The sequence below is a fragment of the Streptomyces sp. NPDC059874 genome (assembly GCF_042731135.1).
Taxonomy (GTDB): Bacteria; Actinomycetota; Actinomycetes; order Streptomycetales; family Streptomycetaceae; genus Streptomyces.
In genome coordinates this window covers 1-55,667 of the sequence record NZ_JBHWJY010000056.1, presented here as the reverse complement: position 1 = coordinate 55,667, position 55,667 = coordinate 1, and the positions used below count along the sequence as shown (strand labels likewise).

Here is a 55,667-nt window from a genome sequence, read left to right as displayed (position 1 = left end):
GTCCGGGACGTAAAACGTGATTTGTGGCGCGGCACCCACCCGCACATACGGGTCCGGCTGGGGCGCCATAAATCATGAGTCCCGGACAACACCCCACCCCGGCCCCGGCCCCACACGCAGCCCCCGCCAGGGAACCCCGCCAAGCCCCCCGCAGGGGACCCGGCATGATTCGGGGACCCAACCCCAAGGAGCCCCCCGTGACCCCCATGGCCGGTGACAGTCGGGCCGCCGCGAATGCCGCCGCCGTGCTGCGCACGGTCCTCGCGCACGGGCCCGTCGCGCGCAGCGCCATCGCCCCGCTGTGCGGGCTCAGCCCCGCCGCCGTGTCCCGGCAGGCCAACGGCCTGCTCCGCAGCGGCCTGCTGCGCGAGCTCCCCGGGCCGGCGGCCTCCGGCGCGGGACGACCGCGGATCCCGCTCGACCTGCACACCGGCCCCGTCGGCGGCCCCGTCGCCGCCGGGCTGCACATCGGCGTGCCCGCGGCCACCTTCAGCCTCGTCGACCTCCGCGGCACGCTCCTCGCCCGCCGCACCTCACCCCACCAAGCCCCCACCCCCACCCCCGGCCCCGGCCCCGACCCGGCCGACATCGCCGACCGGCTCGCCGCCTTCCTCCGCGAGTTCGACACCGGCCGCCCCCTCCTCGGCGTCGGCGTCGCCCTCGGCGGCTGGGTCCGCCCCGGCGACGGGACCGTGGTCCGCCACGAGGCCCTCGGCTGGCGGGACCGCCCCCTCGGCGCCGAGCTCGCCGAGCGGCTGCGTCTCCCCGTCTCGGTCGACAACCACGCCCGGGCCGTCGCCCACGCCGAGATCCTCTTCGGCCGGCCCGAGGCCCGCCGCAGCCTCGTGCACCTCTTCATCGGCAATGTCGTCGACGCGGCGTTCGGCATCGAGGGCACCGTCCACCAGGGCCCCGGCGCGGCGGCCGGGGACGTCGCCCACCTCCCCGTGCCCGGCAGTCGAACGGTCTGCCCCTGCGGGCGCGTCGGCTGCCTCCAGGCCACCGCCTCCGACACCGTGCTCGGCGCGGAAGCCGTCCGCCGCGGCATCGTCCCGGAGCCGTCCGTCAACCTGCTCGTGGACGCGGCGGCGACCGGCGACCCCCGCGCGGACCGGCTGCTGCGCGAGCGGGCCCGCGCCGTCGGCGGAGCGGCGGCCGTCCTCCTCGACGTCTTCAACCCGGCCGTCATGGTGGTCACCGAACTGTCGAGCGTGCTGCACGACGGCTACCTGGACGAGATCCGCGCCGCGGCTGCCGCCGCCTCCCGAACCGGCGGCGGCAGCGGCGGCGCCGGCGGCACCAACGGCAGCGTCGGCGTCGGCCCCGCCCGCATCGTGTCCCCGCACGCGGGGCCCGCCGTACTCCCCGGCGCGGCCGCGACCGTCCTGCTCGGTCCGCTCTTTCGTGACCCCTCCCATCTCAATTGAGAGTGCGAGATCACATCCTGTTGTTATTGGTCGTTCACAGACACCCCCCTAGCATTCGAGCCATGACGGTCCTGCCTGACGACGGGCTCTCCTTGGCCGCCGAGTTCCCTGACGCGACGCATGAGCAGTGGCAGCGCCTGGTAGAAGGCGTGCTGCGCAAGTCGGGCAAGGAAGTATCCGGCGAGGCCGCGGAAGAAGCGTTGTCCACCACGCTCCAGGACGGGCTCACCACCCGCCCGCTGTACACCGCGCCCGAACCCGGCGACGCCGGTGACGCCGGTGACGCCGACGCATCCGGCTTCCCCGGATTCGCCCCCTTCCTCCGCGGCGGCACCCCCGAGGGCAACGCCGCGAGCGGCTGGGACGTGCGCCAGCGCCACCTCGGCACCGATCCGGTACGGGTCAACGAGGCGGTGCTCGCCGACCTGGAGAACGGGGTCACCTCCCTCTGGCTGACCGTCGGCCGGGGCGGTCTCCCGGTCGACGGACTCGCCCGCGCCCTGGACGGGGTCTACCTCGACCTCGCACCGGTCTCCCTGGACCCCGGGGCCGAATTCGCCGACGCGGCAAGGGCGTTCATCACCCTGTGCGCCGAGCGCGAGATCGACCCCGCAGCCGTCCGGGCGAGCCTCGGCGCCGACCCCCTCGGCCACGAGGCCCGGACCGGCGAGGCCCTCGACCTCGCGGACGCCGTCGAGGTGGCCAAGTCGGTCGCCGCCGACCACCCCGGTGTGCGCGCCCTGACCGTGGACGCCCTGCCGTACCACGAGGCCGGCGGCAGCGCCGCCCAGGAGCTGGGGCTGTCCCTGGCGACCGGCGTCGCGTACCTGCGCGCCCTCACCGACGGCGGGCTGAGCGTCGACGCGGCCCTCGGGCAGCTGGAGTTCCGCTACGCCGCCACCGCCGACCAGTTCCTCACCATCTGCAAGCTGCGCGCGGCCCGCCGCCTGTGGGCCCGTGTCGCCGAGGCCTCGGGGGCCCCGGCCGCCGGAGCGCAGCGCCAGCACGTGGTGACCTCGCCGGTGATGATGACCCGCCGCGACCCCTGGGTGAACATGCTCCGCACCACCGTGGCCTGCATGGCGGCGGGCGTGGGCGGCGCGGACTCGGTCACCGTGCTCCCCTTCGACCACGAGCTGGGCCTGCCGGACGCCTTCGCGCGCCGCATCGCCCGCAACACCTCCACCATCCTGTTGGAGGAGTCGCACCTGGCCCGCGTCATCGACCCGGCCGGCGGCTCCTACTACGTGGAGCGGCTCACCGACGAACTCGCCCACGCGGCCTGGGCGTTCTTCCAGACCCTGGAGAAGGCCGGCGGCCAGGCCGCCGCCCTGCGCTCCGGGCTGGTCGCCGACCGCCTCGCCGCCACCTGGGCCGAGCGTTCCAAGAAGCTGGCCAAGCGCCGCGAGCCGATCACCGGGGTCAGCGAGTTCCCGCTGCTGTCGGAGAAGCCGGTCGTACGGGAGCCCGCGCCCGCGGGACCCACCGGCGGGCTGCCCCGCGTACGGCGCGACGAGGCCTACGAGGCCCTGCGCGCCCGCAGCGACGCACACCTGGCGGCGACCGGCGCCCGGCCGAGGATCTTCCTCGCCGCGCTCGGCCCCGCGGCCGCGCACACCGCCCGCGCCACCTTCGCCTCGAACCTGTTCCAGGCGGGCGGCGTCGAGCCGGTTCACGACCCGGTCTCCGTCGACCCGGAGACGGCCGCCGAGGCGTACGCCGCGAGCGGCGCGGACGGCATGGCCGTGCTGTGCTCCAGCGACGCGCTGTACGAGGAGCAGGCCGAGGCGGTGGCCGCCGCCCTGCGCGCGGCGGGCGCCACGACCGTGTACCTCGCGGGCAAGCCGGGTACCGCCGAGGCGGCCGTGGACGCGTACGTCTTCGCCGGCTGCGACGCGGTCGCCGTGCTGTCCTCCGTACTCGACCGGATGGGAGTCGACTCTTGAGCATCCCCGATTTCTCCGAGCTCGCGCTCGGCTCGGGATTCGCCGCCGCCTCCGAGGACCAATGGCGTGCCGCGGTCAAGGAGTCCACCGGCCACGCCCCCGGCGACCTGCTGTGGGAGACCCCCGAGGGCATCGGCGTCAAGCCGCTGTACACCGGGCGGGACCTGGAGGGCCTGGACTTCCTGCACACGTACCCGGGCGTGGCCCCGTACCTGCGCGGCCCGTACCCGACGATGTACGTCAACCAGCCCTGGACGATCCGGCAGTACGCCGGCTTCTCCACGGCCGAGGAGTCGAACGCCTTCTACCGGCGCAACCTGGCCTCCGGCCAGAAGGGCCTGTCGGTGGCCTTCGACCTGCCCACGCACCGCGGCTACGACAGCGACCACCCCCGGGTGACCGGTGACGTCGGCATGGCGGGCGTGGCGATCGACTCGATCTACGACATGCGGCAGCTGTTCGACGGGATCCCCCTCGACAAGATGTCGGTGTCGATGACGATGAACGGCGCGGTGCTGCCGGTCCTCGCCCTCTACATCGTGGCGGCGGAGGAGCAGGGCGTCTCGCCGGACAAGCTCGCGGGGACCATCCAGAACGACATCCTCAAAGAGTTCATGGTCCGCAACACCTACATCTACCCGCCCAAGCCCTCGATGCGGATCATCTCCGACATCTTCTCGTTCACCTCGCAGAAGATGCCCCGGTACAACTCGATCTCCATCTCCGGCTACCACATCCAGGAGGCCGGGGCCACGGCCGACCTGGAGCTCGCGTACACCCTCGCCGACGGCGTGGAGTACCTGCGGGCCGGTCAGGGCGCCGGGATGGACGTGGACGCGTTCGCGCCCCGCCTGTCGTTCTTCTGGGCGATCGGCATGAACTTCTTCATGGAGGTCGCCAAGCTGCGCGCCGCCCGCCTGTTGTGGGCGCGGCTGGTGAAGCAGTTCGACCCGAAGAACGCCAAGTCGCTCTCGCTGCGCACCCATTCGCAGACCTCGGGCTGGTCGTTGACGGCGCAGGACGTCTTCAACAACGTCACGCGCACGTGCATCGAGGCGATGGCCGCGACCCAGGGCCACACGCAGTCCCTGCACACCAACGCCCTCGACGAGGCCCTCGCCCTCCCGACGGACTTCTCGGCGCGCATCGCCCGCAACACCCAGCTCCTGCTCCAGCAGGAGTCGGGCACCTGCCGGTCCATCGACCCGTGGGGCGGCAGCGCCTACGTCGAGAAGCTCACGTACGACCTCGCGCGCCGCGCCTGGCAGCACATCGAGGAGGTCGAGGCGGCCGGCGGCATGGCGCAGGCCATCGACGCGGGCATCCCGAAGCTCCGCGTCGAGGAGGCGGCGGCCCGTACGCAGGCCCGTATCGACTCGGGCCGGCAGCCCGTCATCGGCGTCAACAAGTACCGCGTCGCCAACGACGAGCAGATCGACGTCCTCAAGGTCGACAACTCCTCGGTGCGCAGCCAGCAGATCGCCAAGCTGCGGCGGCTGCGCGAGGAGCGCGACGAGCGTGCCACGCAGGACGCCCTGCAGGCCCTCACGAACGCCGCCGAGCGCGGCGCCGGCCAGGGCCTCGAAGGCAACCTGCTCGCCCTCGCCGTGAACGCGGCCCGCGCCAAGGCGACGGTGGGTGAGATCTCGGACGCACTGGAGAAGGTGTACGGGCGGCACGCGAGCCAGATCCGTACGATCTCGGGTGTGTACCGAACCGAAGCAGGCGAGTCCCCGTCCGTGGAGCGCACCCGTACCCTCGTCGACCGGTTCGAGGAGGCGGAGGGCCGTCGTCCGCGCATCCTGGTCGCCAAGATGGGCCAGGACGGGCACGACCGCGGCCAGAAGGTGATCGCGACCGCCTTCGCCGACCTGGGCTTCGACGTGGACGTCGGCCCGCTGTTCCAGACCCCGGCGGAGGTGGCCCGTCAGGCCGTGGAGGCCGACGTGCACGTCGTGGGCGTCTCCTCCCTGGCGGCCGGCCACCTGACCCTCGTACCGGCGCTGCGCGAGCAGTTGGCGGAAGAGGGCCGTGAGGACATCATGATCGTCGTCGGTGGAGTCATCCCGCCGGCCGATGTCCCCACCCTCCTGGAGATGGGCGCGACGGCCGTCTTCCCGCCCGGAACGGTCATCCCGGACGCGGCCCACGACCTGGTGACGCGGCTCGCCGCGGATCTGGGCCACGAGCTGTAGGCGGGGGCCGGTGCCGAAGATCGACATCGAGGCCTACGCGAAAGGGGTGCTCGACGGGAAGCGCGCGTTCATCGCGCGCGCCATCACCCTCGTCGAGTCCACCCTGCCCGCTCACCGGGTGCTGGCGCAGCGCCTGTTGACGGAGCTCCTGCCGTACGCCGGCAACGCGCGCCGGATCGGCATCAGCGGGGTGCCGGGCGTGGGCAAGTCCACGTTCATCGACGCGTTCGGCACGATGCTGACGGGGCTGGGCCACCGGGTGGCGGTCCTGGCCGTCGACCCCTCCTCCACGCGCACCGGCGGCTCCATCCTCGGCGACAAGACGAGGATGGAACGCCTCTCCGTCGACCCGGCGGCCTTCGTCCGCCCGTCCCCCTCCGCCGGAACCCTCGGCGGAGTCGCGAAGGCCACCCGCGAATCCATGATCGTGATGGAGGCGGCGGGCTACGACGTGGTCCTCGTCGAGACGGTCGGCGTCGGCCAGTCGGAAACCACGGTCGCGGGCATGGTCGACTCCTTCCTCCTGCTCTCCCTGGCCCGTACGGGAGACCAGCTCCAGGGCATCAAGAAGGGCGTCCTGGAACTGGCCGACGTCCTGGCCGTGAACAAGGCGGACGGCCCGCACGAGCGCGACGCGAAGGCCGCCGCCCGCGAACTGGCGGGCGCCCTGCGCCTGATGCACCCCGCCGACGCGGCCTGGACCCCGCCGGTCCTGACGTGCAGCGCCCGCGAATCGGCCGGCCTGGACGAGGTCTGGAGCCGGCTGGAGCAACACCGCACCTTGCTGGACGCGGGGGGCCGCCTGGCGGCGAAGCGGGCCGCGCAGCAGGTGGAGTGGACCTGGTCGATGGTCCGCGAGGAACTCCTGGAACGCCTCCGCGCCGACCCAGCCGTCCGGGACCTGGCCCCGGGCCTCGAAGCGGCCGTCCGCGCGGGCACGGTAACCCCCACCTCAGCAGCGGACCGCCTCCTGACAGCCTTCGGCCACGCCTGACACTCACCCCGCCCCCCCCTGCGCCTCAAACGCCGGCGGGGCTGGGGCATCCACCGTCTGCGCCGCCGCCGTGGCTCCACCCCACGCCCCGCGCCCGGCGCCTCGATCGCCGGCGAGGCTGGGATTTCCTGCGTCTGCGGCGCCTCCGCTGGGGCTCCGCCCCAGACCCCGCTCCTCAAACGCCGGAGGGGCTGGGGGTGTCGGCTCAAATCAAAGTTGCGCCGCGCGCACTTGCAGGCTGACGCCGGCCAAATCCAGCCCCGCCGGCGTTTGAGGCGCGGGGTCCGGGGCGGAGCCCCAGGAGCCGGCCCGCAGGGCTACGCCTCGACCAGCACCGGCTCACCCGCACCCAGCGCACGCCGCAGAACCCGGTCCTGCTCGGCCCACTCGCCGGAGGCAAGCAGCGCGGACAGCACCGCGATCCGCGCCTGCCCGGCCCGCAGGGTCCCCGTCGGGACGGCTCCGGCCGCGACGAGGTCCACCGCGCCCCCCTGCGTGTAGATCTCGGTGACCGGCCCGGCCATCACCCGCGTGGTCAGCGCGACGAGCACCCCGCCCGCGACGGCGTCCCGCACCGCGTCCACGATCTCCGGCGTCGCGTTGCCCGCCCCGGTCCCCACCAGGACGACACCCCGCGCCCCCGCCGCGATGGCGGCGTTCAGCAGCACGGCGTCCCCGTCGGCGTGGTGCACCACCACGTCCACGCGCGGCGGCAGTTCCGGCATCGCCGGCAACGGCAGGGCCTCCGGCCGCTGCGGCGTGCGCAGGATGGTGACCTTGCCGAAGCCGATCTTCCCGAGCAGTTCCTTCGACGGGTCGGCGAACGCGTCCAGCGCCACCGCCTGGGTCTTCACCGTGCCCCGCGCGGCATGCACCCGCCCCGCGAAGGCGATCAGCACGCCGAGCCCGCGCGTATTGGCGGCGGTGAGCAGGGCGTCGTAGAGGTTCTCCGGGCCGTCTCCGTCCGCGGTGCCCATGGGCCGCTGCGAGCCGGTGAACACGACGGAGCGCGCGTCGTGGTGGTGGAGGTCGACGAGGAGCGCCGACTCCTCCAGGGTGTCGGTCCCGTGCGTGACGACGATGCCGTCCACGCCGGGGTCCGCGAGCACCTCGTGCACGGTGTGCAGCAGGGTCAGCTGGTGGGCGGTGGTGAGCCGGGGGCTGTTCACGCTGAACAGGTCCACCACCTCGACGGTGATGCCCTCGGGCAGCGGCGCGGTGGCGATGACCTCGTTCCCGTCCGCGTCCGCCGCGAATCCGGAACCCTGCCAGCGGCTGGCTATCGTTCCGCCGGTGCTGATGACGACGATCCGTCCCATGGCCGTTGGCCGCCCTTCCCTCGAACCTCGAAAACGTCCGCACATTTGTACCCAAAGCAGCAATGATAGAGCGATCTACGCGCAATGTGATTGCGTCTTCAGCCAGTCCTGAAACATTGGGTGGTGGATAATTGCGCCATGGACGCCATCGATCGAGATATCTTGCGCGAGCTCCAGGCCGACGGTCGGCTCAGCAACCAGGAGCTCGCCCAGCGCGTGGGCCTCACCCCCTCCCCCTGCATGCGCCGCGTGCGCCAGCTCGAACAGGACGGGGTGATCCAGGGCTACCGCGCCGTGATCTCCCCCGAGGCGGTGGGCCGCGGCTTCGAGGTGCTCGTCTCCGTCGAGGTGCGCCGCGACCGCGAGGCCGTCGAGGCCTTCGAGGCGGCCCTCCAGGACATCCCCGACGTGATCGAGGCCTACCGCCTCTTCGGCAGCCCCGGCTGCCTCCTGCGCATCGCCGTCGCGGACCTGCGGGCGTACGAACGCCTCTGGATCGAGAAGTTGACGGCCCTCTCCGGTGTCACCGAGGTCAATTCGCAGATCATCATGAAGCGCATCAAGGAACAGACCGGCCTGCCCGTCGAACGCTGACGCGGCCCCGCCCGAACACGACAGGAAGCAGCACCCCATGGAACCCCTCGGCGTCGGAGATCCCATCCGGCTCGGCCCGTACCGCATCCTCGGCGTGCTCGGCGCGGGCGGCATGGGCAAGGTCTACTTCGGCCGGGACGGCGCCGGCCGGACCGCCGCGGTGAAGGTGCTGCTGCCGGAACTCGCGCACGACCGGCACCTGGCCCAGCGCTTCCTGCGCGAGGCGCACACCGCGCAGGCGGTGACCAGCGGCGGCGTCGCCCGCGTCCTGGACGCGCAGATCGACGACGACGACAGCCGGCCCTGGATCGCGACCGAGTTCCTGTCCGGGCCCACCCTCGACGACGCCGTCCGCGCGTACGGGCCCATCGGCGTCGACGGCGTCCGCGCGCTCGGCGCCTCCCTCGCCGCCACCCTGCGCGACATCCACGCGGCGGGGCTGGTGCACCGCGACCTGAAGCCGCCGAACATCGTGCTCACCGCCACGGGCCCGCGCGTCATCGACTTCGGCATCGCCCGCCCCGAACACGGGATGACGCTCACCACCACGGGCCAGGTGCCGGTCACCCCCGGGTACGGGGCTCCCGAGCAGGTGCTCGGCCGGCGGGTCGGGCCCGCCGCGGACGTCTTCTCGCTCGGCGCCGTACTGGCCTACGCGGCCACCGGCCTGCGCACCTTCGACGGCACGCACGTCGCGGCGGTCCAGTACGAGGTGGTGCACGGGGAGCCCCGACTCGACGACGTGCCCGCCGAGTTGCGCCACCTCATAGCCCCCTGCCTCGCCAAGGACCCGACCCACCGCCCGACCCCCGAGCGGATCGCGGGCGTCCTCGCCCCACCGCACGGGGCCGACCGGATCTGGCGTACGGGCCCGCTCGCCAAGGACATCGCCCGCCGCGGCGCCGAGGCCGAGCGCCAGGCCACGCTCGTCGGCGCCGAGCCCGAATCGGGACCGTCCCGCAGGCGGCTGCTGCGGGCCTCGCTCGCCGCGGGCGCTGTGGTGGCGGCCACCGGTGGCGCCGGGGCCTGGTGGCTGCTGCGCGAGGAGGCCCGTACGCCCGTCGAGTCGGGGCTGGCCGGCGGCGCGGAGCCGCTCGCCCGTTCCGCCGTACAGCCCGGCAAGGCTCCCAAACCCCTGTGGGGGCCGCTGCCGGTGGCGGCGAAGCCGGTGGACGGGGTGGTCCCCACCCCCCTGTCCCTGCGCGACGTGGTCATGTTCGCCGCCAAGGACGGGGGCCTGGCGGCCCACTTCACCCGCAACGGCAAGGAGAAGTGGCGACTGCCCGACATCGCCCCGACCGCCGGCCTGCATCCCCTGACCGAACAACTGGTCGCGGCCGCCGACACCTCCGGTGCGCTCCGGGTCCTCGACGCCTCCACCGGCAAGCTCAAGTGGTCACTGCCGGACGCCGACGTCGGCCGTTTCCTGACCAAGGACATGGACGGCGAGCTCGACGAGAACCTCTACGTCGTGACCCGGGACGGCGAACTGCGCGCGGTGAACCTGAAGATGCAGTCGATCCGCTGGACGGTGCCGCTGCCGCCGTCCGCCGTACGGGGCGCCGGTCCCCGGGCCGCCGTAGGAGGAATGGTGCTCGTCCTCTTCGGCGACGACGGCGTGGTGCGGGCGTTCTCGACGACCAGCGGGCTCGACATGTGGACCATCCAGGGGCAGGGGAAGTCCGGCGCCGCCATCCAACCGACCGTCGTACAGCGCAAGGATTCCGGCCGCACCAGCCACACCGCCTTCCTGGGCGGCCGCACGCTGACGGCCCTCACCTTCCCCGGCGGCAAGGAGGCGTGGAAGGCCGACCCTCCGCAGAACGGCGCGAGCTGGGGCGCCCCGAAGCTGCACGGCGACATGGTGATCGCCGCGAGCGGGACGACCCTGTCCGCCTTCACCCTCGACGGCAGGCAACTCCCGCTGAACGGCCGCGCCGTACGGGGCCCCCTCCCGCCCACTCCCCTCGTCGTACAGGGCGGCGCGCTCTGGGCGGTGGAGGCGGACGGACAAGGAGTCTCGGCCTACTCCACCGCGGACGGCGAACGGCTGTGGACCTGGTCGGCGAAGTCCCGCGGACCATGGGGCATGTCCGGCGTCGGCAACCGCGTCTTCCTGGTCAACGACGGGAAGCTCACGGCGATGCCGACCATCGCCTGACCCCGTTCCGGGTCTCCGCACGATCACCGCTTAGGCTCGGGGCCGGACGAGACCGAGTACCCGGGAGGGCGCGCGCATGGAACGCCTACGCCACGACGACCCGACGCGGATCGGGCCGTACGTGACCCTCGCACGGCTCGACGCGGACTCCGACCTCGGGCGCTCCGTCCCCGAACGCCGCTACCTCGCCCGCACCATCGACGGGGAGCGCACCGCCCTGGTCTGCGTGCCCCGGATCGGCGCCGATCCGTCCCGGTGGGCGATCGAGGCCGAGGGCGCCCGGCGGCTGTCCGTACCCGGGTTCCTGACGATCGCGGAGGTCGGCGGCTCGGCCGGCTCCCCCTGGTACACGGCCCCGTACACACCCGCGCTGCCGCTCCCCTCCGTACTCGCGGCGTACGGCGGCCCGCTGCCCGAGGAGACCGTACGCCGCCTGGGCACGGCGCTCGCGCAGACACTGGCCGCGGCCCACGCCCACGGGGTGACGCACGCCGGCCTGTCCCCGGCCGCGGTGCTGGTCACGCCGGCCGGGCCACTGCTGACGTGCCTCGGTGCCACGAGGGCGGAGCACACCGGGCACGACCCGGGCTGCCTGCCCCCGGAACAGTCGGCGGGCGCGCCCCCCGGCCCGGCCGGGGACATCTACGCCCTCGGCGCCGTCCTCGCCTACGCGGCGACCGGCCACACCGTGCCGGAACAGAGCGAACTACCGCCGGGGCTGCGCCGACTGACGGCCGCGTGCCTGGCCCGCGACCCCGCGGACCGGCCGGGGTCGGCGCGGGACCTGCTGCGCGAGCTCGCGACCCCGGCGGAGCACCCGGGACCGGCACTCGATCCACGCCTGCCGGCCACGATGGTCCTCGCCCCGGCCGCGACGGTCCTCGACCACGCCGGCTCCCTGCCCCTGCCCGGCCGGGTGGTGGCGGCCCTCGCCGCGCAGTCGGGCGCGCTCCTTGCGGCAGAACTCCCGGCTCCACAGCAGCCGTTCGCGGTGTCGACCCAGAAGGCGCACTGACCCCGATGCACCCCACCACCCCCTTCACGGCCCTCACCCACGACGATCCGACGCACCTCGGGGGCTACCGACTGCTCGCCCGGCTCGGCAGCGGCGGCATGGGCACGGTCTACCTGGCCCGCTCGGCGGGCGGGCGTACGGTCGCGCTCAAGACCGTGCACGCCCGCATCGCGACCTCCGCCGACACCACCTTCCGCACCCGCTTCCGACTCGAATCGGACGCGGCGCGCATCATCGGCGACCGCTACGGGGCCCGCGTGTTCGGCGCCGATCCGCTGGGCACCACTCCCTGGCTGGCCACCGAGTACGTCCTCGGCCCCCAGCTGGACGAGGCGGTCCGCCTCAGCGGCCCCCTCCCCGAGGCGTGCGTCCGCGCCCTGGGCGCGGACCTCGCCCGGGCCCTCACCCAGCTCCACCGGTCCGACATCGTCCACCGCGACCTCAAGCCGTCCAACATCATGCTCACGGCGGCCGGCCCCAAGCTCATCGACTTCGGCATCGCGCGCGCCCTCGGCGACGAGCGGCTCACCAGCACCGGCACCGCGGCGGGCACGCCCGCCTACATGTCCCCCGAGCAGGCCTCCGGCGTAGAGCACACCCCACCGAGCGATGTGTTCGCACTCGCTTCGGTACTGGTCTTCGCGTCCTCCGGACACGGCCCGTTCGGCAGCGGCCAACCGGCCGACCTCCTCTACCGCGTCCGCTACGCGGACCCCGACCTCACCAACGTCCCGCCGCCCCTGCTCCCCCTCCTCACCCGCTGCCTGTCCAAGGACCCGTCCCCACGCCCCTCGACGGCCGCAGTGGCGGACCTCCTGGCGTCCACCCCGGGTGTCTTCGCGGACCTCCTCCCGCTCCCCCTACTGGCGGACATCTCCCGCCGCACCACGGCGGTCTGGCAGGACCCCCCACCCCGCCTGCCGGCCCCCGCGACGGAGCCGTCGAAGCCGGCGCCGCGCAGCCTGTCACGCCGCAAACTCCTCGCGATCACCGGAACCGCGGCACTCGCCACGGGCGGCGGCCTGTGGACCTGGCTGACCACCCGGGACGGCGGCACCCCCGACCACAAGCCCTCCCTCGGCCAACCGCCCGCCCAGCTGTGGAAGAAGCCGCTGGAGGACCCCGGACCGGACGCCGCACCCCTGCGTGTCGGCAACGAACTCGTTCTGCTCTCGAGACTGACGGTATCCGGCCTCGACCCGGCGACGGGCAAGGACCTGTGGGACGGAGGCTATGGCAAGGCCCCGTCGTCCGTGGCCACCGACGGCAAGACCCTCTACGCACTGCGCAGACCAGCCTCCGACGACAAGGTCAAGCCCCTCGCGATCGAGACCGTCCCCCAGCCGTCCGGCAAGAAGAGTCCGCCCGCCTTGACCCTCGTCGCGTTCGACGGCACCCCCGACGCCACCCAACTCCTGTGCGTGGAGGGGAACACGGCGTACCTGTTCGCCAAGTCGGCCGCCGACGCCCAGTGGTTCCTCGTCGCCGCGAACCTCAAAACCGGCCGCGAGTTGTGGCGTCAGCAGGCGATGGCCCCGTTCGAGCGGTCACCGGGGCCCGTCATCACCCGCGGCAAGCTCGTGAAGACCGGCCTGCTCCTGTGCCGCCGCTCGGCGCTCAACGACTCCGTCTCGTTCGCCGTCCACGACACGGCCACCGGCAAGGAACTTTGGCAGACACAGGGCCTCCCGGTCATCAAGGAAGCCCTGCCCTACCAGCTGGCCACGGACGAGAACCACGTCTACTTCGGCTCCGAGAGCCTGCAGGCCCTCCGCCTCACCGACGGCACAACGGCCTGGTCGTTCGGCGAGGGCCGCGACATGGGCAAGAAGCCGAACGGCTACCGCCGCTACGGCATCCCCGCCGTAGCGGACGGCGTGGTCTACACCGTGGAAGGCGGCCGCAGCCTGGTCGCCGTCGACGCCCGCACGGGCACGGCCCTCTGGTCGGAACCCCCCGTACCAGACGCCCTCCCCAACGGCGACGTGGCCCCCGCGGTATGCGGCAACCTCGTCCTCTACATGGACAAGACCGGCCTGCGGGCCGTCGACACCCGCACCCACCAACCCCTGTGGCGCTACCCGTCGACGGCCCACACCTTGGTAGCCGACCCGGCCGCCAAACGCCTCTACGCCCGCGAGGACCGCCTGACCTTCGCCCTCCGACTGCCCTGACACCTGTGCGGCCGCACGAGCCGCTCCTCCAGGGCTCCACCAAGGGCAACCTGCTCCAGAATCGCCACCCACTCCAGGATGAAAATGAAGCACGCTGGTAAAGCAGCAGAACGTGGGCCGGCCTCGTGACCGCCCCGCGGCAGGATCCCCTGCGCGACCCGCGCTTCTTCGCCGACCCCTACCCCACCTACGACCGGCTGCGCGAAGGCTGCCCGGTCAGGCGCATCCCCACCGGCTCCGGCGGACACCACGCGTACCTGATCACCGGCCACCCCGAGGCCCGCGAGGCGTTCACCGACCCCCGCCTGTCCAAGGACACGGCGCGCTTCTTCGCCGGCCGGCCCTCGAACCGCGACCTGCACCCGGCGATCTCCCACAACATGCTGTCGAGCGACCCGCCGGAGCACACCCATCAACGGCGGGTGGCAACCAGGCTGTTCACGACCGGCCGCGTCAGCGAACTGCGCCCGTGCGTCACCCGGATCGTCGACGACCTCGTCTCCACGTGGCGACCGGGCACCGACATCGACCTGGTGGCGCACCTGGCGGTCCCCCTCCCCGTCACCGTCGTCTGCGAACTGCTGGGCGTCCCCGAAGCCGACCGCGCCACCCTCGCCGCCCGGTCCCACGACCTCTTCGACGCGACCGACACCGCCCACATCGACGCCGCGTCACACCACATCGGCGACTACCTGACCCACCTGATCGACACGGCCCGCGCCACCCCCGGCGACGGCCCGCTCCATTCGTTCCTCCGTGACTGTGCCGAAGGGGACCTCGACCGGGACGAGACGGTCTCCCTGGCCGCCCTCCTCCTGGTCGCCGGGCACGAGACCACCACCCACTTCATCGGCAACGCCGTCCTGGCCCTGCTGCGACACCCGGGGCGTTCGACCGCCTGCGCCGGGACCCGGACCTGATCCCCGGCGCCCTCGACGAACTGCTCCGCTTCGACTCCCCGGTGAGCGTGGCCACCTTCCGTCACAGCACGGAGGACCTGAGCATCGGCGGCATCGACATCCCGGCGGCTTCCCGGTCCTCATCGCCCCCGGAGCCGCGAACCGCGACCCCTCGACGTTCCCCGACCCGATCCACCTGGACCTCGACCGCGACGCCGGCGCCCACCTCTCCTTCGGCCACGGCATCCACCGCTGCCCGGGCGCTCCCCTGGCCCGCGCCGAGGCGGAAACCGCCCTCCCTGCTGACCCGCTTCCCGAACACCCGCCTGGCCGTCCCCGCGGACTCCCTGACCTGGCGCCGAACCCGCCTCACCCGCGGCCTGAAGACCCTCCCCCTGACCCTCGCCTGACCCACCCCCTACACAACCTGCCCACCGGCCCGCAGCAACGGCGGGCTCAGAATCCATGCGCCCCCTCGGCGGTAGAGCGCCGCCGGGCGCCCCGTCGCCGGCATCCGCTGCCCACCAGTGGGTTCCACGAATCCGGCGGTCCCCAGTACCTTGCGCCGGAAGTTACTGGGGTCCAGCGGCTGCCCCCACACCACTTCGTAGACCGTGCGCAACTCGCTGAGGGTGAACTCCGAGGCGCAGAAAGCCGTGGCGACCGGCGTGTACTCGAGTTTGCGGCGCACCTCCTCCAAGGCTTCGGCGAGGATCTCGGAATGATCGAACGCCAACCTCGGCCCGTCCCGGTCGAGTTCTTCCACTGATGCCCAATACGCGCGCTCCGCGTCAGTGCCCCCCACGGGCACGGGCAGGTCGGGCCCCAGGGCCAGATATGCGACGGTGACCACGCGCCCGCGCGGATCGCGTCCGGGATCACCGTAAGCACCCAGCTGTTCCAGGTGCAGCAGACTCCCGTCGATCCCGGCTTCCTCCCAGAGCTCGCGCAGCGCCCCTTCCCGCAGGGTCTCGCCCTTCTGGACGTACCCGCCGGGAAGCGCGGGCCTGCCGAGGAAGGGCTCGAGCCCCCGGTCGATCAGGAGCACCATCAACCGGGCGCCCCGCAACGTGAAGATCGCCAGGTCGACCGTCACCCACGAAGCCTCCACCTCATCGGACTCCTTCAGCCAGTCATCCACGCAATCCCCTAAAGGTCACATTGACTTGAACCCCCTCGCGACTTATGGTCGCACAGACCTTAACCTCAGGAAGCGAGGGCAGGGCATGTCCGCTCCCCCCTTATCGTCCGCAAAGGATTTATGCGGCGAACTCACCGCCGCGACGAGGCACTTGTGCGCGGGCACCTACGCGGACGAACGGTTCCGCGACCTCGTGATCGACAAGGTCTGCACATCGCCGCACCGCAGGGTCGCGCCGTCCTACGGCTTCGACATCGTCCCCGTCATGCGCCACGCATGGCGGGCCGCCAATCTCACGGCCGTCCTTCATGTCACGCTGCTGGGGTCGATACTCGTCCCGGCCGTCACAGGCGCCCTCCCCACAAGTGCCCTCGTAGCATGCGGACTTGCCCTCCTGTGGCTGCTCCGCCTGGCCCTGCTCGTGCACCGGGGCGACCGCGAGCCCCGGACCGACCGGAAACCCGAACGCCGGGGCAGGGAACGACAGCACCGCCATCGGCGCCGCCTCCAGCGGATCCTCCCGCGAAGGAAAACGGAGAAGTCACAGGCACTGCGACGGGTCGGGGGCATCACTCTCGGCCTGACAGCGACCGGCCTCACGATCGCGCTCACCCATCCCCATCACGCCGCCACAGCCCTTCGCATCGGGGCGGGCATCGCCCTCGTGTGCCTTGCAGTCGGTGCCACGCGTCAACTGCAACTCAACCGAATCCTCCGGGCACCGACCCTGCGCCCCGCCCGGCTGTCCCGTCGGCAGCGGGTGGCCGATGTCCAGCAGAGGGACATACACACCGTGTACCGCCGACCCCGGCACAGCCAGGACAGGGAAGCGGGCGACGACGACGCGACCGTGTTCACCCTCTTCGGAAGGGAGTCACCGTTCATCGGCGCGGGAGAGATCGTCTACCAGTGGAACCCGCCCATGAGCGTCCAACTCCTGCGCCCTGGGGACGACGATGACGCCCCTCTGCACGAGCGCGAGCATCCCGTACCCCCGTTCCAGGCCCACGAGCTCGTCGAGCACCTGCGCGAAGCGGTCCACCTGCTGAACACCGACAGCCATGAGGTCCGCCTGCCCGCCCAGGTCAGGGATCGGGTCTACGTCTCCGAGACGGACGTGGCGGCCGACCGCTCCCTCCTCCCCCGGAAGCTCACCGACCCCGATCTGCGGGAAATCATCAACGCACCAGGATCGCGAGGACACCACTTCCTGGAGGTCACCACGCCTCTGGAGGGAGCGGAGTACGTCGCGACGGTACTGCTCCACGTCAGCGTGCGGGGACGGACCCTGATCATCTCGACGGCGGCGTGCGTGCTCGCACACACACCGAGATCCTTTCAGCGCACGGCCGAGTTCGGTCAGCACGGTCCGTTCGCAGTCATATGGGCCGCCTTCCGAGAACTCTCAGAACTCCCCCGGCAGGTCCAACGCTCATGGCGGGTCATCCGCTACCTCCACGCCCTGATCAAGGCCACCGTTCTCCCTCCTGATCTCACCACGGCGCCCATCCGGAACGTCCTCATCGGCAGTCGCGTGAGCATCCGGGAGCAGTCGGCCCAGGCGTGGTCCAAGGTGCAGCTGGAGAAGACCGACATCTTGGGCCGGATGAAGACGATCGAACAACGTCTGCTCCGCGCCGCAGGGGACTTCCTGCTGACCAAGGACGTGGACGCGTCAGAGTTCAACAATCGAGCGCTCAAGATCATCAACAGTGGGATCTTCAACTTCGGCGACAACAACACCATCAGCAACAACGCCGTGGGCGACGCGGCCCAAGTCGGCGCCCCCTCGGACCGCGCGGCGGGAACCGACAACCCCAGCGACGGAGGAGCTCAGTGAACACCAACCGAGGCATCAGCGCTCACGGGAACGGCAACACGATCAGCAACAACGCCGTGGGCAGCCACGCCCGCGTCATCACGACGCCCGCCGCAGAGCGAGCCGGCACACCGGCCGCCGGCCACGCGGCACCTGCGGCACAGGGCAGGTGGGACATCGGCATCGTCACCATCCTTAGCGAGGAACTACGCTCCCTGAAAGATGAGTTGAAGCTCGAACGGCACAAGGAACCGGGCGGCCTCTACTTCTACCGAGGAGAACACGCCACTTCGGACTCCACTATCCGCATCGTCGCCACCCAGACCCAGAGCCAGGGCCAACGGTCGACCATGGCCGCGCTGGAGAATCTGCGACGCAACTACGCCCCCCGAGTGTGGGCCCTCGTGGGCGTGGGAGGAGGAGTTCACAACGAGCACGCTCGCATCGGCAACGTCATCGTCTCGACCGAAGTGGTCTACTACGAGAACCGTAAAATCAATCCCCTCGGTGACGTCCGAAGGCGCGGCGAACACCGCCAGGCCCCAGCCCCGGTGGTTCACGCGGTGAACGCCTTCTTCGCCGAACACGGCACCCCTGCCCGTATCCACGGCCAGCCCTCCTCGCCGACCTCACAGGAATACGAGGTGTACCCGGGGCTGATCGGCTCCGGCGAAGCAGTCATCGCCGACCGCGACAGCGACATCCGCCACTACCTCGCGCACTACAACGAGAAGGTACTGGCAGTGGACATGGAAGCGGGCGGCCTGAGCCAGTACTGGCAGGAGAATTCCGTCCACGACGAGACGAACCCCGGCTGGATTGTCATTCGAGGGGTGTCCGACAACGCGGACGAAGAAAAGGGACACACACACCACGAACTCGCGGCCCGGAACGCCGCCCACGTTCTGCGGCTCATGCTGCCCTACCTCTGCTGACGCAGGCGAGGCTCCGCCGCATCCGACCCGATACCGGAGGACGGCTCCACATGACCGATTTTCTGTTCGCGATCCTCAGTTCCCTCGCAGCCAGCGCAGTCCTCCTCGTCCTCGGCCTGCTGCGGGGCGCCCGCCCACTGTGGTGGCTGGTCTCCGTCTGCTCCCGGTGCACGGGGACCGGCCTCGGACGGGTCTACCGGCACCAGTCCTCCGCCGAGCAGGACCTCGCTCGCGACCTGCGTCGAGCCCGCTGGGTCAAGGTCCTGGCAGGACGAGGGAACGTCCTCACCCGTGAGGTCTTCTCCCCTGTGTGGTCGGAAAGCCTGTGCCCGCAGTCCGTCCAGATCCTGCTGCCCGACCCGGATCCCCGAGAGGACTCGTGGCTCGATCGGCGCTCCCAGGAGGTATCCCGCTTCGACCCCGGATTCACACGGGACCTGCTCAGAAGCCAGGTCCGAACGAACATCGACTACCTGGCCGGCGTAACCCAGGCGAGGGACGGCGTCGAACTACGCACCTTCAACCTGCCGAACAACTGCCGTGTGATCGCGACGGACCGCGCCGCGTACCTCACGTTCTACGGCGCGTCGGCCCACGGCAGAAACTCCCCGTGCCTATACGCTCGCGCGCCGGGCGTCCTGTACACCGCCGCCCTGCGCCAGTTCGATGCGACCTGGGCCCACGCCACTCCATCCCTCCCGAGCCCACTCCCCTGACGGACCGGCAGGACACCGCCCGCCGCGAACCCGCGGTCCAGGGGTGCGCGGCGGGCGGTGCGGCTACATTCGTGCACGATAAATATATTTTGGCGGAGGGCGCCGCCCGACGGCTGCGGGCCGCGGCCGGTACCGGAACCCAAGGGGGAGAGGCAGTGACTGACGCCACCGAGCACGCCGTCCTGCTGTACGCGCAGGACATCCATGCTGGTGCGCGCCGTGGCGGTCGTCTGCGCGGCGGCCCTGCCCACCGGTGCACTGGCCGCCGCGCTCGCCCTGGCCCTGGAGGGCGAACGGCGGTACGAGGTCATCCCCGTGGCGCTCCTCGCCCATCTGGCGCTGGCCTGCCTCGCGGTGGGACTGGGCACCGTGGCCGAGGCCCGCCCCGCCCTGGCGGGCCGGGTCCGGCTGCTCGGCGGCGGTCTGGCACTGGCCGGAGCGACCGTGCTCGCCTGCGGCGCCTCGGTGCCCGGGGTGACCGGGGCATCGGCCTGGTCCGGCCCCTGGGGCTGGGCGGGCGCGGCCGTCGCCACGGCGGCCCGCCACGGCTCACCCCTGGCCTGGGCTGCGGCACTCGCCTGCCTCGCCTCGTGTGCGGCGGTCGCCCTGCGGCAGGCGTTCCGGGCCGTGGCCGGCATCCCGACGGACGCGCTCCTCGCCCGAGCCCGCACCGGGCGGGAAGCCGCCCAGGGCTCAACGCTACTGGACCTGCGCGCGCTGACCCTCGTCCTGCAGTCGACCGGCGGTCGGCGCCGGCGGACGGCCCGGACCCCGATGCCGAGCTCCCGGTGGGCGGTGCCGCTGTGGCGGGACGCCGTCGTCCTGCTGCGCCACCCGTGGCGGCCGGTCCTGGCCTGCGCCGCCCTGGTCGCCGGGTTCGCCCTGTTATGTGTGGTGGCCGACTGATTGACGGAGCCGGGCCACGATGCGGTCGGCCCCCTGAAGGCGGCGTTCGTGGGCCTGCTCCTCGTCGTACCGCCGTACCTCGCGGCGGTCGCAGTGGCCGAACCCGCCTACCAGGACACGGACCGGCCGCGCCGCGCCCTGCTGCTGCCGCTGTCGCCCGGCGCCCTGGCCCTCTCCCACCTGGCGCTACCGGTCGCGTTCCTGTGGGCGGCCGGCAGTGTCGGCTGGGCCGCGGCCCTGTTGTCCGGACCGCCCGCGGGACCACTCGGTGCGTACGCCACGGCGCTGCTGCTCGCGGGTCCCGCGCTGGTCGGCACCACCTTGGTGGGTGCCTACCGCGGAGCGCCCCGCTACGACCTGCTGGCCCTGTCCCTCGACTGGTTCGCGGCCGTTCCGTTCGTCCTGTGGCGGCTGGCTCCCGTGCTGGCCGCGGGGTTCGTGACGGCGCCCTACCTGTGGCACGTGGCGTACCACCCGGCCGCAGGCCCGGACGGGGACACCCTGTGGCTGGCCGCCCGCTCCGCCGCCGTCCTGGCCTGGTCCGTCCACCGCACGGGCCGCCAGGCCAAAAGACCTGTCCAGCTGACCCCTGAGCGCCACTCCGGGCTGCGGCGCGACACATGACGCACCCCACCGCCCTGACAGACCCGGGCCACACTCTACGCTCGACTCTCGACGGCACATATGCCTGGACCCACGGCTACCTCACCGGCATCCCGCCCGCCACCGGTTCCCCACCGGAGCCACGCGCCCGGGAGGGTGCCTAGCCGGCGAAGCCGGGTACGCGGCTCTACGGCCGGGACCCCGCATCGGCAGCGCGGCCGGCCTTCATCCACGCGGAGAGCAAGTACCCACTCGCCACTGCGGTCAGGACCAGCACCAGCGGCGCCCCGACCGCACAACGACACTCCATGTGGTACTACCTGGCCGATTCGCATCGGTCCTGATCGTGTCCGGCCCGCGGGCGGCGTCACCAGAAGCGCTGAAGGACACCCGTGCGCTGAAGTTCCGACACGTGTTCCGCGGCCCGAGCTGGCGCGAAACCCCCTCTGATGAGTGTGCCGGCCTCGATGTTGCGGTCCACTCCGGATTGCGTGAAGTTGGCGCTGGTGGTCAGGAGCGTCTGTCGGTCGGCCACGGCCAGCTTCGCGTGCGTCTTGGCCCCGGGCTCCGCTCTCTTGTCCAGGGGCCAGTGCCACAGGCGCGCTCCTGGAACATCGGTGAACGCGCTCGCCGGCTCGTCGCCGGAAAGGGCGCTGCCCGCGCCTTGCAGCGTCTCGACGACGATGTCCAGGCCGACGCCTCGGGCCGCGGCCTCCTGCAACGCCTGTGTCAGAGGCGGGTATCGCCGTGCCGAATAGGTCATCAGGATCAGCTCGGTCCGTGCCTCGGCGATCAGCCCCAGGAGCGCCCGGTCCGTGGAACGTACGGGCACCCGGTGGGAGGAAGGGCCGCTCCACACCAGGGAGACCTCTTGTTCCCGGTCGCGCTGCGCGTAGCCGGCGGCCAGCCCGTGCAGGCAGGCCGCGGCTTCCTCCCGGGACAGGCCGTCCGCGTCCATCGCATCGAGCAGGGCAGCCGCGGCCTCCGTGTAGGCGGAGGCCGACCGGATCGTGAGCAGCGTGGCGCGGGGCTGTCCGGCTGCTATGCCGTCGGCCAGTGCGCCCAGCGCGACGACCCCTGCGGCCGCCTCCGCCTCCGCGGCCGCCTTGAGCAGCCGTGCCCATCTCATTTGAGGCCCTGGAGGAGCACGAGGTCCGGGTCGTCGATGGGGACTATGAAGCGTCGGTCCAGGAAGCGGTTGCCGCGCTCGCAGGTCGTCTCCGACACGAACAGGCATACGTGGCATGCGGCGCCGTGCAGGAAGTCCTCGTGCGGAGGCCGGGGCAGCCGGTCCGCGCACAGCGGATCGGAGGAGCACCGCTCGGCGTCGTGGAGGGCGCGCCTGACCACCCTGCTGAACTTCTCCGGTTCGGCCAGGGCCACCAGACCGCCCAAGGTCCCTTCGGCGTCGGGAACCGCGGTGTAGATCAGGATGCCGGTACGCCGGTCGTCCTCGCGGCCCGCGTAGATCCGCTCGGAGAGGCTCGCCGAGGAGTAGCCGCATTCCAGCGAGATGGCCCGGATCAGCAGGTGCGACAGCGTGTGGAGGGCGATGTACCGGGCTCCGGGCCAGCCTCGCAGCGGGTCGTCGGTGTCCTCGACACGGCCCGAATAGCGGTTGCGGCGGAATTCCACGTAGGCGTCCCGGTGCGCCGCGAGCGCCGCGGTGCCGACCACCCGCTGCTCCCAGTCGGCCATCAGCTCGTCCGAGACCCTCAGGAAGATGCCCTCGCCGCGGACCTCGCTGGCCGGCACCCAGGCGGGGACGCGGCCGCGGGAGAGGGGTGCGCGGGCCACCAGGGTGGGGTCTTCGGGGTCCGGGGCGTCGAGCCGGGTGAACCCGATCAACGCCCTGACCTCCCGCAGCCGTTCCGCCTGGACGACATGGGAGAAGACCCCGTCGAGGGCCGGCGGTACCGGTACGTCGCGCAGCGCGAAGTCCTCGGTTGGTTCCGGAAGCTGCGGACTGGTGAAGATCTCCCATTCGGGCGTGAGCAGGTCCGGGTACGAGACGGCCTCCGAGGACTGGGGTTCCGCGGCTGCGGCCCGGTGCGCCTCGATGGCTTCAAACACCTCGGACTGGCCCCACTGGTGCAGCGGCTTGAACTGCGGGAGCTCCCAGACCATGTCGAGGGACTCCTGCGACTTCGCCTTCTGCAGGTGCTCCCACAGCTGTTCCACCTTGCCCTGCAGGGCACTGCCGCTGGTCGGCGGCACCGCCAGGACGCTGAGCGTCTGCGCGAACCACTGGTTCGAGGCGCCGATGACGAGCGGCTTGGGACGCTGCTTGCAGCCTGCCGGGTCGAAGGTCGCCAGGTGGGGGTGGCGGCCCCGGCAGTGCGGCAGGGTGATCTCGCCGCGCTGCCCCATGGCGTCGCGGATGTTGCGCTCGCTGCCACAGTTCACGCAGCGCACCTTCACGTTGGCCGCCTGGTTGCCACCGTGGTCGAGCATCTCCAGCCGCGGGTGACTGGCCTCCGCGCACTCCCCGCCCCGGTGGACGAACGACGCGTACGGGAAGTCGTCCAGGTGTCCGGCCTGACAGACCAGGACGAAGCGCGCAGCGACCGCGAGCGGGCGCTTGCCCTTGCGCTTGGCGGTGCAGTTGTCATGGAAGAAGCGCGCCTGGTCGGGACGCCGGGGCTTGGCGTTCTCGAACTTGAAGATCTTCGAGTCGAGGCCGCCGAGGGCGTTGCAGGCGGTGCAGCGCAGCCACTGGGGGAAGGGCAGGACCGGGACGCCGACGCGGGACGCGGGGCCGGTGGGGTCGTTGTCCGTGCCGTCCATCCAGGGTGCCGGCCGCAGCTGGGTGACCTGGGCGCCGTACGGGTCGCCTATCAGGCCGTTGACGGCCCGCAGCAGCCGCGGCTCCTTCAGGTCCGCCCACTCGAAGGCGTCGTACTGCCAGTCGTCGATCCCCCGCACCAGGACGGCGAAATTGGGCAGGTCGACCAGAGCGCCCACACCGCCCGTGTACATCAGGTGGCTGGGGCGTACGGATCCGACCCGGCGCCGGTGCTGTGTCTTGTCCGTCATGCCTGTGCCTTCTTCCCCTGACGGCCCGCCTTGTCGGCCTTGCCGTCCAGTACGGCGCCCGTTTCGTCTCCCTCGGGCGAGTCCTCACCGTCGGAGCCTGCCTGGCCCGCCCCGGGCGCGTAGCTCCACGCGGGCGCACCGCCGACCACGTCGTAGAGGCCGGCCCCCGGCACCAGCAGGTTGATCTCGTTCTCGGTCTCACGCATCGACTGGGCGACCGTGAGCTCGTCCCAAGTGGCGCCGGTGGCCCGGTTGAGCAGTCCGCTCAGCCGCTGGCCCTGCCATGCCGCCTCCTCGTATCCGAGGCGGGCGGAGCCCTGCTTCTTGCGCGCCCAGGCGTCCTTGAGGACCTCGATGCGCTCCCCGAGGTACTTGCGGGCGCGCGGCCCGCCGACGGTCTCGGCGCGGGCCAGGAACCGCTCGGTGACCTGCTGCGCGACCGGGCCGTCGAGGTCGATGTCGTACGCGTCGTGGTTGCGGGAGTGGGGCGTGGTCGCGTTGCGCACGGCGGCGATCCACGCCGCCGCCGTCGTCCGGTCCAGGGACCGGCGGGCGAACGGGGTGACGGAGAGGGCTTCGACCTGCCGGTAGAAGGTGGCGTGGTAGTGGCCGAAGGTCTCGAAGTGCGCCAGGTCCCGTGGCCGCGTCCAGTTGTGGAGCGCCACGACCAGTCCCGGGCGCTGGGCGTCGCGGCCCACGCGCGAGGACGCCTGGATGTACTCGGCGGTGTTCTTGGGCTGGCCGACGACCATCATGAGGCCGAAACGGGAGACGTCGACCCCCACCTGGAGCATGGACGTCGCGATCACGGCGTCGACCGCTCCCGTGCCCTCGTTGCGCAGTCCGAGCTTCGAGACGTCGATGCGCTGCTTGTGCTGTGCTGCGGCCCGCAGTTCGTCGGCGACCGCCTGTCGCCGCACGGTGGTGTCCATGGACTCGTCGAAGGACACTTCCAGGCGGGACAGCACCTCCGTGATGTCCGCGGAGGAGATGCGCGAGGTCAGCTCCTGGACGGACAGCATCTCCGTGCGGCGCAGGAGGCGGTTCGACAGGCCCTTGCGGGTTCCGTGGATCCGTACGCGCGTGGCGATGTCGTCGTCGAGGAAGCGCCGCATACCGGCGAGTTCCCGCGTGGCGTTGAAGTAGCCGACCAGCGTCATGTACGGGTCGGCGGGCTTGCCGTGCCGGTCGAAGAGGGTCTGGCCGGCCAGGAACAGGATCTCGGCGACCCTGATCTCGGCCTGCTTCATACGGACGCCGTGGGCGCAGATGCCCAGGTAGCGCCGTCCCGGCGCCTCCTTCGAGAGCTCGACCTGTTGGGAGAAGAAGGTGTCGCCGATGTCGATGACCTGGGGCGGGAAGATCGCCGATTTCCGCGCGAAGACACCGCTTATCTGGTCCGCCGACCGCTTGGTCGTCGCCGTCGACGCCACGATCTTGGGGCCGACCCGGACGGTGGTGCCGTAGGCGTCCTGCGCCGGCCAGCCGCACAGCTCGTCGACGGCCGCCTCGAAGAGCCCGACGGTGGTGCCCAGCGCGCCCGAGATCAGGTGGAGTTCGTCCTGGATGATCAGGTCCGGCGGGCGCAGCCGCGTCACCGGCTTGCTCTTCACGGCCGCGTGCTTGCCCTTGGCCTGGTGCTTGTCCCCGCACTTGATCCGGGTGTCGAGGTCAGCGTGCCGGTAGCCGTGCCTCGGGCAGAGGTCGGAGACCCGCCCGAACAGCATGCCCGCCTGACCGCGCCAGGGCAGCTGCGCCAGCTTGTCGACAGTGGCGATCAGCAGGCTGGGGGCCAGCCGGTAGATCTCCTCGTCCACCGTCAGGATGGGCAGTCCCTCACCGGGTGAGCGGCGCTGCGAGAACGGGCAGGCCTGCTTGCCCTCGCCGTTGGGGCAGTAGAGCAGGATGCGGCGCAGGTCGTCGTCGGCGTGCAGGTCGCGCTGGGCGCTCAGTGCGGAGCCGCACCAGGGGCAGGCCAGCGTCTGGAGCACCTTGGCGCCCTTGCCGTCCCCGGCGTCCTTGGCCTCGGCAATCTGCTGAGCAGCTTCCTCGTACCGGTTCGGGGAGACCGCGCCGCCCACCCAGAGACCGATCCGGAAGGGGGTGCTCCCCCAGCGCACGTCGCCGCCGTCGTATGCCTCGCGGCGCAGCACTTCGGCGGCGCAGACCAGCGCCGCCGCACGCTGGAACTGCTGGGCCGTCAGCAGCCGCAGGGTGTACCGCATCAGCACGGCGACGCCGGCGTCGCCACTGCGGGCGTCCTCCCCCGTTCCGATCGTCCCCTGGAGCCGGCGGATGGCGAAGGTGAAGGCCGCGAGCCCGAGGTATGCCTCGGTCTTGCCGCCGCCGGTCGGGAAGAACAGCAGGTCGACGATGCCGTCCGGCCCCGCCTCGCGTTCCTTCAGCGTCGGGTCGGCGAGCGCCCGGAGGTTGAGGAGGACGAAGGCCAGCTGGAACGGGCGCCACGATGCGGCTGCCGGGCCCTCGGCGTCGATGCGCTTCTTGGCCTCCTGGAACGCGATGCCCTCCCGCTCCCGCAGCGCCGCGATGGCGGTGTGGCGTCGCTGCAGGGCCATCGCCCGGTTGGCGAAGCGGAACGCCTCCAGAACCTCGGGGCGTTCGGGGTTCGAAAGCGCGTCCACGCCGAGGGCGATCCGGACGGCGACGTCACGGGCCTGACCCACGGCGTCGAGAGCACTGGTGCGCAGCGCGCCGGTCAGCTGCTCCGCCTGAGCCTCGCGCTCGTCGAGCCAGGCGCTGTAGCCGTCGGCGAGCGGAGCCAGGGCGTCGCTCAGCGCGGCCGGAGGGAGCACGGCGAGCTCGTCCATGGACAGCTCGATGCCGTCGAGGTGCTGCGCGTTCGCCCCGGACGGGGCGATCGTGGCCGGCACGTCGTGGACCGGCAGCCAGGTGGTTGTAAGGGCGTGGGCCCTGCGCTCCCCCTTGTCGATGGTGACCGCCACGGCCACGTTGCGTCCCGCCGCGTGCTTCAGGTGGTTGCGGTAGAGCAGCGTCAAGTGCTGCTCCTCCAGGTCGGCCGCCCCGAGAGCGTCCTGGGCGGCTTCCTCGGCCTCGTCCAGCGGATCGGAGATCGGCAGGAAGACCGGGGCCGCGCCGTCCGTGGCCGTCACATGCAGCTCGGTCTGGAACAGCCAGGCCGCGTCCTTCGCCTGCTGGGGTTCGTCCTGCGCGTTGACGAGCGACAGCTCGACGACCCGGCTCGGTCCGGCGGCACCCGGCCGGTTGCGTACTTCCGCGACCAGCCGCACGCCGGGGGCGTCCTCCTGGTCGGCGGTGAGCGGCAGGACCTGGCGGGGCGCGCCGTCGACCGGGACGCTGACGAGCTTCTCCACCTGTTCCCGGGTCCAGGTGGCACGTGCGACGCCGTCGTCTCCCAGGACCTGCGAACGGTGGTATTGCCCCCATCGGATCCGTACGGTCACCGCAGCCGCATGGTCCGCCGCCGGGACGGCGAACATCAGGCCCATCGACGAGGCCCACATGCGCCCCGCGTTCTGGGTAGTGAGCCGCTCAGGAAGCCCCTGATCGGTGCCGTCGCCTTCCCCGTCGGAGTCGTCGAGCAGCTGCTCATCGGCGGCGGCGAGGGTGGTGCTCAGGGCACGCTTCGGGCCGATCCGCCCGACGAGGTACCGGTCGCGGGGGCCGGCGGCCCGGTGGTCGAACTCCTCGTCCGGCCCGTCCCACGGGCCGAGCAGGTCCCGGCTGATGAGCTCGCCCAGGTCGTCCCGGATCTCGTACGAGGACGCCGGAACGAAGTCCTGCGCCACCTCGCGGACCCGCTGGAGGAGGTCCTCTTCCGTCGAGCCGCTCGCGCTGACCGGTCCTTCGGCGGTCTTGCCCGTCGCCATCAGTGCATCCCTCTTCCGTCCCTCGCGCGGTGCCCTCGCGGGCCCCTCCCCACAGCGCGGCCGACGCCGCCCGGACCGTGACAGCCGGTCATGATCCCGATGCTAGCGAGCACCACTGACATCAGAATGCCGGTACCGCCCCGGACAGGGCCTGTTCGAGCAGTTCAGCGATGTCCTTGTCCCCGCGCTCGGCCAGCCGCTCCAACAGAGCGGCAGCGGCACCGTCCTGGCCCGGCTCGATCCCGATGCGCCGCGCGATCACCTCGACCGCCTCCGCCGGGGTCACCGCGGCCGTCCAGCCGGTGAGCCGAACCGCTCCGGCCTCGGGACTGAGTCCGTCCGTCGGTGCGGGCATCCGTAGTGCGTTGAGGTGGCCGTCGGTCACGTTGAAGAAGACCTGGTCGCCGACGGTCGCCCCGATGTGCTCCAGCAGCGGCTTCACCGAGCCGAAGGTGGGCTGGGCGCGCCAGGTGAGTAAGGTCTCGCCGGCCTCGTGGCGCAGCTGGACCGGTTCGCGGTGGGGGGCGCCACCGATGTGGGCGGCCCAGCCGGCGGGCACCGGGCTGCCGGAGCCGCGCAGGTGGTCGGCGGTCACTTCCACCCGGTACCACCAGCGTCCGTCAGCTCCGACGAAGCAGCGTCGCGTACCGGCGACGTCGTTGCGCGGCACGTACGGCGCGTCCTGTTCGCTCGTCTGGTCGGCGACGCGGACCCAGCCGCGGCGGGTGCGGGCGAACCCGGGTCCACCGAGGTTGGTGCGGACCGATGCCGCCGAGACGTCGAAGCGAGCACTGATGGCCTCGGCGATCGCGTTCACCTCGGCTTCCCCACCCGCGTTGGCGATCTCACGGGCGATCATCTCCCGGATACCGAGGTACTCCTCGCCGCCCCACGCGCGCAGCCCGTACAGGTTGCGGTCGAGCCGGATGAAGCGCTCGTCGGTCCAGATCTGGTTGCGCATGCTGTTGATGGCGGTGCCGTCGGCGAGCTGCTCGTGGATGTCCTCCATGGACATCGGCGTCCCGTGCAGGGCGAGCACGGCGGCGGCCCGGTCGTTGAGCGAACGCCCCCAGTACAGCAGCCGTCCGTCCCGCACCTGGAAGCGCCCGATATCGGCCGCCCAGTCGTCGAGCACCTCGCCGCGGACTCCGTAGCGCAGCCCGAGGGCCACCGCCTCGTCCCAGGCCAACGGGGTGTCCCCGCAGGCGGCGAGCAGGTCCTCTTGCATGACCGCCCGCAGCTCGGCCGCGTCTCCCTGAACGACCCAAGCACCGTCGAGCGTTCGGCCGGGCAGCAACCGCACCACGATGTCACCGAGCGGCACACCCAGCGCCTCTACGGGGCGGGCGTGGTCCGGGTGCAGCGCGTGCACCTCGACCACCTGGCCCACGGTGCCGAGCTGTTCGGCCACGGCGGCCAGGTGCCCGGCGAAGGCCCGGCCTTCATCATCGGCTGAGAGCCACCGCCGGACGGAGCCCATGACGGTGCGCTCCAACTGCCGCACCCTTTCCCGGCTGACAGAGAACCGCTCGCCCAGGTCATGGAGCTTCATCGGCTCGTCGGTGAACGTCCGCTGCCCGGCGATCACCAGGGCACGCTCGTCCCAGTCGGCGACGAGCCGCACGAAGGCGGCGAGCGGCTCGGCCATCAGCCCGGGGACGGGCGGCGGGCCCGCATCGTCGCCGATGTGCGGCTCCTCGGCTTCTTCGGCCGGGTCATGGTCCTCGAAGGCCGCACGCGGCGCCGGAAGTTCTACGGTCTGGGACAGATCCTCGGCCTGGTCTTCGACGGGCTCGGGGACCAGCACCGGCGACGGCCCGTCCTCGGACAGCTCCTCCAACCCCTGGAGTACGCCGAGCGCCGCACGTACCTCGGCCGGTGCGTCCGCCGGCAGCCACCGGGCGATCACGGACACGGCATCCCGCATCCGCATCCCCTCGCTCTCCGCCCGAGGTACGCCGCGCTGATGCAGCCGGTCCAGGATCGAGCCGAACGCTGCCGCGAGTACGCGGTCCCCGTCCACGACCCCGGGGCCAGCCTCCCGAGCCACCTGCGCCACCGTCTTCCCCGGGTCGACACCCGGAGTGCCGAGCAGGCGCAGTACGGGGATCACGTCCCCGAGCTCCACGTGAGGCCACAGGGCCCGCAGGGCCTGCGCCACCTGGTTGCTGAGCGCCTCGGCTCCGATGACCCGCTCGATCTCCATCAACGGTGTTGCGTGCCACCAGCCGAGAGGCAGCCGTACGTCCTCCAGCCGGGCGGCGAGCAGATGCGGATCGGCGTAGCGAACGGCGGGCAGGAGATCGGCCAGGGAGGTGGAGGCGTAAGGAGCGGAGGATGTCATGGTCGGGCGACACTCCAGAGACGGGGGCAGGCGGCCACAGTCGGTGACTGACTCGCTAGACGTTACGGTCCCCCACTGACAGTCACTCCATGATCACCCTTCTTGCGCCCCCTGACCAGGGCAAAGTCCACATCCGTCAGGAACCGATGCGGTTCCTCACGCGACGGACCGATCCGGCGCAGGACCGCAGTCCCCGCACCGGGCGTCGGGAACGTGGCTGCGGAAGGCACGTTCGCAGCCGTCGCAGGTGATAAGGGGTGCGGGCCGTGGAAGGCGCGGCTCAGGCGCGGACACCGGGAGGGGCGGCGGCAGGAGGGCGGTGAGCCGGTGTTCCAGGAAGCGGGGCGGGTGGTGGATGGGGACCGGCGCGGGCGGCAGGTTGGCGGTGAGTGTGCGGGTGATCTGCTCGGGGGTTGCATGCCGAGCCAGCCACTCCTCGACGGCGGGCATCAGCCGCTGGACGTCCCGCACCGAGAGGATCAGGCGGGGATCGACGGTCCGCAGTCGGGCCAGGAGGTCTGCCGTCGGGCCTGCGGCGGCAGGTTGGACGGGCTCGGCCGGCGCGCTCGGCTCGGGTTCGGCCTGCGGAGCGTCTGGCTCTTGCAGGGTCGGCGCGGCTGAAGGTGCTGCTGCACAACCGGGCTTGTCGTAGGCGAGGGTGCGGGTCGCGAAGCGGCCGCCACCGAGCGGAATCCTCCGGCGCTCCAGATACCCGGCTTCCTCAAGCTCGTTGAGGGCCCGGCGGATGGTGATCTCGCCTTCGCGGAAGCGGATGGTAAGGGCCTTGGCCGTGACACTGACCCCGTCCGGAACGGACTGGATATAGAGGGCGAGCCCGATCGCAACGGCGGACAGCTGCGGATGCTGGGCCAGGTGGTTGCCGACGACCGTGAACCGGTCGGTGTGGCGGTGGCGGAAGTGGATCACCCCGGCGCTGGGGGCGTCCGTGGGGATCGGATTCGCGGGGCGCGCGGGCGCGACCGCGTTAGACTGCGGATCAGCCATCGGGAAGGTCTTCTCTTCCGGATCGGTCAGGCCCTCGTCAGGATTGCAGTCCTGTCGGGGGCCGTCTGTGTGTATGGGGTTGTTGCGGCCGACCGTACCCCACCGGTCAGGGTGCGCGGCACGCCCTTCACCCGATCGTGTGGCGACGGGAGTTGGGCCACCGGGTTTGGTTGGGTGGGTTCTCTCCCGTTCCTTTGAAGGGCCACGCGCCACACCGGGATCCAGGAATCCGCGCCCCGGTGACGGGCCGCTCTACACCTCTCGGACGTGCTGCACGAAGGCGCTCCAGGCAGCGTTCCCGACGAAGATCACGGGACCGGCGGGCGTCTTGCTGTCCCGGACGGGGACGGCGCCGGGGATCTGGTCAGCGACCTCTACGCAATCGCCGTTGGCCGCATTGCTGTAGCTGCTCTTGCGCCACCGTATGTTCATCAACGGTTCTTGGGTGACATGCACGGATACCGCTCCTCCATAGTCATGCGGATGAGCTCCGCAGACTTCATCGGGGACAAGGCGTTGGCCTGAAGACGATCGTAAAGGACCGCTCGTCGCAGAACTTCGTCCGTTTCCTCGATGAGCCGCCCGAAGACAATCCCCTCCTCGTAGGCCACTTCACCACCATCGGGCAAGGTCAGCAGCGAGAAGGAGCCTCCCATGGCGGCGGGATCCACGCTGCTGAAGGGGAGCACCTGCAAGTGCACACGTGGCAACTGCCCCAGGTGCAGCAGGTGGGCCAACTGTTCGCGCATCACTTGGCGCCCGCCGACGATCCAATAGAGCACCACCTCGTCCAGGATGAACCACATCCACGGAGGAGCGTCCCGTCGCAGGATGGCCTGCCGATGGAGCCTGGCTGCAACCTTCTCGTCGGTATCTCCGTCGTCGTAGATCTGGCCAGCACCAAGCACTGCTCGCGCGTAAGCCTCGGTCTGAGCGAGCCCGGGGATGATCTGCGAGAACTTGCGCATCATGATCGCCTTGGCCTCGCAGGCCATGAACTTCTGTACCCAGTCAGGGAACGGAGTTCGGCGCACATGGCCCCAGAGATCGGTCAAGTCACCGTCCGCGCCTAACAGTGCGTCCAGCTTGCCGTCGACGTCCTCGGGAGGGACCTCGTTACCCAGCTCGAACTGGGCGATCCGGCTGTGAGCGATCGGGATCTTGTCGCCAAGCTGCCGCTGCGTGAGCCCGGCACGGATGCGGAGCTTGCGCAACTTCGCGCCGTAGAGCGCGGCAAGGGAGGTGCTCGGGTCGAGTTCTTTCGGTGCGGGCATTGGCGACTCCCGTTTTCGTTCCGATGCTCCGAAAACCGTTACCCCTGGTGAGCGTAGCGCTACGCCTCCATGCTCATCACTGAAAGACAGTGATCGACAAGGAGGCAGGCCGACATGGATGCGGGCAGGCGCGGGCGCTCGTCGGAGAAGGCGCAGGAGGCGGAGGCGGCACGGGACGAGCTACGCGAGGCGTTGGCGGGGGTGGATGTGGTGTTGCCGTCGCTAGGGGTCGATCTGGTGTCCCTGACCAGCGACTACCTGTCGCCCCTGGTGGAACTCGGATGCTGCCGGGCCGATGTGGCGTGGAAGTTGGCGGCGGCCCTGAGGAAGAGCATCCAGTGACCGAGGAGTCAGCGCCCGAGCCGGAGGAGGAGACCGACTCGGCCGAGGACGCCACGACCGGCGTCGCATGCCACGAGGTACTGCTGGCCAAGGTCCGCGAGGCCGACAAACGAAGCCTTGCGCCTCGGCGGTAGGAGGTCTGGACATGCAGCGCATGATGCAGACCCTGGAGGTCATGCCCGATGGGGTGCGCCGAGGAGATGTGATCGCCGTGGGCGGCATCCCGCACCGGGTGCGGGATGTACGGGAGTTACGGGGACGGCGGAAACGGCTGGAGTTCGAGGACGGGAACGTCTTCGTTCTGGGCCCGTGGGTCGCGATCACGGTGGCCCGCGACCGGAATGCCGGCGGCGGACCGGTACGCCGCTGGCGCTGACCGGCCCACCGCTCCCCCACCCTCGCACTCAGAACAGGCTCGGCGGCTCCTCGACCGGAGGCTTCGGCTTCCGCGGAGTGGGGGCCGCCGCCTTCTTCTTGGCGCCCTTCTTGTCATGCAGACCGGCGGCGACTTCCGCCGCATAGCGCCGCTGATTCTCTTCGAGCAGCCGGTCGAGAATCTCCTGCCGGACGACCGGCCCGACGGTGTAGCGGGGCCCCTGCCGGGTGTCATGGAACCCGTGGTCGAGCCCACCAGCCTGGGCCAGGAGGTCGCCCCAGCCGTAGGCGCGGGCAACCTCTTCATCGATGGCACGGTGAATCTGGCGAAGTGCGACGATATCCCCGTCCATGCAGCTCTCATCATGGACCATGTTGTAAGTAGCGGTCAGTCCACGTCGAACACGAATTGTTTCCTTACGGCTACTATCCAGTCGCATTCCCAAGCCGCCAAGAGAGAGCGTCTCCTCCGGCCGAGAAAATGTCTCAAAAACGTCGGACGGAGTGTAGCGAAGATCGCCCTTAATCGTGGACGCCTGACTCATGGCCCACCAGTAGTGCGGAGCACTGCTGAGAAGCGCCAACAGAGCGAAGTCGTTCTTCGCGAACACACAGAGAGCATGCGAGAATACCTGCCCCGTAGGAACCATGACGGGCATCACAGCCTTGCTGTGGATTGTAATGGCGATCACAGACTCCAGGGAGGAAATAGCATCGAGCATGGCCGGTCGACGCTCAGCAAACCGCCACCAGTAGTCCCGATAGACTTTCCTATTGTTCTTGTCGCGCTCAGGCTTCACGAGCTCACGAGCTCGGCGATAGCAGGCGGGGTAGTCCATCGCCTTAACCTCTGACCAATCATGGAAATCGATCACCCAGCGGCTCGCCGAAGAGTCTTCCCTGGAATTCAGATCTTCGCCATTGAGGAAGGGGAACAGAACCTCCCCGTATTTCGAATCCTGCGACAGCAAAGCTTTCGCGTCCTCAATCGGCATTACAAAGCCAATGCCATCAATCTTCGACGCATTGAACGAGATCCCCGAATTACCGACAAGCCTCCTAGCTACCCACTCAGTCCTGGACGCAGCATCCAGGCTCGAGTTGATGCTGTGGACCGGCATGCCATCCAGAACTCGAACAGCACTCTTCCCACCTTCGGCTCGCGACGCCCAAACAACACAGTAGTCGAGAGCCGCGCTTCGGGTTGGCCAGCGCTTGCTCTTGACAGCACCACGAATTTCGGTCCCCGAGTCAGTCAGATACTGCAGGGAGATTTCACGCGTATCACCCTGCGCCAGCGTATTCGTGGCAATCATCCCGATCTGCCCCGTGGGGTTCAATACTTCATGCGAGTGCAGCAAAAAGTATCCAACCAGGTCGCTGTTGCCGCGCCTTCCCGCGCCCACCACTTGCACTAGATACTCTCGATATTCCTTTCCGTTGCTGCCGGAAATCTTTGATCCATGGAGAAACGGAGGATTCCCCACCACGGCATCAAAACCACCCCGCTCGTCCCAGACCTCCGGGAACACCAGCGGCAAGTGCACCGGCTCACGCTCGAACGCCCCCGCCGGCTTGCCCGTAGCCAGCCACCCCCGCGCCAGCGTCTCCGCACGCCGCAGCTCGGCAGCAGCCAAATCCTCGTCATCCGCCGCGTCGGACACCGCGTGCGCCGCCGTAACCGCGGCGAACGACAGCTGGTCCTGGTCCTTCTCTGCTCGCCCCGCACCGGCCAGCGCCGCGCCCACCACCAGGTCCGCGAAGACGCTCGCCTGGCGGGTCTTTGCCCGCACCGACGCCAGCATGGCGCGCTTCCGCTCCAGCTCCTCCAGGCCCGTGCCCGGGATGCCGGCCAGCTTGCGCCGCTCCTCCGCGACCTCCGCGATGACCCGCCGGACGCCACCCGTGAAGTCGATGCCGTCCCCGTGAATCCGACGGCCCCGCACCGGATCCAGGTGCATGGCCTCCAACTGCTCCACCGACGTGATGCCCAGCAGCGAGTCACCCGCCACCAGGCGGTCGTCCAGGAACGTGAAAGGACGATCCCGGTCCATCGAGACCAGCCACAGCGACAGCTTCGCCATCTCCACGGCCATCGGGTTGATGTCCACGCCGTACAGGCAGTGTTCGATGATCTGCCGACGCGCCTCCACCATCACCGGCTCGGCCTCGGCCTCCACCGCCGAGGCGGACAGCGAGTCGGCCGCCTCCAGATACGCAACCGCCCGCGCGTCGCCCTCCCGGCTCCACGCCTCCACCAGCGCGCCCGCCAGGTAACGGCACGCCGCCACCAGGAACGCCGCCGAGCCCATCGCGATGTCCGCGACCTTCAGCTTCAGGATCTCGTCCGCGGACTTCGGACGCCACTGGGTCCGGTCCGCCGTCTGGACCGGGCCGTACTCGTAGACCAGCGGCTCCAGCGCGCCGTCCGCGACCTGCTGGGCCAAGGACTTCGGGGTGTAGTGCGTCCCCGTGTTCTTCCGGAGCGAGGACTCCGTCACGTACAGCCCGCCCGCGCCGATCACCACTGGCAGGTCCCGCAGGTCACGCCGGATCAGGCGGTAGAACGGGAGCAGGCGGTCCGTCAGTTCGGCGTCGCTGCCCGTCGCCGCCAGCAGCTTGCTCCGCGCCGCGGCGCGCTCCACGTCAGTCAGCGGCTCCAGCAGCTTCGTCACCTTGGCCGCGCTGCCCAGCCCCGTCGTCTTGTTGTACTCCTCCGCCAGGGCAGCCCCCAGCCCCTCGCCCTCCGTACGCGAGAGGGACTCCAGCCGGGTCAGCAGCACCTCCGCCTCCAGGCCCGCCTTGCCGACGAGGCCCACGATGGTGTCCTCGGCGCGGCGGCCCTGGTACGAGAGGAGGCCCTCGTACACGTAGCCGATCTGCTCGACGTCCAGCGTCCGGAAGGTCAGCCGCCGGCGTTCCCGCTTCTTGCCCGTGCCGATCCAGACGTGCTGCACCGACTGGAGCATGTGCAGGACAGTGCGGTCGTCGATGGGCAGCGGGTCCGTCGGGTCGCCCTCCGCCGTGCCCCGGCCCTCCAGCCACGGGAAGGAGTTCGGGTCGAAGATCGAGCCGTCGTACGCGTGCATGCGCAGCGCCGGGTGGTCCACTCCCCCGTACACCGCGTTGAACAGCGCGATGAGCCGGTGCCAGCCCACCCCGGTCTGCTCCAGGTCGTCCTCGGTGGTCTCCCGGGCCCGGTCCTCCAGCTCCTGGCACAGTCGACCGGCCGAATACGCCTGTACGTACAGCTCGTTGTCGCTCGGCAGCAGCCCGCGCTCCTCGGCGAAGAGGAGGAAGACGACCCGCATCATGACGGCGACGGCCCCCCGGTAGACGTCCTGGGCCGGTACGTCGGCCAGGCCGTTGCCGCCCCGCGCGCGCTCGGTGACGTCGGCGCGGCCGATGGCCTCCACCAGCAGTTCGACGGCCTGGCGGACCTGCACGCCGAGGGCGTCGGTGACGTCCTCCTGGCTGTCCAGGGACTCTTTGAGCAGCGGCAGCAGCGTCTCGGCGTCCTCGACGGCAAAGAAGCGGCGACGGCTGAGCAGCGACAGGAAGGCGCGTACGACGACCCGCTCGACGGGCTCGGTCCAGGCGACCGTGTCGAAGAGCGCCGACGTGGTGACGCCGCCGCGCGGCGCCCACACCAGCGTCCACCAGCGGCCGTCCGTCACCAGGCCGAGCTCCACCCCGTGGTGGCGGCACAGGTGTGCCATGCGGTCGACGGGCGTTGCCGCCCAGGCCGAGCCGGGAACGCGCTGGGACGGGTGCCGGCCCGCGGGGACGGTCATCCCGAGGATGGCGCAGTCGGCGACCAGGCCGGCCGTGTCCTCGGCAGTGCTGCCCGGTTCGAGCAGGGCGAAGGTGGGGGCGATGCGCTCGTCGTGCTCGGGGACGTCCACGGCGAGCGCGTCGGAGAACTCCGTGCCCTCGCGCAGCGCGTCGCCCCAGCCCAGGAGCTCGTTCAGGACGAAGTCAGTCCAGGTCCGCTGCCCGGCCACCGGATCCGACTGCCAGACCCCGTGCTCGTAGCGCAGCCGGGCCCGCAGCGGCTTGTCGATCGAGTCGAGCTGCGGCCAGGCCTTGAGCAGGACGGGCAGGGTCAGGAAGGGGCCCGATACGTCGACCAGGCTGAGCCAGTCGAGGTGGTCCTGTCGGCCGTCGGGGGCGGGGGCGCCGCTCCGGGTCCTGCCGCGGCCCGTGTTCGTACGGTGGGTGGTGCTCACTTCACGGCCTCCCGGCGGGGAACGACGAAGACGACGGCAACGGGGAACAGCAGGGCCTTGGGCCGGTCGTACCGGGCGGCGATGGCGGCGAGCTCGCGTTGCTTCTCACTCTCCAGGGCGTCCCGGCGCTGTTCCCAGTTCTCCCGGTCCCGGCGCTGCTGCTCGACCTCGTCGAAGGCCAGCTCCAGCTGGCCTTCCTCCTCCTGCTCCGCGGGGTTTCCAATGGCCCGGCGCAGGGACTCGCGGAAGCGGTCGATCTGGGCGGTGATCCGCTCGGCCTCGACGCGGCGGCGGGTCTCCAAGCGGGTCTCCAGTGCGGTCTGGCGGTTGCGGGCCCGCCATTCCAGGGCCGAGACCAGCCCCTCGCTCACGTGCGGCCAGGCATCGGCGAGCCTGCCGCGCAGGACCGGGGCGGCCTGGGTGGCGTGGTCGGCGAAGGCGTCGTCGAGGATGTCGCGGACCGTGGTGGTCTTCTCCAGGCGGTTGAAGCGGGGCTGGCCCGCACCCTCCGCCTCGCGGAGCCAGCCACCCGCCTGGAGGACCTCCTCGTGCAGGCGCACTCCGTCGGCGCCGACGAGGACGAACCGGGCGAAGGCGCCGACGAGGGTCGTCTCCAGCTCCGCGTGGTCGCTGATCACGGCGCTGACGCGGGCGAGGCCGGTCTGCTCCTTGTTCCACACGGCGGCGCGCAGCAGCCGGGTGGACATGGAGACGAGGGGGTGCCCGAGGTGGGCGAGGACGACGTCGTCGCGTTCCTTGCCGTGCTTGTCCTTGAGATTGGCCGCCTTGAAGGTGACCGGGCGCTGGATCTCGGGGCGCAGCTTGTCGGCGAGGCCGTGGGCGGCCCGCTCCCAGGAACCGGTGAGGGTGGGGACCTCGTAGAAGCCCTCGGCTCCGTCCTTGTCGTCGAGGACGGGGCGGATGTCCTGCTGGCGGGCGAGCGGCAGCGCGGTGGAGACCACGCGGGCGATCCGTTCGGGGGTGATGCCGAGGGTGGCCACCGTGCCCGCGACCTGCTCGCTCAGGCGCTGGGCCTGTGCCTGGGCGTCGCGCTCGGCGGCGACGTTCCCGCCGCCCTTCCTGGCCTTGCGGCCGGCGTAGACCTCTGCGCGCTCCACGTCGAAGTCGGTGCCGAGGTCGCCGGTCATGCGGCGCTGTACGGCGTCGGCGAGGACGGCGTTGACCTTGCCGAGGTCCTCTTCCATGCGGGCGACCTTCACCGCGACCCGGGCCAGGAATTCGAGGTCGGCCTCGTAGGTGTCGGTGCTCTTCTCGTAGCCGCTGCCGACGAAGTGCACGACCTCGGGGGCGGTGAGCTGGCCGTAGCGGTCGATGCGGCCGATGCGCTGTTCCAGCTTGTTGGGGTTAAAGGGGATGTCGTAGTTGACCAGCCGGTGGCAGTGCCGCTGGAGGTCGATGCCCTCGCTGGCCGCGTCGGTGGCCAGCAGGATGCGTACGGGGTTTTCGGCGGGCTCGGCCTGGAAGGCCAGGCGCAGTTGCTCCCGGTCCTCGGTGTTCAGACCGCCGTGCAGGAGGGCGACGCGGTCGCCGCCGAGTCCGTGGTCGCGCAGCAGGTTCTGGAGCCAGATCTGGGTGTCGCGGTACTCGGTGAAGACGACCACGCGCTCGTTGAGCCAGTGACCGCCCTCGGCCAGGCAGTTGGCCTTGAGGTAGGTGATGAGTTCGCGGGCCTTGGAGTCGGCCTGCGCCTGATGGCGCTGGGCCCAGTCGCGCATCTGCTCCAGCAGGGCCGACTCGTCGCCGTCGGTGCCGGGCTGGAGGGTGGTGGCGCGGGCGATGGCGTCGTCCTCGGCCTCGGCGAGGGGTTCGTCGTCGTAGTCCGCGTAGTCGTCGAAGAAGGTCTCCTGCCAGTCCTCGACCTTCTCGGCCGCCTGCTGCTTCTTGGTCCGCAGCGTCTCCAGGTATACCTCGATGGTGCGGGCGAAGGCGTCGGGCGAGGAGAACAGCCGCTTCTTGAGCAGCAAGGTGACCAGGTCGGCCGCCTTGCGGCCGCCCTTGAAGCGGGTGCCGAGCTTGGCCCGGCGGAGCTGTGCGTACTCCTTGAGCAGGGCGTGGATGCGGCGCTCGTCCTCCGTGTACTCGACGGACAGCGACATGGTCGTGCGTTCCAGGAAGCGCCGCTCGCCGGTCTCCGGGTCGCGGATGTCGGTCTTGAGGCGCCGGACGACGGTGTCCTCGACGGCCTGCGGGTCCGGCTCGACGCCGCGTGCGAAACGCTGGTTGTCGATGATCTCCAGGAGGGCCGTGTACGACTGCTGGTAGCCGTTGTGCGGGGTGGCCGACAGGAACAGCCGGTGCTCGAAGTGCGGGGCGAGCCGTCGGATCAGCTTCGTCTGCTGGGAGTCGACGGGGTAGTACTGCTTGGGCGCGGAGGGCGCCACGTGGTGGGCCTCGTCGAGGATGAGCAGGTCGAAGGCCCGCTTGCCGGGGACGACCGCCTCGGCGTCCTGGGCGGGGAGCACCTCGGCGAGCAGCCGCTGGGCCTTCGGGCCGCGCAGCCAGGGCAGGCTCACGATGCTGCGCGGATGGATGTTGAAGGGGTTCGCGGCGCTGCCGTGGCTGCGTCGGACCTCGGCGGCCCGCTCGGAGTCGATGATCGTGAAGTCGAGGCCGAACTTCTCGGCCATCTCGTCGCGCCACTTCACGGTGAGGCCGGCCGGGCAGACGATCATGATCTTGTGGGCGCGGTTGCGGAGGATCAGCTCCAGCGCGACCAATCCCGCCTCGATGGTCTTGCCGAGGCCGACGTCGTCCGCGAGGAGGAGGTTCACGCGGGGCGCGGCCACGGCCCGGGAGACGGGTTCGAGCTGGTACGGCTCGACGGCGACACCGGAACGGAAGGGCGCCTGGAGGGTGCGTACGTCGGCCGAGGTGACCGCGGACCACCGGACGGCGTCCAGGAAGGCGGCCAGGCGCTCCGGCGGGTCGAAGCGGTGCGCGGCGACCTCGGGAAGGGAGCCGGCGGGGAGACGGCGGCGACCGGGTTCGATCTCCCAGATGACCGAGAGGGTGTCGTTGTAGCGGCCGTCCTCGACGCTGTTGAGCGTGACGAGGGTGCCGGGCGCGCTGATCGCCGGGGAACCCGTGCCGTGATCGATGTCGGCCACGACCCAACGCTGCCCGCGCACCTCGACGAGATCGCTGATCTCGGGGACGGCAGTGTGGTCCTGCGCGTCGGCGCGGCGGCGTACCGCCCGCTGCGCCACACCCGCCAGGTCGGTGGTCGGCGTCGTCATCGGGTCTCCGCCCCTCCATACCGCCCCGCCAGGGCGATTCACGTCAAACACAGTCATTCAAACACGTACGAAAGCCCGCCCTGCCACGCGCGTGGAACTTCGGTGCACCGGCTGCGGCCGAGCCGTCACAGCACGTCGAAGGCGGTGATGCGGGTCAGCTCGTAATAGGTGCCTCGGCGCGCGAGATCGCCTTCGATCTTGAGCGTCCTGCCCTGCGCATGGGCATCGGTGGCACGGGTGTACTCGTCTTCCGCCAGGGTCACGTGGATCTGGCGCACCGCATCGAGCACGACCGCCTCCACGGTCACCTCGCCGGGGCCGTACTCCGCGGCGCGTTTGAGTTTGGTCGAGCGGCCGATGACCGTCACTCCGGGCTCCGGCTCCTGCCGGCGCAGGTCCTGCGCCCCTTCGCGAAGGACGTGGACCAGGCGGGGAGAGAAAGGAGCCAGGGATTCCATGGGCGGCACGCTCCACCTCGGGGACCAGGCGAAGTCGATCGAGAAGGCGTGCACGGTGCTCGTGCCCCGGCCGTCGTGCCCGCCGATGCCCGCGAGCGCCTCGCACAGGTCCGCGGATACGCCGTCCCCGACGGCCTCCGAGAACGGTGCCGAATCATCGGCGTCCATGGCGGCCTCGGCCGCCGTGTGCGCCGCCGCCACCGCCTGGTACATCCTGCGCGAGACGCTCCGCGCGAAAGGTTCCGGGTCGTCGCCGAAGAGCGACGGCTGTACGTCCCGCTCCGGCAGCGGCACCTGCACGCTCAGGATGTAGCTGCCCGCCACCGTGGGTCCGAAGCGGGCGCTGTCCACGAAGTCGCGCGCCGCGCGCGGCTTCCGGCGCGGCTGGACGAGCCGTGGCTCGATCGTGTGACAGGCCGCCGCCATCAGCAGATCCCGGGCACTGGTCACGGCGAGCACCCCCGCCTGAACGGGGATCGTGCCGGACGGCGTGCTGGGCATGGTCCTGATGTACTGCACATCGAGACCGGTCGCCCGCAGGTCCTCGAGGACGGCGGTCGGCGGCCGGGCCTCCAGCTCGGCCAGTGCTCCGACAAGATCCGCCATACGGTCCGCGAAGTCCGCCAAGTCGGTGTCCACGGGCAGCAGCAGACGCCGTGGCCTCCCGGCCCAGTCCTTTTCCCAGCGGCGGCTGTAGCGGATTTGGCCTGCTTCCTGCCAACCCCTGCTGCGGAGGTAGTGCGCGACGTCGTGCGGCCACAGCCGCTCCAGCTCGTCCTCGGGTACGCCGATCGCGGTCATGGTGCGGGCACCTCCTCACACGCCCGGGCGAAGAACTCGTGCAGAGCGTCGACCGTGAGCAGATTGTCGCGCGGAACAGTGACAGTGACGCTGTCCCGGCCGGACTGTGCGGGAACGTAGTGCTCGAGCGAGACCCAATACGCGCAGCGGCGTAGGACAAGGGCGCTCTCATCCGTGCGGATGTAGTCCGCCGGGTCCGTGGGCACGAGCACGACGACCAGGTAGACGGGCACCTGCCGCTTGCCCCGGAGCCGTTTGAACTGCGCGGCCGACAATGTGACCTTGAACCCGGTGTCCGTATCCGTGATGCCCTCGACCCGGCGCGTCTTCACCTGGAGCGCGATCTGAACGTCGAGCTCGGGCTCCTCGTGGTCCCGGCCCAGGATCAGGTCCTTGCCGATGTCCGGATACGGCACAGCCACCTGGAATCCGGCCGCCGCGGCGATCGCGGTCACGAAGGTCTCTCCGTACCAGCCCTGGTGGTTGTTGTGCTCCATGCGCCCCCGTGCTCCGGTCGCAGGCCACCCGCCACGCACCCACGTCCGGAGTGACACCGATCACTGCCCGGGCAGGCTACCCGAGCAGTGATCTTCCGGTAAGGGCCGGATCCGGCCAGGTGGGGACGGTCCGGCCGGCGCCGTGTCAGAACACCGCCGGGTTGCCGCCGTCGATCGGGCGGCGGGCTTCCGCCAGGGCGACCTCGTGGATGAACCACTCCAGTACGGAACGGATCTCCTCGGGGTGCTCGGCGAAGACCTCCAGCGGGAACGAGGGGCGCAGGTCGAGCTTCGCCTCGGCGAGGTCGATGCCGTCGATGGCGTTGAACCGCTCCAACAGGGCGCGGCGCAGCGGCTCGTCGTCGAACGGCGGACGCCGCTTGAGGTACTGGAAGACGACCTCCGCCGTCCCGGTCACCGGGTAGATGCCGATGGGCCACAGAGCACGCGGCGAGCCCGGCGCGCCCGCGTCCACGGTCGGGAAGCAGCTGGTCTCCGTCGCCTTTCCGTAGACCTGGTGGCCGCCCTGCTCCTCCCAGAAGCGGAGTGCTGCCAGGACGCCTTCGACGACCTCCGGTGTCTGGTTGGCACGCAGCAGCGTTTCGAAGCGGGTGCCGGCCTCGTCGCCGTCGGTCTGCGACACGGCCGACCCCGCCGGGGTCTCCTCCGGCAGCTCCTTGCCCACCAGAACGGCCAGGTCCGAGCTGCTCAGCCGGTGGGCCTTCGAGGCCCGGCCGTTCTCGTCGAAGGGCACGCCCTCGGCTTCCAGGACGACCTTGGGGTCCCCGGAGTGCCGGTCGCCGGTCCACCGGAACCCGCCCGCGATCCGGCCGTCGGCGGTCAGCACGCGGTACGCGCAGTTCAGGCCGGTACGGGACCACATGTGGTTGCCGACGGCGATGGCACTGGTACCGATGAGCGCGGCGAGCTCTCCGTACGAGGTCCACGTCCCGGCCGGCACGGCGAGCAGGATCTCCCTCAACTCACGCCAGCCGACCCATTCGTCGTCCGACTGCACGACTCCGTCCAGAGGCCCGGGCCACAGCCCCACGGCCCGGTCGGCCAGTTCCTCGGCCCTGGCGAGGATCTCCCTGCGGCCCCAGCGCTCCTGTGCGGCGATCTCCTGGTTCATCCGCAGCGCGCTGGAGTCGAGCAGCTCCTGCTTGCGGTGGAAGGGGTGGTTGGAGAGCCGTGCGTTCTCACCCGAGAGTGTGAGGTTTCCGAGGGTGTGCACGAGCAGGTTGTGGATCTCCTGGGGGCTCTCGCCGTCCGCGGCTTCCTCGGCCAGCAGGTCGAACCACTGCTGGGCAGGGCTCTGGGGCAGGACGTGTTCGACGGTGAGCGGCGCCTTGTCGTAGTCGACGGGCTCGCTCGAACCGTAGCTCTCCTCCAGTCGGCGCAGGATCTGGAAGCGCTGGTTGCTACGCCCGGTCTTGTAGAAGGGGCGGGTGCGAACGGCCTCACGTACGGCGTCGTCGCCAGGCCATAGCCGGGCGCCCGTACGGGGGCGCGACAGGAACCGGCGTACCGCCTCGGCCGGGGAGCCGTCCTTGTCCAGCTCCTTGGGGAGCTCCATGAACACCCGGTTACTGCCCGTTGTGGACATGCCTGCGAAGAGGCGCCGCACCATGTAGCTCTCCGCGAACGCGAGTGCCTCCGCCGCTTCCGAGGCCGTGGTCCTGCCCTCGTCCACCAGGTCGAGGAGATGGAGGGCCAGCGGGTAGTGGGTCTGGCCGCCCCAACGCGACAGGCGCTCCAGTACTGCTCGCAGCCCGGGATCGACTTCCCTCTCGGGCTCCAGGATGCGCATGAGACGGTCGGCCCGCAGGGCGAACCGGGCGATCTCGGCTTCCAGCGCCGCCTCGTCCCCGCTCAGCGGCTCCAGGCGCTTCTTCTGATCCCGGTAGATCTCGCTCTGCCGGGCCCGGCTGTTCCCTCCGACGACGAGGTCCAGCCACACCAGCAGCTCCAGATGGGCGGGGCCGAGCAGCTCCTGCATGGGGAGCCAGCGCTTGCGGTAGACGTCCTCGCCCCTGGTCGGCAGGCACATGAAGAGGTAGTTGCGCAGCAGGTCGCTCTGGCTGAGCCCCACACCGGTGTTGTTGATGGACTCGAAGATGCGGTAGACGTTGTCGCCCTCGGCGGCAGTGATGGCAACGATCGAGAGGCAGTCGCCGAGAACGGACTCGACCGCGTCCACCCAGGCCTCACCACCGCTCTCCGTCCCGTCGGCCAGGGCGGCTACGAAGAAGCGGTAGGCAGCGCCCACGTTTCCGGCGCCGCCGGCCTTCGGCAGGCTGTCCACGCAGGCCGTGTACGCCTCGCGATCCGCCTGCGTCGGCAGCAGCCGGTAGCTGTCGTGCCCGTCCTGGTACGTGTTGACCAGGATGAGGTCGTTGATTCGGGCGGCCTTCTTCGCCGAGCCCCGGTCCCTGTGGTGGTCCCGGAGAGCCGTGAACGCGAGCATCAAGGTGGTCATCCGCTGCTGGCCATCGACGACGAGCCAGCGCTGCATCCCGCCCGCGGCGACGCGCTCGGGCGCCAGCACGACCGAACCGAGGAAGTGACCCGAGCCCGGCCGCCCTTCCTGCCGGTCCTCGACCAGCTCCTGCACGTCGTCCCACAACTGCCGCAGCTCGTCGCGCTGCCAGCTGTAGGTGCGCTGGTAGAGCGGTACCTGGAACTGCTGCTCCCCCTGGACCAGCTTGCTGAACGTGGTCTCCTGAGCGTGCACGCCCGTCCTCTCCCCAAACCCTCGACGCCGACCAGCCATTGTCGCCCCATACCGTACGGTGATCAGTCGAATCGTCCGTACACGCACGACCCGGGGGCACACATGGCGACACTGGGAATCCACAAGGACTTCCTTCTGGAGTTCGCCAAGCTGGAGAAGCCCGTCCAGAAGCGGGTCCACGAAGTCTTCGACAAATTCCGCGAGCACCGCCATGCAGGGCTTCACCTGGAAAAACTGGAGAATCCCCGTGACTCCCGGATCCGCACCATCCGCGTCAGCAAGTTCATGCGCGGCGTCGTTCTCGCACCGGACTCCGGAGACAGTTTCCTTCTCCTGAAGGTCATGGCGCACGACGATGCCATCGCCTGGGCATTGAGTCATCGGGCGACGGTGAACTCCGCTACCCAGGGCATCGAGCTACGCAACGACATCGCCTTGGAGCAAGCCGCGGCCGACGTCCACCATGCCCCGACCGCGGCGGAAAGCCGGCTCTTCACCGATGTCGCGGACAAGGAACTGACCCGCCTCGGCATCGACCCCGATCTGCTCCCGCTCGTGCGGAACCTCAGCACCGAAGCCCATCTCGACGCGCTCCGCAAGATCCTGCCCGAGCAGCAATACGACGTGCTCGCCGGTCTGGCCGCGGGGCTGACCCCGGAGGACGTCTGGCGCGAGTCCGTGGCCGTGCACGCCGAACGCGCCGCCGCCGAGGCGCGGCAGACTCCGGCCGAGGACGAACTCGCCGCCGCCATGGCCCGCTCGCAGGGGCGCATCGCCCTTCTCTCGGGACCCGAAGAGTTGCTGGACGTCCTGTCCCGACCGTTCGACGCGTGGCGGGTCTTCCTGCACCCCAGTCAGCGGCGCATCGCCTACCACCCCTCCTACAACGGGCCGGCCCGGGTGACCGGGGGCCCCGGCACGGGCAAGACCGTGGTCGCCCTGCACCGCGCCCTCCACCTGGCGCAACAGTTGCCGGACGACGCGCCCGACGAATCGGTGCTGCTCACGACCTTCACCAGGAATCTCGCAGCTGATCTACGCCAGGGACTCGAACTGCTCATCCCTGACGAGGCGCTGCGCGCGAAGATCCGCGTCGTCAATGTCGACGCCCTCGCGAATCAGCTCGTACGCGAGGACCGGGGCGGCCCGCTGACCATGCTGACCAGCCAGAAGGAGATCAACTCCCGCTGGAACGACCTCGCCCGCCGGCTCGGGCTCGACTACAGCGACGTCTTCCTCGACCAGGAATGGCGACAGGTCGTCCTGGCCCAGGACCTCCGCTCGCCCGAGGCCTACCTCAAGGCGTCACGCAGCGGCCGGGGCACGGCGCTGAGCCCGCTGCGGCGCGCCCAGGTCTGGCGTGCCGTCGAGGGGTTCACACGGGAACTGCGCCAAGCCGGGGAATGGACATTCCTCCAGGTGTGCGCGGAGGCCGCCCGGCTGCTGGAGCCGCGTACCGACCGCCCGTTCCGTCACGTGGTGATCGACGAAGCCCAGGACATCCACCCGGCGCAGTGGCGCTTGCTGCGGGCGTCGGTCGCCCCCGGACCCGACGATCTGTTCATTGCCGGAGACACACACCAACGCATCTACGGCAACAAGGTGTCACTGCGCAGCCTCGGCGTGAACGTCAGCGGCAGATCCCACCGGCTGCGCATCAACTACCGCACCACACACGAGATCCTGCAGTGGTCGGCCTCCCTGCTCAGTGGGGAAAGCTTGGACGACATGGACGGCGGAACCGAATCTCTGACGGGGTATCGGTCCGTGCTGAACGGCGGGAACCCCGAGCTGAGGGCATCGGCCGACAGGGCCGAAGAGATCGCGGAGCTCACGTCGCGCATCGCCCAGTGGGTGAACGACGGTGTGGAGCCGAGCGAGATCGGGGTGGCCGTTCGATACCTGCAACTGGGCAAAGAGATCGCGCATGCGCTGGAACGAGCAGATCTTCCCGTTCGTCTTCTCGGAACGGCTCAGGCCTCCGGCGACGGCGTCTGCATCGGAACTATGCACCGCATGAAGGGACTGGAGTTCCGGTTCGTCGCTGTCGCCGGTGTGAGCGACGGCATCGTCCCTCTGGCATCGGCTCTGACACCCGCAGAAGTGGACACTCAGCAGCACCGGGAAGACTTGCTCGGCGAGTTGAGCCTCCTCTTCGTCGCCTGCACTCGCGCACGTGAGGTCCTGCGGGTCTCTTGGCACGGCGCACCGAGCCCGTTCCTCGCATCATGACGCGGGCCCCGGTGTGCGCCGAGGTGCGGGAACTCGGGCGAACCAGCTGTCCTTGGCACTCGACGAAGGCTTCGCCGACTGATGCAAGTCAGTCGCCCTTCGGCAGGCTCTCGTACGAGAAGGCGCAGCGGGCCCGGCCGTCCGCCGCCGGGACGAGGCGTACCTGCTCGGCCGGCATCTGCAGCGCCTTGCCTGCGGGCTCGTCCCACAGCGACACCGTTCCTCCGGCCTCCCCGAACGAGATGTACGGCCGCTCGGGACGGAGGATGCCGCCCCGGCTGCTGAGTTTCGCCGCGAGGACCGTCGGCTCCACGCACGTCCACTCCGGCTCCACCCCGAAGTAGGAAGGCAGCTCCTCCTTCCGCGCAGCGGCCGCACGAAAGTCCTTCACCGCATCCCCCGCCGACTCCAGGGCCCCAGTCGCGCACAGCACCACCCCCGCCACTTGGGTGACTATGAGGAGCGGGATGCCGAGCCGCTCGATGGGGCTGACGAACGGTGCATGTACGTGCTTTGCCATGCCCCACAGCGCCGGGACGAAAAGGGCAAAGCTCAACAGGCTCAACAGCTTCACCGCCGAAGTGGCTTGCCAGGGTGCGGGCACGTCGAGGTCCTCGGGCTTCAGCTCAAGGCTGTCCGCGTACAGCGCATGCAGCACCGACCCTGAGCTCACCACGAAGGACACGACGACCGCAAAAAGCCAAAGGTGCCGCGCAGGCGATCCACTCGCCCCACGTCCACCGCCGAACCAGGAGCCAGATGCCTCCGGTCGTCGCCAGAACGGCGAACACCGTCAGCAGCTGTACCGGGGTCCAGCCCCTTCCGTTCCCCGTGTCGGCGCCAAGGGCGACGGCAAGGAGCCAGGCGGCCAGCACGGCCCACAGCAGCAGACTCCGCACACGGCCCCCGAAGGCGCACATGACTCTCGCCAGCCGGGCTCCCATGAAGAAGCACCCGATCGCAGCTCCGGCCCATAACCAGGTCCGCGCACCGCTCTGCTGTCGGGCGACCACCGCGCAGAACGCCATGGCGAACAGCCAGGCCGCGAGGCGGTTCGCCCTGCGGTGGTGGTCCTCCTCACGGCGGGGGACGATGTGGCTGCGTTCCCGGCGGGAATGTGACCGTACGTCGGTGGCGGGCCCGGCGGCGGATCCGCCGTGCAGGTCCATGCGGGAGAGTCGTCGGGCTTCCGACGCCGTGCCCGTCACCATCAGGCCGGTGTCGTGGTGGCCACGTCTCTCCGTGAAACGCGCACGCAGCACCTCGGTCGCGCGGCCCAGCCTCGCCACCGATGTCCGCGGCCTCGGAACGGGTACACGAGGGGGCCGATGGGCCACGGTATGCCCCCGCCAAACAGTCAGCCGCTCCCTGTCCCGGTCCATCAACTCACAGCGCCGGGCGTACATCTCCAGACCGGTCGCCCGTGCCAGCCGCTCCACGCGCCAGGCGGCTGCCCGCTCGGTACGCCTGTTGCGGGCCCCGAACAATCGCACCTCGACGGAGTACAGACGAGCTGAGGCGTCCGCCCGGAGCACTCCGGTGGATGCTCCGTCGCCACGGACGAAGGACGTGGCGACCGGCCAGTCCTGCTCTTCGAACTCCCGCTCCGCCTGCTCCCAGTCGCGCTGCCCACCCCGCACTTCGACCAGAACGAGAACCCGTTGGTCGTAACGCCTCCGCGGCATCGGCCCCCTCTCTCCAGCGCCCGAAGGTACTGCGGCCCACGATGTGACGGTCCGCTCCGGAAGGAATTTCACTCCCGCGAGGGAAAGACACGAATTCAGGTCACCGGAGGGCAACGGCCGTAACCGCGTACCCCACTCGAAAGGCCAACTTCCTGATGGAGATCGAGGCGGGAGGCATCATTCCGACGTCGAACAGAGGCAGGCCGACGAGGATGCACCGGCTGGGCAACACCTCGGACGACGGGGCCGGGCACCACGGGGGCACGCACCAGGCAGAGACGGTTCACCGGTCCAAGTGCCGACACATCTCCTTCGTCGATTCGTCGTGCCGCCAACGTATCGGCCTGTCGTGAGGATATGCCGCTTCCCCCGGATTTCATCAAGTCCGGCGGAGTGACAGAAGCCTTCCGCTTCCGCAGACCGGGTCCAGCACGCGCTCGCCGGCCCGAGGTGCGGCCAGGACGGCCATGAGGGAGGCCGGCGGCCGACCGCAGACTCTCGCATGGACCGGCGGGGTGGTCGAGACACCCAGAAGGACAGCTTGCCGGGGCATGGCTGTGCGACGCGGTCGCGGCCCGCTCGCCGTAGGTCGACGCCTGGCACGCGGGCAGAACGGTGTGTGCCGAGCCTCCCCCGCCCCACACCGTCCGCGAACGGTCGGTGGCCGCACTCCCCACCCGAGTTACACGAACCAGTCCCCCCCGCCGAAAGCCGGACTGCCGATGTCCACATACCGGCCGTCAGCGACTCCCTGTAGCCGGAGCCCTTGAGCTTGGTGGGGTTCTCCTTCTTCAGCTTCGGGTACTTGGTGGCAAGGCTCGACTCGACCACGTGCATCCGGTGCGCGAGAACCAGGGCGACGCTGCGCCCGCCGGCCTCCCCGTCCGGCGCCCGGTCCGGCCTCCCGCTCGGCCCGTCCTGGCAGCCTGCTGGGCAGCGACGACCCGTCCTGCCACCTCACGGATGAAACCGAGCATCCAGGACCGCTTGCAGACGCGCGCATCCTCGCCGGCAGGGCGGTGAAGACGGTCCGCGCCGTCCAGCATCTGCAGGCGAAGGCTGACGAAGAGCACCTCGGACGCTTGAATGTCGGCCTCGAAGCCGAACAGGTGCACACGGTGCCTGTTGGCCTTGCCCCCGGATCCACGGACCGGCATGGCATCTCGTGGCTGATCCTGCTCAGCGGGCGCCGCACCTCCTTGACGTAAGAAGGGCACAGTTCGATGATCCGGTCCACGGGCCCGGCGTGGTCCGGATCGTCGAGCATCGCCTGTTCGATGCCGTACTTGGCCATGAGTTCAGTGGCCTTGGCCAGGTAGGCGCGTGCCTCCTCCTCACCCGCGGCTGGGCTCTCCGCTTTACGCAGCAGCGCCCTGACCTTCTCCAGCAGGGCTTCGCGAAGCCCCCGGTTTGACGTCCGCCGTGCCGAGGGTTCGGGTGCGGGGCCGCCGACCGATCGCGGAGGCGGGACCTCCAAGTCCCAGTCGTCCGCTTCCTCCCCGCCGTCGCCCCCTGCTCCTCCGAAAACAGGTTGGGTTCCCTGCCGAAAACAAGAAACCCAAGGTCAGCGGCTCTTCTCGATCGGCTCCAGGATCGCCACGCACTCCACGTGGTGCGTCATCGGGAACAGGTCGAAGACGCGCAGGGTGCGGACCTTGTAGCCGTTCTCCTTGAAGTAGCCCAGGTCGCGGGCCAGGGCCGCCGGGTCGCAGGCCACGTACGCGATGCGGCGGGCCGAGAGGCCGGCCACGTGGCGGACCGTCTGCTTGCCGGCGCCCGCGCGCGGGGGGTCCAGGACGACCAGGTCGCATTCCGTGATGCCGGTCTTCGGGAGGATCTGCTCGACCTTGCCCTGCTCGATGCGGACGCGGGGGAAGTCGGCCAGGTTGTGGCGGGCGTCTTCGACAGCGCGCTTCGTCGACTCGATGCCGAGCACCGCGCCCGTGTCGCCGAGGCGTTCCGCGAGGGCGCCCGCGAAGATGCCGACGCCGCAGTAGAGGTCGAGGGCCATCTCGCCCTTGCGCGGCATCAGGCCCTGCATGACGGCCTTGATCAGGGTGTCCGCGGCCTGCGGGTGGACCTGCCAGAAGCCGCCCATGCCGACGCGGTACGTACGGCCGTCCGCGCGCTCGCGGACGAAGGGGCGGCCGTGGACGCGGTGGACGCCGCCGTCCTTCTCCTCGACCCGGAGGACCGAGACCGGCTTGTCCAGCTCGACCAGGGGGAGGCGGCCGCCGGGGCGGGGGGTGAGGACGACCTGGCGGTCCTGGGAGCCGGTCGCCGCGATGGCCTCGACCGTGGCCATCTGGGGCCAGTCCTGCTTCTCGATGCCGAGTTCCGTGACGCCCGGCGCCGCGATCATGCAGTGGTCGATCAGTTCGATGTCGTGCGAGCGGTGCTTGCGCAGGCCCGCGTTGCCGTCCTCGTCGATGGCGAACTGCACGCGGGTGCGCCACTGCGGGACCTGGCCCGCCGGCAGCTTGTCGCCCTCGGCCGGCATGACGGTGCCGTCCCAGCCGGCCTCCTCCGGGGTGAGCCCGGCGAGCCGCTTGAGCTGCTCGGCGACGACCTCGCCCTTGAGTCGGCGCTGGGCGCCGGGCTTGGCGTGCTGCCAGTCGCAGCCGCCGCACTTGCCGGGGCCGGCGTAGGGGCAGGGGGCTTCGACTCGGTCCTTGGAGGCCGAGAGGATCTTGATCGCGTCGGCGCGGAGGAAGCGGGAGTCCGTCTCGCCCTCCGTCACGCGCGCGACAACCTTCTCGCCGGGCAGGGTGTGGCGGACGAAGAGGACGCGGCCGTCGGCGGTACGCGCGATGCAGTGCCCGCCGTGTGCGACGGGGCCGACCTCGACCTCGTACTCCTCCCCGACCAGTGACTGCTTCTCGTTCTGCTCGGTCATGGTGGGGAGACTCCAAGGAAGGGGGTGACTCAAAAAGGGACGGCCGGACGACCGACCCACCAGTTTACGTGGATCTCGTCCGGCCGTTTGCCACGGAGGTTGCCGCGGTCGCCGCGGCTACTTCGACGCCGGGTCCTTCGCCTGGCGCGGGGTGTCCACCGGTCCGCGGCGCACCGCGCCCGGGGCGTTCCATTCGGCCCGCTTCTTCGCCCGCTTCTTCGCGAGCTCCGAGGACTCCAGCTGGTAGGGCACCGAGGTGACCATCACGCCGGGCGTGAACAGCAGGCGGCCCTTGAGGCGCAGCGCGCTCTGGTTGTGCAGCAGGTGCTCGTACCAGCGGCCGACGACGTACTCGGGGATGTACACGCTGACGGCGTCGCGCGGGTTCTCGCTGCGCAGGCCCTTGACGTACTCGACCACCGGGCGGGTGATCTCGCGGTACGGCGAGTCGAGGATCTTGAGCGGGACGTTGATCCCGCGCCGCTCCCACTCCGCCCTGAGCGCCTTGGTCTCGGCCTCGTCGACGTTGACGCTGAGCGCCTCCAGCCGGTTGGAGTGCAGCAGCTTCGCGTAGGCGAGGGCGCGCAGGGTCGGCTTGTGGAGCTTGGAGACCAGGACGACGGAGTGCACGCGGGAGGGGCGTACGTACTCGTCGGGGCGCTCCTCGGCGGCGGCGATCTCGACGGCGACGCGGTCGTAGTGCTTACGGATCGCGGTCATCGTGCCGTAGAAGATCACCATGCCGAGGAGGGCGACCCAGGCGCCGTGGGTGAACTTGGTGGCCAGTACGACGACCAGCACCAGGCCCGTGAAGAAGGCGCCGAAGGTGTTGATCGCGCGGGAGCGGATCATGCCTCGGCGCTTGGCCGGGTCCGTCTCCGTCTTCAGGTGCCGGTTCCAGTGCCGGACCATGCCGGTCTGGCTGAGCGTGAAGGAGACGAAGACGCCGACGATGTAGAGCTGGATGAGCTTCGTCGAGTCGGCCCCGTACATCCAGACGAGCAGCATCGCCGCGCCCGCGAGGAGCACGATGCCGTTGGAGAAGGCGAGCCGGTCGCCGCGGGTGTGCAGCTGGCGCGGCAGGTAGCGGTCCTGCGCGAGGATCGAGCCGAGCAGCGGGAAGCCGTTGTAGGCGGTGTTCGCCGCGAGGAACAGGACGAGCGCGGTGGCGGCGGCGAGCAGGACGAAGAGGAAGGAACCCTTGCCGAAGACCGCCTCGGCGACCTGGGAGATCACCGGGTTCTGGACGTAGTCGGAGCCGACCGGTACGCCGCCCACCAGCAGGTCGTGCGCGGGCTTCTCGGCCATCTTGACGTCGCTGGCCATGGCCAGGGCGATGATGCCGCAGAACATGGTCACGGCCAGGCCGCCCATCAGGAGCAGCGTGGTCGCGGCGTTCTTGCTCTTGGGCTTGCGGAAGGCGGGCACACCGTTGCTGATCGCCTCGACACCCGTCAGGGCGGCACAGCCGGAGGAGAAGGCGCGCAGCAGCAGGAAGATCAGCGCGAAGCCGGCCAGGCCCTCGTGTTCGGGCTTGATCTCGAAATCGGCGGTCGGGGCCTTCATCGTGTCGTCGAGGACGATGCCCCGCCAGGCGCCCCACGCGATCATGATGAATACGGCGGCGACGAAGACGTAGGTCGGAATCGCGAAGAGTTTTCCGGATTCCTTCATGCCGCGCAGGTTCATCAGCGTGAGCAGCAGGATCATCCCGATGGCGCAGAACACCTTGTGTTCGACGACGAAGGGAACGGCGGAGCCGAGGTTCTCGACGCCCGAGGAGATCGAGACGGCGACGGTGAGCACGTAGTCGACGAGCAGGGCGCTCGCCACGGTGAGACCGGCCTTGGGCCCGAGGTTGGTGTTGGCGACCTCGTAGTCGCCGCCGCCGCTCGGGTAGGCGTGGACGTTCTGCCGGTAGGAGGCGACCACGGTGAACATCAGTACGACGACCGCTGCGGCGATCCAGGGGCTGTAGCTGTACGCCGACACACCCGCGATCGAGAGGACCAGCAGGACCTCGCCCGGGGCATATGCCACGGAGGAGAGCGGGTCGGAGGCGAAGACGGGGAGGGCGATCCGCTTGGGGAGGAGTGTTTCTCCGAGGCGGTCGCTGCGTAGCGCCCGGCCGATCAGGATCCGTTTGGGCACGTCGGTCAGTTTGGACACGCACAGGATCGTAAGCGTTCGATATCAGGCTGACGAACCCCCCACCCCCTCACGCTGCAAACCCGCCCCATTTCCTCCTCGACTGGACCCCAACCGCACCACAAGAGGACACATACGTGACCGCCCGTGTGTAGCTTGGGCCATGGTCTGAGACCCTGTTAAGCCAGAGCATGCAATGAGGCTGGGAACCAGCGCGTCGCTGACAGCCGGAAGGACGGCCGTGCACATCGTCATTATGGGCTGCGGAAGAGTGGGATCCGCCCTCGCCCAGACCTTGGAACAGCAGGGGCATACGGTCGCCGTCGTCGACCAGGACCCCACCGCATTCCGCCGGCTCGGCGCCGGATTCGGCGGCCGCCGCGTCACCGGTGTCGGATTCGACCAGGACACGCTGCGCGAGGCCGGGATCGAGGATGCGGGAGCCTTCGCCGCGGTCAGCAGTGGTGACAATTCCAACATCATCGCCGCCCGCGTGGCGCGCGAGATGTTCGGCGTCGAGAACGTCGCCGCCCGCATCTACGACCCCAAGCGCGCCGAGGTCTACCAGCGTCTCGGCATCCCCACCGTGGCGACCGTACGGTGGACCGCCGACCAGATGCTGCGCCGGCTGCTGCCCTCGGGCGCCGAGCCGCTGTGGCGCGACCCGAGCGGGGGCGTCCAGCTCGCCGAGGTGCACACCTCCGCCGCCTGGATCGGGCACAAGGTCAGCAAGCTCCAGGACGAGACGGGCGTGCGCGTCGCGTTCCTCACCCGCCTGGGCGAGGCCATGCTGCCGACGTCGCAGACGGTTCTGCAGGAGGGCGACCTCGTCCACGTGATGATGCGCACGGACGAGATCGACAAGGTCGAGGCGGCCTTCGCCGAGGGGCCCGAGGAGGCACACGCATGAGGGTCGCGATCGCCGGAGCCGGCGCGGTGGGTCGCTCCATCGCGGGTGAACTGTTGGAGAACGGCCACGAGGTGCTCCTGGTCGACAAGGCGCCGACCGCCATCTCGGTGGAGCGGGTGCCGCAGGCCGAGTGGCTGCTGGCCGACGCCTGCGAGATCACCTCGCTCGACGAGGCCGCGCTGCAGCGTTGCAACGTGGTCATCGCCGCCACCGGAGACGACAAGGTGAACCTGGTCGTCTCCCTCCTCGCGAAGACCGAGTACGGGGTCCCCCGGGTCGTGGCGCGGGTGAACAACCCGAAGAACGAGTGGCTCTTCAACGAGTCCTGGGGCGTCGACGTCGCGGTCTCCACGCCGCGCCTGATGTCGGCCCTGGTCGAGGAGGCCGTCAGCGTCGGCGACCTGGTGCGGCTGCTGCGCTTCAGTCACGGCGACGCGAACCTCGTCGAGCTGACCCTGCCGGCGGACTCCTCCGTGGCGGGCACCCAGATCAGCGAGATCTCCTGGCCCGAGGACACCTCGCTGGTCACGATCATCCGCGGCAACCGGGTCCTGACCCCGCACGGGGAGGAAACCCTGGAAGCGGGCGACGAGCTCCTCTTCGTGGCCGCCCAGGCCCGCGAGGAACAACTGGAAGACCTCCTCCAGGCCCGCCGCTAGCCCTGCGGGCACGCTCGCCGGACCCCTTCAGCCTCGCCGGCGTTTGAGGCGCGGGGGTCCGGGGGCAGAGCC

The 55,667-nt window shown here is 70.5% G+C and carries 37 protein-coding genes and 2 pseudogenes; 21 read left to right on the top strand and 18 right to left on the bottom strand.

Annotated elements, in window-relative coordinates:
• Positions 1 to 206 precede the first annotated feature (206 nt).
• The 4 genes from ACFV9H_RS27770 (at position 207) to meaB (ending at position 6,562) form a co-directional block, all read left to right on the top strand.
• On the top strand, positions 207 to 1,427 hold the full coding sequence (locus ACFV9H_RS27770) for an ROK family protein (RefSeq protein WP_385403261.1): 1,221 nt from the start codon (positions 207 to 209) through the stop codon (positions 1,425 to 1,427).
• Positions 1,428 to 1,489: 62 nt separating this feature from the next.
• The gene (locus ACFV9H_RS27765; protein ID WP_385403258.1) at positions 1,490 to 3,373 is read left to right on the top strand and encodes a methylmalonyl-CoA mutase family protein; all 1,884 of its coding nucleotides are present in this window, start codon (positions 1,490 to 1,492) and stop codon (positions 3,371 to 3,373) included.
• Positions 3,370 to 5,568 carry a methylmalonyl-CoA mutase gene (gene scpA / locus ACFV9H_RS27760; RefSeq protein ID WP_385403255.1) on the top strand — a complete coding sequence of 733 codons (2,199 nt, stop codon included), beginning with the start codon at positions 3,370 to 3,372 and terminating at the stop codon, positions 5,566 to 5,568. The genes ACFV9H_RS27765 and scpA overlap by 4 nt, the downstream gene beginning before the upstream one ends.
• 10 nt (positions 5,569 to 5,578) lie before the next feature.
• Positions 5,579 to 6,562, top strand: a complete 984-nt coding sequence (gene meaB / locus ACFV9H_RS27755; protein WP_385403253.1) for a methylmalonyl Co-A mutase-associated GTPase MeaB — start codon at positions 5,579 to 5,581, stop codon at positions 6,560 to 6,562.
• Positions 6,563 to 6,879: 317 nt separating this feature from the next.
• Here the strand turns inward: meaB and ACFV9H_RS27750 are convergent, their stop codons facing one another.
• Complete coding sequence (locus ACFV9H_RS27750; RefSeq protein ID WP_385403251.1) at positions 6,880 to 7,881, bottom strand: asparaginase; 1,002 nt, start codon at positions 7,879 to 7,881, stop codon at positions 6,880 to 6,882.
• A 138-nt stretch (positions 7,882 to 8,019) separates the two neighbouring features.
• Here ACFV9H_RS27750 and ACFV9H_RS27745 point away from each other — a divergent pair, with 138 nt between their 5' ends.
• The 5 genes and pseudogenes from ACFV9H_RS27745 (at position 8,020) to ACFV9H_RS27725 (ending at position 15,134) form a co-directional block, all read left to right on the top strand.
• On the top strand, positions 8,020 to 8,475 hold the full coding sequence (locus ACFV9H_RS27745) for an Lrp/AsnC family transcriptional regulator (RefSeq protein WP_385403249.1): 456 nt from the start codon (positions 8,020 to 8,022) through the stop codon (positions 8,473 to 8,475).
• Between the two features lie 37 nt (positions 8,476 to 8,512).
• Complete coding sequence (locus ACFV9H_RS27740) at positions 8,513 to 10,636, top strand: PQQ-binding-like beta-propeller repeat protein (RefSeq protein ID WP_385403247.1); 2,124 nt, start codon at positions 8,513 to 8,515, stop codon at positions 10,634 to 10,636.
• A 76-nt stretch (positions 10,637 to 10,712) separates the two neighbouring features.
• Positions 10,713 to 11,651 (top strand): serine/threonine protein kinase, encoded by a 939-nt coding sequence (locus ACFV9H_RS27735; protein WP_385403245.1) that lies wholly within the window; start codon positions 10,713 to 10,715, stop codon positions 11,649 to 11,651.
• A gap of 5 nt (positions 11,652 to 11,656) precedes the next feature.
• Complete coding sequence (locus ACFV9H_RS27730; RefSeq protein ID WP_385403242.1) at positions 11,657 to 13,825, top strand: PQQ-binding-like beta-propeller repeat protein; 2,169 nt, start codon at positions 11,657 to 11,659, stop codon at positions 13,823 to 13,825.
• A 125-nt stretch (positions 13,826 to 13,950) separates the two neighbouring features.
• Positions 13,951 to 15,134: pseudogene (locus ACFV9H_RS27725) on the top strand (cytochrome P450).
• Between the two features lie 8 nt (positions 15,135 to 15,142).
• Here ACFV9H_RS27725 and ACFV9H_RS27720 read toward each other — a convergent pair.
• The gene (locus tag ACFV9H_RS27720) at positions 15,143 to 15,865 is read right to left on the bottom strand and encodes an NUDIX domain-containing protein (protein ID WP_385403240.1); all 723 of its coding nucleotides are present in this window, start codon (positions 15,863 to 15,865) and stop codon (positions 15,143 to 15,145) included.
• An 85-nt stretch (positions 15,866 to 15,950) separates the two neighbouring features.
• Here ACFV9H_RS27720 and ACFV9H_RS27715 point away from each other — a divergent pair, with 85 nt between their 5' ends.
• The 5 genes from ACFV9H_RS27715 (at position 15,951) to ACFV9H_RS27695 (ending at position 20,865) form a co-directional block, all read left to right on the top strand.
• Positions 15,951 to 17,705, top strand: a complete 1,755-nt coding sequence (locus ACFV9H_RS27715) for a hypothetical protein (RefSeq protein WP_385403238.1) — start codon at positions 15,951 to 15,953, stop codon at positions 17,703 to 17,705.
• Positions 17,702 to 18,619 (top strand): hypothetical protein, encoded by a 918-nt coding sequence (locus ACFV9H_RS27710; RefSeq protein ID WP_385403236.1) that lies wholly within the window; start codon positions 17,702 to 17,704, stop codon positions 18,617 to 18,619. Before ACFV9H_RS27715 ends, ACFV9H_RS27710 begins: the two co-directional genes overlap by 4 nt.
• A 50-nt stretch (positions 18,620 to 18,669) precedes the next feature.
• Positions 18,670 to 19,335, top strand: a complete 666-nt coding sequence (locus ACFV9H_RS27705) for a hypothetical protein (protein WP_385403234.1) — start codon at positions 18,670 to 18,672, stop codon at positions 19,333 to 19,335.
• Positions 19,336 to 19,539: 204 nt separating this feature from the next.
• Positions 19,540 to 20,241: a hypothetical protein gene (locus ACFV9H_RS27700; RefSeq protein ID WP_385403232.1), complete on the top strand. Its 702-nt coding sequence runs from the start codon at positions 19,540 to 19,542 to the stop codon at positions 20,239 to 20,241.
• A complete protein-coding gene (locus ACFV9H_RS27695) occupies positions 20,242 to 20,865 on the top strand; it encodes a hypothetical protein (protein WP_385403229.1) in 624 nt (207 codons plus the stop codon).
• A gap of 346 nt (positions 20,866 to 21,211) precedes the next feature.
• Here the strand turns inward: ACFV9H_RS27695 and drmC are convergent, their stop codons facing one another.
• The 7 genes from drmC to ACFV9H_RS27660 form a co-directional block, all read right to left on the bottom strand.
• Complete coding sequence (gene drmC / locus ACFV9H_RS27690; RefSeq protein WP_385403227.1) at positions 21,212 to 21,973, bottom strand: DISARM system phospholipase D-like protein DrmC; 762 nt, start codon at positions 21,971 to 21,973, stop codon at positions 21,212 to 21,214.
• Complete coding sequence (gene drmB, locus ACFV9H_RS27685) at positions 21,970 to 23,880, bottom strand: DrmB family protein (protein ID WP_385403225.1); 1,911 nt, start codon at positions 23,878 to 23,880, stop codon at positions 21,970 to 21,972. Before drmB ends, drmC begins: the two co-directional genes overlap by 4 nt.
• Positions 23,877 to 27,749, bottom strand: coding sequence for a DISARM system helicase DrmA (gene drmA, locus ACFV9H_RS27680; protein ID WP_385403223.1), 3,873 nt, complete (start codon positions 27,747 to 27,749; stop codon positions 23,877 to 23,879). The genes drmB and drmA overlap by 4 nt, the downstream gene beginning before the upstream one ends.
• A 121-nt stretch (positions 27,750 to 27,870) precedes the next feature.
• Positions 27,871 to 30,093 (bottom strand): sigma factor-like helix-turn-helix DNA-binding protein, encoded by a 2,223-nt coding sequence (locus ACFV9H_RS27675; RefSeq protein WP_385403220.1) that lies wholly within the window; start codon positions 30,091 to 30,093, stop codon positions 27,871 to 27,873.
• Between the two features lie 156 nt (positions 30,094 to 30,249).
• A complete protein-coding gene (locus ACFV9H_RS27670; protein WP_385403218.1) occupies positions 30,250 to 31,098 on the bottom strand; it encodes a hypothetical protein in 849 nt (282 codons plus the stop codon).
• Between the two features lie 252 nt (positions 31,099 to 31,350).
• A complete protein-coding gene (locus ACFV9H_RS27665; protein WP_385403215.1) occupies positions 31,351 to 31,530 on the bottom strand; it encodes a DUF397 domain-containing protein in 180 nt (59 codons plus the stop codon).
• Positions 31,530 to 32,372, bottom strand: a complete 843-nt coding sequence (locus ACFV9H_RS27660; protein ID WP_385403213.1) for a helix-turn-helix domain-containing protein — start codon at positions 32,370 to 32,372, stop codon at positions 31,530 to 31,532. Before ACFV9H_RS27660 ends, ACFV9H_RS27665 begins: the two co-directional genes overlap by 1 nt.
• 114 nt (positions 32,373 to 32,486) lie before the next feature.
• On the opposite strand from ACFV9H_RS27660, the gene ACFV9H_RS27655 reads away from it, so the two are divergent.
• From ACFV9H_RS27655 to ACFV9H_RS27645, 3 genes are read left to right on the top strand one after another with little or no spacing between them, the layout of a single operon-like run.
• Positions 32,487 to 32,714, top strand: a complete 228-nt coding sequence (locus ACFV9H_RS27655) for a hypothetical protein (protein WP_385403210.1) — start codon at positions 32,487 to 32,489, stop codon at positions 32,712 to 32,714.
• Complete coding sequence (locus ACFV9H_RS27650; protein WP_385403208.1) at positions 32,711 to 32,848, top strand: hypothetical protein; 138 nt, start codon at positions 32,711 to 32,713, stop codon at positions 32,846 to 32,848. The genes ACFV9H_RS27655 and ACFV9H_RS27650 overlap by 4 nt, the downstream gene beginning before the upstream one ends.
• An 11-nt stretch (positions 32,849 to 32,859) precedes the next feature.
• On the top strand, positions 32,860 to 33,090 hold the full coding sequence (locus ACFV9H_RS27645) for a hypothetical protein (protein ID WP_385403206.1): 231 nt from the start codon (positions 32,860 to 32,862) through the stop codon (positions 33,088 to 33,090).
• Positions 33,091 to 33,118: 28 nt separating this feature from the next.
• Here the strand turns inward: ACFV9H_RS27645 and ACFV9H_RS27640 are convergent, their stop codons facing one another.
• The 5 genes from ACFV9H_RS27640 to ACFV9H_RS27620 all read right to left on the bottom strand — a co-directional run bounded on the left by ACFV9H_RS27640 (position 33,119) and on the right by ACFV9H_RS27620 (position 45,065).
• Complete coding sequence (locus tag ACFV9H_RS27640; RefSeq protein WP_385403204.1) at positions 33,119 to 37,318, bottom strand: Eco57I restriction-modification methylase domain-containing protein; 4,200 nt, start codon at positions 37,316 to 37,318, stop codon at positions 33,119 to 33,121.
• On the bottom strand, positions 37,315 to 40,575 hold the full coding sequence (gene drmD, locus ACFV9H_RS27635) for a DISARM system SNF2-like helicase DrmD (protein WP_385403202.1): 3,261 nt from the start codon (positions 40,573 to 40,575) through the stop codon (positions 37,315 to 37,317). Before drmD ends, ACFV9H_RS27640 begins: the two co-directional genes overlap by 4 nt.
• Positions 40,576 to 40,700: 125 nt before the next feature.
• Positions 40,701 to 41,834: a hypothetical protein gene (locus ACFV9H_RS27630; RefSeq protein ID WP_385403200.1), complete on the bottom strand. Its 1,134-nt coding sequence runs from the start codon at positions 41,832 to 41,834 to the stop codon at positions 40,701 to 40,703.
• Positions 41,831 to 42,331, bottom strand: a complete 501-nt coding sequence (locus ACFV9H_RS27625) for a DUF4365 domain-containing protein (protein WP_385403197.1) — start codon at positions 42,329 to 42,331, stop codon at positions 41,831 to 41,833. The genes ACFV9H_RS27630 and ACFV9H_RS27625 overlap by 4 nt, the downstream gene beginning before the upstream one ends.
• A 145-nt stretch (positions 42,332 to 42,476) precedes the next feature.
• Positions 42,477 to 45,065, bottom strand: coding sequence for a DUF262 domain-containing protein (locus ACFV9H_RS27620; RefSeq protein WP_385403195.1), 2,589 nt, complete (start codon positions 45,063 to 45,065; stop codon positions 42,477 to 42,479).
• On the opposite strand from ACFV9H_RS27620, the gene ACFV9H_RS27615 reads away from it, so the two are divergent.
• Complete coding sequence (locus tag ACFV9H_RS27615; RefSeq protein ID WP_385403193.1) at positions 45,060 to 47,297, top strand: UvrD-helicase domain-containing protein; 2,238 nt, start codon at positions 45,060 to 45,062, stop codon at positions 47,295 to 47,297. The two genes, ACFV9H_RS27620 and ACFV9H_RS27615, sit on opposite strands and share 6 nt — an antisense overlap.
• An 88-nt stretch (positions 47,298 to 47,385) precedes the next feature.
• Here ACFV9H_RS27615 and ACFV9H_RS27610 read toward each other — a convergent pair whose 3' ends face one another.
• Positions 47,386 to 47,982 (bottom strand): hypothetical protein, encoded by a 597-nt coding sequence (locus tag ACFV9H_RS27610; protein WP_385403190.1) that lies wholly within the window; start codon positions 47,980 to 47,982, stop codon positions 47,386 to 47,388.
• A gap of 2,019 nt (positions 47,983 to 50,001) precedes the next feature.
• Between ACFV9H_RS27610 and ACFV9H_RS27605 the strand changes: the two genes are divergently transcribed.
• The gene (locus tag ACFV9H_RS27605; RefSeq protein WP_385403264.1) at positions 50,002 to 50,190 is read left to right on the top strand and encodes a hypothetical protein; all 189 of its coding nucleotides are present in this window, start codon (positions 50,002 to 50,004) and stop codon (positions 50,188 to 50,190) included.
• 74 nt (positions 50,191 to 50,264) lie between these two features.
• Here ACFV9H_RS27605 and ACFV9H_RS27600 read toward each other — a convergent pair.
• The 3 genes and pseudogenes from ACFV9H_RS27600 to ACFV9H_RS27590 form a co-directional block, all read right to left on the bottom strand.
• A pseudogene (locus tag ACFV9H_RS27600) lies at positions 50,265 to 50,459 on the bottom strand (DUF2786 domain-containing protein); the annotation flags it as partial.
• Positions 50,460 to 50,546: 87 nt separating this feature from the next.
• Positions 50,547 to 51,878 (bottom strand): class I SAM-dependent RNA methyltransferase, encoded by a 1,332-nt coding sequence (locus ACFV9H_RS27595; protein WP_385403187.1) that lies wholly within the window; start codon positions 51,876 to 51,878, stop codon positions 50,547 to 50,549.
• A gap of 117 nt (positions 51,879 to 51,995) precedes the next feature.
• On the bottom strand, positions 51,996 to 54,047 hold the full coding sequence (locus ACFV9H_RS27590) for an APC family permease (protein WP_385403184.1): 2,052 nt from the start codon (positions 54,045 to 54,047) through the stop codon (positions 51,996 to 51,998).
• Positions 54,048 to 54,267: 220 nt separating this feature from the next.
• Between ACFV9H_RS27590 and ACFV9H_RS27585 the strand changes: the two genes are divergently transcribed.
• The gene (locus ACFV9H_RS27585) at positions 54,268 to 54,936 is read left to right on the top strand and encodes a potassium channel family protein (RefSeq protein WP_385403182.1); all 669 of its coding nucleotides are present in this window, start codon (positions 54,268 to 54,270) and stop codon (positions 54,934 to 54,936) included.
• A complete protein-coding gene (locus tag ACFV9H_RS27580) occupies positions 54,933 to 55,595 on the top strand; it encodes a potassium channel family protein (protein ID WP_385403179.1) in 663 nt (220 codons plus the stop codon). Before ACFV9H_RS27585 ends, ACFV9H_RS27580 begins: the two co-directional genes overlap by 4 nt.
• Positions 55,596 to 55,667: the final 72 nt, after the last annotated feature.

Coding starts and splice junctions, on each gene's coding strand:
- ACFV9H_RS27770 (WP_385403261.1), top strand. CDS start 207: ATGGCCGGTGACAGTCGGGCCGCCGCGAATGCCGCCGCCGTGCTGCGC.
- ACFV9H_RS27765 (WP_385403258.1), top strand. CDS start 1,490: ATGACGGTCCTGCCTGACGACGGGCTCTCCTTGGCCGCCGAGTTCCCT.
- ACFV9H_RS27750 (WP_385403251.1), bottom strand. CDS start 7,881: ATGGGACGGATCGTCGTCATCAGCACCGGCGGAACGATAGCCAGCCGC.
- ACFV9H_RS27745 (WP_385403249.1), top strand. CDS start 8,020: ATGGACGCCATCGATCGAGATATCTTGCGCGAGCTCCAGGCCGACGGT.
- ACFV9H_RS27740 (WP_385403247.1), top strand. CDS start 8,513: ATGGAACCCCTCGGCGTCGGAGATCCCATCCGGCTCGGCCCGTACCGC.
- ACFV9H_RS27735 (WP_385403245.1), top strand. CDS start 10,713: ATGGAACGCCTACGCCACGACGACCCGACGCGGATCGGGCCGTACGTG.
- ACFV9H_RS27730 (WP_385403242.1), top strand. CDS start 11,657: ATGCACCCCACCACCCCCTTCACGGCCCTCACCCACGACGATCCGACG.
- ACFV9H_RS27715 (WP_385403238.1), top strand. CDS start 15,951: ATGTCCGCTCCCCCCTTATCGTCCGCAAAGGATTTATGCGGCGAACTC.
- ACFV9H_RS27705 (WP_385403234.1), top strand. CDS start 18,670: ATGACCGATTTTCTGTTCGCGATCCTCAGTTCCCTCGCAGCCAGCGCA.
- ACFV9H_RS27700 (WP_385403232.1), top strand. CDS start 19,540: ATGCTGGTGCGCGCCGTGGCGGTCGTCTGCGCGGCGGCCCTGCCCACC.
- drmC (WP_385403227.1), bottom strand. CDS start 21,973: ATGAGATGGGCACGGCTGCTCAAGGCGGCCGCGGAGGCGGAGGCGGCC.
- drmB (WP_385403225.1), bottom strand. CDS start 23,880: ATGACGGACAAGACACAGCACCGGCGCCGGGTCGGATCCGTACGCCCC.
- drmA (WP_385403223.1), bottom strand. CDS start 27,749: ATGGCGACGGGCAAGACCGCCGAAGGACCGGTCAGCGCGAGCGGCTCG.
- ACFV9H_RS27675 (WP_385403220.1), bottom strand. CDS start 30,093: ATGACATCCTCCGCTCCTTACGCCTCCACCTCCCTGGCCGATCTCCTG.
- ACFV9H_RS27670 (WP_385403218.1), bottom strand. CDS start 31,098: ATGGCTGATCCGCAGTCTAACGCGGTCGCGCCCGCGCGCCCCGCGAAT.
- ACFV9H_RS27665 (WP_385403215.1), bottom strand. CDS start 31,530: ATGAACATACGGTGGCGCAAGAGCAGCTACAGCAATGCGGCCAACGGC.
- ACFV9H_RS27660 (WP_385403213.1), bottom strand. CDS start 32,372: ATGCCCGCACCGAAAGAACTCGACCCGAGCACCTCCCTTGCCGCGCTC.
- ACFV9H_RS27655 (WP_385403210.1), top strand. CDS start 32,487: ATGGATGCGGGCAGGCGCGGGCGCTCGTCGGAGAAGGCGCAGGAGGCG.
- ACFV9H_RS27645 (WP_385403206.1), top strand. CDS start 32,860: ATGCAGCGCATGATGCAGACCCTGGAGGTCATGCCCGATGGGGTGCGC.
- drmD (WP_385403202.1), bottom strand. CDS start 40,575: ATGACGACGCCGACCACCGACCTGGCGGGTGTGGCGCAGCGGGCGGTA.
- ACFV9H_RS27630 (WP_385403200.1), bottom strand. CDS start 41,834: ATGACCGCGATCGGCGTACCCGAGGACGAGCTGGAGCGGCTGTGGCCG.
- ACFV9H_RS27625 (WP_385403197.1), bottom strand. CDS start 42,331: ATGGAGCACAACAACCACCAGGGCTGGTACGGAGAGACCTTCGTGACC.
- ACFV9H_RS27595 (WP_385403187.1), bottom strand. CDS start 51,878: ATGACCGAGCAGAACGAGAAGCAGTCACTGGTCGGGGAGGAGTACGAG.
- ACFV9H_RS27580 (WP_385403179.1), top strand. CDS start 54,933: ATGAGGGTCGCGATCGCCGGAGCCGGCGCGGTGGGTCGCTCCATCGCG.